The organism is Pseudoalteromonas sp. SR45-4 (genome assembly GCF_014163535.1).
Lineage (GTDB): Bacteria > Pseudomonadota > Gammaproteobacteria > Enterobacterales > Alteromonadaceae > Pseudoalteromonas > Pseudoalteromonas nigrifaciens.
In genome coordinates, this window is sequence record NZ_JACJDO010000018.1 from 1 (window position 1) to 57,671 (window position 57,671).

55 protein-coding genes and 1 riboswitch (1 of these 56 running past the window's edge) are annotated in these 57,671 nt (G+C 39.3%); of the genes, 17 read left to right on the forward strand and 38 right to left on the reverse strand.

Annotation, left to right across the window (positions count from 1 at the left end; translation table 11 throughout):
- Positions 1–43: 43 nt before the first annotated feature.
- Positions 44–1,309, reverse strand: coding sequence for a diguanylate cyclase (locus tag H5058_RS09430; protein ID WP_011328916.1), 1,266 nt, complete (start codon positions 1,307–1,309; stop codon positions 44–46).
- 352 nt (positions 1,310–1,661) lie between these two features.
- Between H5058_RS09430 and H5058_RS09435 the strand changes: the two genes are divergently transcribed.
- On the forward strand, positions 1,662–3,182 hold the full coding sequence (locus H5058_RS09435) for a S10 family peptidase (RefSeq protein ID WP_011328917.1): 1,521 nt from the start codon (positions 1,662–1,664) through the stop codon (positions 3,180–3,182).
- 60 nt (positions 3,183–3,242) lie between these two features.
- On the opposite strand, the gene H5058_RS09440 is transcribed toward H5058_RS09435, so the two are convergent.
- Positions 3,243–4,763: a CYTH and CHAD domain-containing protein gene (locus H5058_RS09440; protein ID WP_182677829.1), complete on the reverse strand. Its 1,521-nt coding sequence runs from the start codon at positions 4,761–4,763 to the stop codon at positions 3,243–3,245.
- A 216-nt stretch (positions 4,764–4,979) separates the two neighbouring features.
- Between H5058_RS09440 and H5058_RS09445 the strand changes: the two genes are divergently transcribed.
- A complete protein-coding gene (locus tag H5058_RS09445) occupies positions 4,980–5,585 on the forward strand; it encodes a TIGR04211 family SH3 domain-containing protein (RefSeq protein ID WP_011328919.1) in 606 nt (201 codons plus the stop codon).
- Between the two features lie 67 nt (positions 5,586–5,652).
- Here H5058_RS09445 and H5058_RS09450 read toward each other — a convergent pair whose 3' ends face one another.
- Positions 5,653–6,135 (reverse strand): winged helix-turn-helix transcriptional regulator, encoded by a 483-nt coding sequence (locus tag H5058_RS09450; RefSeq protein WP_011328920.1) that lies wholly within the window; start codon positions 6,133–6,135, stop codon positions 5,653–5,655.
- A gap of 169 nt (positions 6,136–6,304) precedes the next feature.
- Here H5058_RS09450 and putA point away from each other — a divergent pair, with 169 nt between their 5' ends.
- Together putA and H5058_RS09460 are read left to right on the forward strand one after the other, a co-directional pair.
- A complete protein-coding gene (gene putA, locus H5058_RS09455; RefSeq protein ID WP_179808038.1) occupies positions 6,305–10,108 on the forward strand; it encodes a bifunctional proline dehydrogenase/L-glutamate gamma-semialdehyde dehydrogenase PutA in 3,804 nt (1,267 codons plus the stop codon).
- Positions 10,109–10,228: 120 nt separating this feature from the next.
- Positions 10,229–11,422 (forward strand): HD-GYP domain-containing protein, encoded by a 1,194-nt coding sequence (locus H5058_RS09460; RefSeq protein WP_182677831.1) that lies wholly within the window; start codon positions 10,229–10,231, stop codon positions 11,420–11,422.
- Between the two features lie 7 nt (positions 11,423–11,429).
- Here H5058_RS09460 and H5058_RS09465 read toward each other — a convergent pair whose 3' ends face one another.
- The 6 genes from H5058_RS09465 to H5058_RS09490 all read right to left on the reverse strand — a co-directional run bounded on the left by H5058_RS09465 (position 11,430) and on the right by H5058_RS09490 (position 16,937).
- Positions 11,430–12,545, reverse strand: coding sequence for a general secretion pathway protein GspB (locus H5058_RS09465; RefSeq protein ID WP_182677833.1), 1,116 nt, complete (start codon positions 12,543–12,545; stop codon positions 11,430–11,432).
- An 11-nt stretch (positions 12,546–12,556) separates the two neighbouring features.
- Positions 12,557–13,474: an ExeA family protein gene (locus tag H5058_RS09470; protein WP_089368647.1), complete on the reverse strand. Its 918-nt coding sequence runs from the start codon at positions 13,472–13,474 to the stop codon at positions 12,557–12,559.
- Between the two features lie 147 nt (positions 13,475–13,621).
- Positions 13,622–14,137, reverse strand: coding sequence for a DUF1566 domain-containing protein (locus tag H5058_RS09475; protein ID WP_089368648.1), 516 nt, complete (start codon positions 14,135–14,137; stop codon positions 13,622–13,624).
- Between the two features lie 9 nt (positions 14,138–14,146).
- Complete coding sequence (locus tag H5058_RS09480) at positions 14,147–15,808, reverse strand: DUF1566 domain-containing protein (protein WP_182677835.1); 1,662 nt, start codon at positions 15,806–15,808, stop codon at positions 14,147–14,149.
- 67 nt (positions 15,809–15,875) lie between these two features.
- Entirely contained in the window at positions 15,876–16,208 is a 333-nt protein-coding gene (locus tag H5058_RS09485; RefSeq protein WP_011328927.1) for a hypothetical protein, read from the reverse strand.
- A gap of 21 nt (positions 16,209–16,229) precedes the next feature.
- On the reverse strand, positions 16,230–16,937 hold the full coding sequence (locus H5058_RS09490) for a DUF2982 domain-containing protein (protein ID WP_182677837.1): 708 nt from the start codon (positions 16,935–16,937) through the stop codon (positions 16,230–16,232).
- A gap of 244 nt (positions 16,938–17,181) precedes the next feature.
- Here H5058_RS09490 and H5058_RS09495 point away from each other — a divergent pair, with 244 nt between their 5' ends.
- From H5058_RS09495 to msrA, 3 genes are all read left to right on the forward strand, one after another.
- On the forward strand, positions 17,182–18,234 hold the full coding sequence (locus H5058_RS09495) for an efflux RND transporter periplasmic adaptor subunit (protein WP_011328929.1): 1,053 nt from the start codon (positions 17,182–17,184) through the stop codon (positions 18,232–18,234).
- A 3-nt stretch (positions 18,235–18,237) separates the two neighbouring features.
- A complete protein-coding gene (locus H5058_RS09500; RefSeq protein ID WP_182677839.1) occupies positions 18,238–21,336 on the forward strand; it encodes an efflux RND transporter permease subunit in 3,099 nt (1,032 codons plus the stop codon).
- Between the two features lie 87 nt (positions 21,337–21,423).
- The gene (msrA, locus tag H5058_RS09505) at positions 21,424–21,960 is read left to right on the forward strand and encodes a peptide-methionine (S)-S-oxide reductase MsrA (protein WP_182677840.1); all 537 of its coding nucleotides are present in this window, start codon (positions 21,424–21,426) and stop codon (positions 21,958–21,960) included.
- A gap of 70 nt (positions 21,961–22,030) precedes the next feature.
- On the opposite strand, the gene H5058_RS09510 is transcribed toward msrA, so the two are convergent.
- The gene (locus H5058_RS09510) at positions 22,031–23,869 is read right to left on the reverse strand and encodes a TonB-dependent receptor domain-containing protein (RefSeq protein WP_182677842.1); all 1,839 of its coding nucleotides are present in this window, start codon (positions 23,867–23,869) and stop codon (positions 22,031–22,033) included.
- Between the two features lie 36 nt (positions 23,870–23,905).
- A riboswitch (cobalamin riboswitch) is annotated at positions 23,906–24,071 on the reverse strand.
- A 250-nt stretch (positions 24,072–24,321) separates the two neighbouring features.
- Positions 24,322–24,804, reverse strand: coding sequence for a YajQ family cyclic di-GMP-binding protein (locus tag H5058_RS09515; RefSeq protein ID WP_011328934.1), 483 nt, complete (start codon positions 24,802–24,804; stop codon positions 24,322–24,324).
- Positions 24,805–24,967: 163 nt separating this feature from the next.
- On the opposite strand from H5058_RS09515, the gene H5058_RS09520 reads away from it, so the two are divergent.
- Both H5058_RS09520 and H5058_RS09525 read left to right on the forward strand, forming a co-directional pair.
- A complete protein-coding gene (locus H5058_RS09520) occupies positions 24,968–25,318 on the forward strand; it encodes a VanZ family protein (RefSeq protein ID WP_086993954.1) in 351 nt (116 codons plus the stop codon).
- A complete protein-coding gene (locus H5058_RS09525) occupies positions 25,311–26,213 on the forward strand; it encodes a ketopantoate reductase family protein (protein ID WP_182677844.1) in 903 nt (300 codons plus the stop codon). Before H5058_RS09520 ends, H5058_RS09525 begins: the two co-directional genes overlap by 8 nt.
- A gap of 26 nt (positions 26,214–26,239) precedes the next feature.
- On the opposite strand, the gene thiI is transcribed toward H5058_RS09525, so the two are convergent.
- Positions 26,240–27,697 (reverse strand): tRNA uracil 4-sulfurtransferase ThiI, encoded by a 1,458-nt coding sequence (gene thiI, locus H5058_RS09530; RefSeq protein ID WP_011328937.1) that lies wholly within the window; start codon positions 27,695–27,697, stop codon positions 26,240–26,242.
- 72 nt (positions 27,698–27,769) lie between these two features.
- A complete protein-coding gene (locus H5058_RS09535) occupies positions 27,770–28,438 on the reverse strand; it encodes a TetR/AcrR family transcriptional regulator (protein ID WP_058373949.1) in 669 nt (222 codons plus the stop codon).
- Between the two features lie 186 nt (positions 28,439–28,624).
- Between H5058_RS09535 and coaD the strand changes: the two genes are divergently transcribed.
- Entirely contained in the window at positions 28,625–29,119 is a 495-nt protein-coding gene (coaD, locus tag H5058_RS09540) for a pantetheine-phosphate adenylyltransferase (protein ID WP_058373950.1), read from the forward strand.
- A 13-nt stretch (positions 29,120–29,132) separates the two neighbouring features.
- Here the strand turns inward: coaD and H5058_RS09545 are convergent, their stop codons facing one another.
- From H5058_RS09545 to argC, 8 genes are all read right to left on the reverse strand, one after another.
- On the reverse strand, positions 29,133–29,657 hold the full coding sequence (locus H5058_RS09545) for a hypothetical protein (protein WP_182677846.1): 525 nt from the start codon (positions 29,655–29,657) through the stop codon (positions 29,133–29,135).
- Complete coding sequence (locus tag H5058_RS09550; protein WP_259398622.1) at positions 29,650–30,120, reverse strand: hypothetical protein; 471 nt, start codon at positions 30,118–30,120, stop codon at positions 29,650–29,652. The genes H5058_RS09545 and H5058_RS09550 overlap by 8 nt, the downstream gene beginning before the upstream one ends.
- A 613-nt stretch (positions 30,121–30,733) precedes the next feature.
- Positions 30,734–30,934: a hypothetical protein gene (locus H5058_RS09555; protein WP_182677850.1), complete on the reverse strand. Its 201-nt coding sequence runs from the start codon at positions 30,932–30,934 to the stop codon at positions 30,734–30,736.
- Between the two features lie 274 nt (positions 30,935–31,208).
- Complete coding sequence (gene argH / locus H5058_RS09560) at positions 31,209–33,074, reverse strand: argininosuccinate lyase (protein WP_011328944.1); 1,866 nt, start codon at positions 33,072–33,074, stop codon at positions 31,209–31,211.
- Positions 33,075–33,123: 49 nt separating this feature from the next.
- Positions 33,124–34,326, reverse strand: coding sequence for an argininosuccinate synthase (locus H5058_RS09565; protein ID WP_011328945.1), 1,203 nt, complete (start codon positions 34,324–34,326; stop codon positions 33,124–33,126).
- The gene (locus H5058_RS09570; RefSeq protein ID WP_182677852.1) at positions 34,323–35,255 is read right to left on the reverse strand and encodes an ornithine carbamoyltransferase; all 933 of its coding nucleotides are present in this window, start codon (positions 35,253–35,255) and stop codon (positions 34,323–34,325) included. Before H5058_RS09570 ends, H5058_RS09565 begins: the two co-directional genes overlap by 4 nt.
- 7 nt (positions 35,256–35,262) lie before the next feature.
- A complete protein-coding gene (argB, locus tag H5058_RS09575) occupies positions 35,263–36,030 on the reverse strand; it encodes an acetylglutamate kinase (RefSeq protein ID WP_182677854.1) in 768 nt (255 codons plus the stop codon).
- Positions 36,031–37,041, reverse strand: coding sequence for an N-acetyl-gamma-glutamyl-phosphate reductase (gene argC, locus H5058_RS09580; protein WP_182677856.1), 1,011 nt, complete (start codon positions 37,039–37,041; stop codon positions 36,031–36,033).
- 224 nt (positions 37,042–37,265) lie between these two features.
- Here argC and argE point away from each other — a divergent pair, with 224 nt between their 5' ends.
- Positions 37,266–38,420: an acetylornithine deacetylase gene (argE, locus tag H5058_RS09585; protein WP_086993975.1), complete on the forward strand. Its 1,155-nt coding sequence runs from the start codon at positions 37,266–37,268 to the stop codon at positions 38,418–38,420.
- A 63-nt stretch (positions 38,421–38,483) separates the two neighbouring features.
- Here the strand turns inward: argE and panP are convergent, their stop codons facing one another.
- On the reverse strand, positions 38,484–40,109 hold the full coding sequence (gene panP / locus H5058_RS09590; RefSeq protein ID WP_089368661.1) for a pyridoxal-dependent aspartate 1-decarboxylase PanP: 1,626 nt from the start codon (positions 40,107–40,109) through the stop codon (positions 38,484–38,486).
- Positions 40,110–40,377: 268 nt separating this feature from the next.
- Between panP and H5058_RS09595 the strand changes: the two genes are divergently transcribed.
- Positions 40,378–42,246: a GGDEF domain-containing protein gene (locus H5058_RS09595; protein WP_182677858.1), complete on the forward strand. Its 1,869-nt coding sequence runs from the start codon at positions 40,378–40,380 to the stop codon at positions 42,244–42,246.
- Positions 42,247–42,251: 5 nt separating this feature from the next.
- On the opposite strand, the gene H5058_RS09600 is transcribed toward H5058_RS09595, so the two are convergent.
- The 8 genes from H5058_RS09600 to folB all read right to left on the reverse strand — a co-directional run bounded on the left by H5058_RS09600 (position 42,252) and on the right by folB (position 48,474).
- Complete coding sequence (locus tag H5058_RS09600) at positions 42,252–42,926, reverse strand: tRNA (guanosine(46)-N(7))-methyltransferase TrmB (protein WP_182677860.1); 675 nt, start codon at positions 42,924–42,926, stop codon at positions 42,252–42,254.
- Complete coding sequence (locus H5058_RS09605; RefSeq protein WP_011328953.1) at positions 42,926–43,693, reverse strand: ABC transporter permease; 768 nt, start codon at positions 43,691–43,693, stop codon at positions 42,926–42,928. The genes H5058_RS09600 and H5058_RS09605 overlap by 1 nt, the downstream gene beginning before the upstream one ends.
- The gene (locus H5058_RS09610) at positions 43,694–44,623 is read right to left on the reverse strand and encodes an ABC transporter ATP-binding protein (RefSeq protein WP_011328954.1); all 930 of its coding nucleotides are present in this window, start codon (positions 44,621–44,623) and stop codon (positions 43,694–43,696) included.
- On the reverse strand, positions 44,620–45,243 hold the full coding sequence (locus H5058_RS09615) for a flavin prenyltransferase UbiX (protein ID WP_041454762.1): 624 nt from the start codon (positions 45,241–45,243) through the stop codon (positions 44,620–44,622). Before H5058_RS09615 ends, H5058_RS09610 begins: the two co-directional genes overlap by 4 nt.
- A 1-nt stretch (position 45,244) precedes the next feature.
- The gene (mpl, locus tag H5058_RS09620) at positions 45,245–46,600 is read right to left on the reverse strand and encodes a UDP-N-acetylmuramate:L-alanyl-gamma-D-glutamyl-meso-diaminopimelate ligase (protein WP_182677862.1); all 1,356 of its coding nucleotides are present in this window, start codon (positions 46,598–46,600) and stop codon (positions 45,245–45,247) included.
- A 228-nt stretch (positions 46,601–46,828) separates the two neighbouring features.
- A complete protein-coding gene (locus H5058_RS09625) occupies positions 46,829–47,629 on the reverse strand; it encodes an undecaprenyl-diphosphate phosphatase (protein WP_182677864.1) in 801 nt (266 codons plus the stop codon).
- The gene (gene folK / locus H5058_RS09630; protein ID WP_182677866.1) at positions 47,626–48,114 is read right to left on the reverse strand and encodes a 2-amino-4-hydroxy-6-hydroxymethyldihydropteridine diphosphokinase; all 489 of its coding nucleotides are present in this window, start codon (positions 48,112–48,114) and stop codon (positions 47,626–47,628) included. The genes H5058_RS09625 and folK overlap by 4 nt, the downstream gene beginning before the upstream one ends.
- Complete coding sequence (folB, locus tag H5058_RS09635; RefSeq protein WP_182677868.1) at positions 48,115–48,474, reverse strand: dihydroneopterin aldolase; 360 nt, start codon at positions 48,472–48,474, stop codon at positions 48,115–48,117.
- A gap of 208 nt (positions 48,475–48,682) precedes the next feature.
- On the opposite strand from folB, the gene plsY reads away from it, so the two are divergent.
- Entirely contained in the window at positions 48,683–49,294 is a 612-nt protein-coding gene (gene plsY / locus H5058_RS09640; protein ID WP_058373966.1) for a glycerol-3-phosphate 1-O-acyltransferase PlsY, read from the forward strand.
- A 6-nt stretch (positions 49,295–49,300) separates the two neighbouring features.
- On the opposite strand, the gene tsaD is transcribed toward plsY, so the two are convergent.
- Genes tsaD through H5058_RS09655 form a run of 3 tightly spaced genes read right to left on the reverse strand, consistent with a single transcriptional unit; the run spans position 49,301 to position 51,304 of the window.
- Complete coding sequence (gene tsaD / locus H5058_RS09645; RefSeq protein ID WP_011328961.1) at positions 49,301–50,314, reverse strand: tRNA (adenosine(37)-N6)-threonylcarbamoyltransferase complex transferase subunit TsaD; 1,014 nt, start codon at positions 50,312–50,314, stop codon at positions 49,301–49,303.
- Between the two features lie 53 nt (positions 50,315–50,367).
- Positions 50,368–50,958, reverse strand: a complete 591-nt coding sequence (locus H5058_RS09650) for a YjaG family protein (RefSeq protein WP_011328962.1) — start codon at positions 50,956–50,958, stop codon at positions 50,368–50,370.
- The gene (locus H5058_RS09655) at positions 50,942–51,304 is read right to left on the reverse strand and encodes a DUF2007 domain-containing protein (RefSeq protein ID WP_011328963.1); all 363 of its coding nucleotides are present in this window, start codon (positions 51,302–51,304) and stop codon (positions 50,942–50,944) included. The genes H5058_RS09650 and H5058_RS09655 overlap by 17 nt, the downstream gene beginning before the upstream one ends.
- An 80-nt stretch (positions 51,305–51,384) precedes the next feature.
- On the opposite strand from H5058_RS09655, the gene H5058_RS09660 reads away from it, so the two are divergent.
- The 3 genes from H5058_RS09660 (at position 51,385) to H5058_RS09670 (ending at position 53,709) form a co-directional block, all read left to right on the forward strand.
- Positions 51,385–51,807 (forward strand): DUF2721 domain-containing protein, encoded by a 423-nt coding sequence (locus tag H5058_RS09660; RefSeq protein WP_011328964.1) that lies wholly within the window; start codon positions 51,385–51,387, stop codon positions 51,805–51,807.
- Positions 51,808–52,111: 304 nt separating this feature from the next.
- Positions 52,112–52,996, forward strand: coding sequence for a LysR family transcriptional regulator (locus H5058_RS09665; protein WP_041454528.1), 885 nt, complete (start codon positions 52,112–52,114; stop codon positions 52,994–52,996).
- A gap of 92 nt (positions 52,997–53,088) precedes the next feature.
- Complete coding sequence (locus H5058_RS09670) at positions 53,089–53,709, forward strand: 2OG-Fe(II) oxygenase (RefSeq protein ID WP_182677870.1); 621 nt, start codon at positions 53,089–53,091, stop codon at positions 53,707–53,709.
- 18 nt (positions 53,710–53,727) lie between these two features.
- Here H5058_RS09670 and ubiA read toward each other — a convergent pair whose 3' ends face one another.
- The gene (gene ubiA / locus H5058_RS09675) at positions 53,728–54,606 is read right to left on the reverse strand and encodes a 4-hydroxybenzoate octaprenyltransferase (protein WP_086994012.1); all 879 of its coding nucleotides are present in this window, start codon (positions 54,604–54,606) and stop codon (positions 53,728–53,730) included.
- The gene (locus tag H5058_RS09680) at positions 54,603–55,148 is read right to left on the reverse strand and encodes a chorismate lyase (protein ID WP_011328968.1); all 546 of its coding nucleotides are present in this window, start codon (positions 55,146–55,148) and stop codon (positions 54,603–54,605) included. The genes ubiA and H5058_RS09680 overlap by 4 nt, the downstream gene beginning before the upstream one ends.
- 155 nt (positions 55,149–55,303) lie before the next feature.
- On the opposite strand from H5058_RS09680, the gene H5058_RS09685 reads away from it, so the two are divergent.
- A complete protein-coding gene (locus H5058_RS09685; protein ID WP_182677871.1) occupies positions 55,304–55,702 on the forward strand; it encodes a flagellar basal body-associated protein FliL in 399 nt (132 codons plus the stop codon).
- Here the strand turns inward: H5058_RS09685 and glpG are convergent.
- The 3 genes from glpG to tdh form a co-directional block, all read right to left on the reverse strand.
- Positions 55,699–56,523, reverse strand: coding sequence for a rhomboid family intramembrane serine protease GlpG (gene glpG / locus H5058_RS09690; RefSeq protein WP_182677873.1), 825 nt, complete (start codon positions 56,521–56,523; stop codon positions 55,699–55,701). The genes H5058_RS09685 and glpG overlap by 4 nt on opposite strands.
- Entirely contained in the window at positions 56,520–56,837 is a 318-nt protein-coding gene (glpE, locus tag H5058_RS09695) for a thiosulfate sulfurtransferase GlpE (protein ID WP_182677875.1), read from the reverse strand. The genes glpG and glpE overlap by 4 nt, the downstream gene beginning before the upstream one ends.
- 88 nt (positions 56,838–56,925) lie before the next feature.
- Positions 56,926–57,671 carry the 3' portion of an L-threonine 3-dehydrogenase gene (gene tdh, locus H5058_RS09700; RefSeq protein ID WP_011328972.1) on the reverse strand. It continues 280 nt past the right edge of the window, so the window shows 746 of its 1,026 coding nt (coding positions 281–1,026); the start codon falls outside the window, past its right edge; it ends in the stop codon at positions 56,926–56,928.

Sequence of the window (57,671 nt, forward strand, 5' to 3'; positions counted from 1 at the left end):
GTTTTTTTATATATAATACTTGATTGGTGCGTGTGTATTTAACTCAACGTATAGCTGTAACCTCTGCTAGCTGCAAAGTACTATTTAAAACCACACAATTGCGCCCTTGCTCCTTAGCTTGATACAAAGCTCTATCGGCAACACGCATAGCAGCGGTTAAACTGGTATTTTGAAATTCGGCTAGGCCTATACTTGCTGTTATTGATAAGGTTTTATCACTGATAGTAAAGTCGTAACTTGCGAACTTTTGTATAAATAAATTTAAACACTTCTCGGCTTGTTCAACTTCTACTTGCGTTAATATAATTGCAAACTCTTCACCGCCAATACGTGCCACTGTACTGTTAGAAAATGAAGTACGGATTAAATTACTCACTTGTTTAAGTGCCTGATCGCCGCCGTCATGCCCAAATTCATCGTTTATTGCTTTAAAAAAATCTATATCGAGTAACACTAAGCTATTTTTCTGATTTTTATTTTTGAGTAGTTTTTCAGCATACTGATAAAAGTAACGACGATTATAAAGCCCGGTAAGATGATCTCGAAAAGCACTTTCTTTAATGTCTGCAATTAACGATAACTGCTCCATGGTTTGCAATACACGACAATGAAACTCTTCATTCATAAAAGGTTTAGTTAAAAAATCATTAGCACCATATTTAATAAATCGCGCCGATAAACCATGCTTACTCGCGCCTGATAACCCAATAATTGCTAAGTCATCACGGCCTCTAAAGTTTCTCACTGCTTTAACTAATTCAAAACCATCCATTGTTGGCATTGCATAGTCTGTCATGAGTAATTTAATTTCAGCATCGTTTTTGAGCATATCTAATGCTTGGCGTCCATCGTGCGCCTCACTGACTGCAAATAATTGTTTTTCTAGCATTTGCTTCATTAAAGTACGACTTAAAACCGAGTCGTCGGCTATTAATGCTTTACAGCCTTGGTTACGCAACAGCTGTGCAACTAATTTTATAGCGTAATTATATGAGTCACGGTTATCTTTTATCACATAATCAATTACGCCTAATTCTAACATTTGCAGGCGCTTGTACTCATCCATCTTAGAAGTAAGCACCACAGTAGGAATACCTTTTAATAAGGTATATTTGGCCACCTCACCATTTGGTGCGTCGGGGAGCGTTAAATCAACTAAGGCTAGTGTATAGCTGTGCTTACTTACAAACTCCTTACACTCAGATAAAGACCAAGCAAAATCAATGGCAACATCAAGATACTGTGCAGATATATGGCGAAGGACTTGTTGTACTACTTTACTATCTTCAACTATCAACAGTCTTTGCATAGGGCTTCTCTTTACTTCTAATTAAATTACTTGTTTTATAACCATATGTTCATCATAAATTTAAAGCCTTTAATGAGATTTTAAATTTATTAAAAAGCAAATTACACACCCTGTCGGTTTGCCACTATTTTTTTAAAGTAAATCTCACTTATTTAAGCTGCTATTTATAAATAGATGCGAATATACATTACTTTCATTACGATCGAAATAAAGAGCGATACAAAGCGTTAAAAGCTAAGTTTTTACACATTCTATTTACTCAACCACTATTATCGGCAACTAGTCTCAATACTTTTGTTTTTTTACTGAATATTTCTTTTAATAGAACATTAACAATAAAAAAGGGTCATTCATGAAGTTTAGCCAAAGTATTTTTTTACCTATTGCCGCCATTGCCTTAACACTTAGTAGTGCCTCCTTTGCCGATAATAACCAGCGTCGTATTGATATCGACAGCAAAGTGGTTACTGAGCACAAAGCAAAAATTAATAATCAGCGCTTTTCATATACGGTTGCAACCGGTACGCAACCTGTTTGGGATGACAAAGGCGATGCTATAGCAACCTTGCAATATACTTACTACACCCGCGATAAGGTAGATGACAGAGCAAAACGCCCTTTGCTTATTTCGTTTAATGGTGGCCCTGGCTCGGCATCGGTTTGGATGCACCTTGCTTATACTGGCCCTCGTGTATTAAAAATTGATGATGAAGGCTACCCTATTCAACCATATGGGGTTAAAGACAACCCTTACTCAGTGCTCGACATTGCCGATATTGTATATGTAAATCCGGTAAACACCGGCTACTCTCGCGTAGTTGAAGATAAAGACGGTAAATTACTCTCTAAAGCTGAACAAAAAGAGCAGTTTTTTGGCGTAAAAGCCGATATTAAGTACCTCGCTGAGTGGCTTAATACCTTTGTAAACAGAAACGAGCGCTGGCGCTCTCCTAAGTTTTTAATTGGCGAAAGCTACGGTACAACACGTGTATCGGGCCTTGCTCATGAACTGCAAAATAGCCAATGGATGTACATTAACGGCGTAGTATTGGTTTCACCAACCGATATTGGCATTAAGCGCGACGGCCCAATTAAAGCAGCTAACCGCCTGCCTTACTTTGCCGCTACAGCTTGGTATCACAAAGCATTAAATGCCAACTTACAAGCTAAAGACCTAGACGAGTTACTGCCTGAAGTTGAGCAGTTTACAATTAACGAACTGATCCCCGCACTGGCTAAAGGCGGCTTTATTGCAGATGATGAAAAGCGCCGCATAATTAAAAAAATGGCGCAATATGCTGGGCTTTCTGAAACCTTTGTAGAGCAAAATAACTTAGATATTCCAACGCAGTTTTTTTGGAAAGAGCTATTACGTGATCGCGGCCAAATGGTAGGACGCTTAGACTCGCGTTATTTAGGTATTGATAAACGCGATGCGGGCGAGTCGCCTGATTACTGGGCAGAACTCACGTCGTGGTTACACTCTTTCACACCCGCTATTAATCATTACTTACGTGAAGAGCTAAATTATAAAACAGATATTAAATATAACCTGTTTGGTAATGTGCACCCATGGGATAGAAGCGGTAATAACACCGGCGAAAACTTGCGTTTAGCTATGGCGCAAAACCCGTATTTAAAGGTAATGATTCAATCGGGTTATTATGACGGTGCAACTAACTACTTTGATGCTAAATATACGTTATGGCAGTTAGACCCAAGTGGCAAAATGCAAGACCGCTTAAGCTTTAAAGGCTACAGAAGCGGACATATGATGTACTTACGCCATGCGGATTTAGAGAGCTCTAATACCGACTTACGTGAGTTTATAAAGGCGGCATTACCTAAAGAAGGCCAAGCTGCTAAATACTAATCAGCAAATATAAAAAAAGGCTCATAATGAGCCTTTTTTATTTAATCATATTCTGTAAATCTAAAGCCAATAAGGCTTTATATCGAACGAAGCCAATCTACTTTGCTCCATTGCACTTACCAAATATTCTGTCTTTTGTGCTAGCCATGTTTGAATTTTAGCTAGCTTTTCATCTTCTTGACCACCGCAAAGCTGCTTTAAATAGTCAAGGGTACTAAGCTCGTACATACCATGAGAAATATCAAGCCAAGGGAGTCTAAACTCTAAGCGCTCTTCTTTATCAAATAACGCACCTAAACAATTACCACTTAGTAAACTGTTCTCTAATTGTGTGCGTATATTAAGGTAATCATTCGCGGTTAAAGTTTGTTCTTTAGGTAACAGCTTATGCAAATTTCGCCAATCTTTATCAAACAAACGGTTAGCAATGCTGGCTACCGATTGGTCAGCGTTTTGTAATTGCTTTTGATCCCAAAACTTGCGCCATTGTTTGTCTATTAACCAGGTTGTTAACGACAGTATTAAACGATTATAGCGTGCACTATGAAACAGCGCATAAATGTCGTCAATGCTAGGCTGTAGCTCTTTTAGGTCATTAATAACTTGTGTTAATGCCGGTGCGTTGTTTATTTTTTTATAAAAAGCGTGGCGTTTTGAAGTATAGGTTTTTAATTGAATTGCATTTTCAACCCACGCTAACTCGCTGAGTAACCACTTTAGTTCGTTGCGTAAATGCTCAGTACTTTCTTTGCTAACAATGTCGTCAAACAACCAAAAGTTATGACGAATTAAGCTTATACCGTCGGTTACTCGCTTTAATGTTTTTAAACTTGGCTTATCGAAATAACATTGTTCGTGCTTTTGCACAAAACGAATACCAAAACCCATAGCCTCTATTAATGCTTGCTCTTGGGTTACTTGCCCTTTGAGTTTAACAAACCCAATAGATTTACTTGGTTGCAGTGGCGTGTCGTCAGCAAGGCGATACCCTCTTGCGGCCTTTGAATACAAACCTAAGCGAATACAGTTTTGGCTTACTAATTTATCGGCTAGCGCAAATAATTCATTACGGCTGCCCTCAACAAGTTCAATTTCAAGCTCGCTGATCACCTCAACTTTACCCGCTGCGGCAATTTCACCTTTATCAAGCACTACTTCAATTTTTGCACCGTTTTGAGTCTCAATTAACCAAGTACGGCGAATAAAGTTAGTACTAAAAATTGGATGTATATTTTCTGCAATAACATTGGCTTGCATGCCATGAGGCCAAATAGAGGGGTCAAATGCCATTATATCTGGACGATTAGACTCTATTGGTAAGTTAAATTCAGGGCGTTGATGTAAGCCCCCAACAACCTCACCGGCGAGTTTAATTGTTTGCTCACATTTATCATCAGCACAACGCGTTCTATAGCCAATATCAAGGGCTCTAAGCTCACGGCTTGGCGTATCATAATAAGCATTTTGTAAACTTCGAGATGGCTTATTAGTAACTGTTTTTGCAAATTGTGTAATTAATGAGGGGATCAGTGGAATGACGGCATCTGATACCAAAAATTTTAGTTCTATCTCAGTATCCATTAGTTATGCGGATTACCCTTAAAATTAATAAGTGGTCAAAATAAACAAAGCCGCCCCATATTGCAAATATTTTAGTCAAAATGGGCCGCTAATAAAATAACACCGGTTACAATATCAACCTTGCTATTGCGCTATTTAATCCATATTATCGCTATACTTATGTGAAATATAAAATCACGTTCTAAACGGACACGGTTAGATTAACAAGGTAAATAAATGCTAAAACACTGTTTATTATGGCTGTTTTTAACAGCCTCAACATTTGCGAGCCAAGCAGAAGAAGCTCAAACAGCAGCCCCCACCAATGCAAAAACAGCTTATATAATTGACAATCTTTATACGTTTATGCGCTCTGGTGCGAGCAAAAACTATCGTTTACTCGGCTCTATTGATGCAGGCACACAACTGACCTTATTATCGAGTGAAGAAAACGGTTTTTTAAAAGTTAAGGATGATAAAGATCGTGAAGGTTGGGTTGAAGCTAAATACATCACACAAACAGCTGGCTTACATAAGCAGTACCAAACGTTAAGTGATGAAATGAGCTCAATACAAAATGAACTGCGCCAAGCACAAGTTGAATTACCACAGTTGCAAGAGCAAAACGTGCAGTTAACAAACCAAAACAAACAATTGTTTACACAAATAACTCAATTAAAAACCACGCTTGAGCAAGAGCGCACTTTAAAGCAAGCTACTAGCTCTAAAGAAAAGCGCCAATTACTTACTTATGGCGGTGCTATTGCATTTTTAGGATTGTTTTTAGGTATTATATTAACGATTGTGTTGTCTCGCCGTAAGCGCTACCAAGGCTGGGCATAATACGACTACTTAATTAGTCGCATAAAAAAAGCATCATTAGATGCTTTTTTTATGCCTGCAATTTATATTACAAATCTAGGCGCAGACCCGGATCTTGTTTTATTTTTTCAATTACCATGTAGGTGTGGTGCGTCCCCACTCCTGGAATATCAACTAAGTCGCCAAGCACTTGCCTGTACTCGTCCATGTTTGATACCCTGATCTTCAGCAAGTAGTCGTAGCCACCAGCAACCATGTCGCACTCCACTACTTGCCTAATTTTTAAAATGTGTTCTCTAAACACTTTAAATACCGCGGTATTTGAAGTCACCAACGACACTTGTACATGTGCAACTAAGCTTTGATTAAGCTTGGCTTCGCTAAGCTTAGCAACATAGCCTTCAATATAGCCTTCTTGCTCTAAACGCTTTACACGATCAAGACAAGGGCTGGGGCTTAAATTAACCTGCTTTGCGAGGTTAACATTTGAAATTCTGCCGTTCTGTTGCAGAACGTCTAAAATAGCTAAATCGATACGATCAAGCAGGCGTAATCTATTTGGACTCGTCATAACAGAACTTTATACGGATAAGTAGAAAATATGCCCTGTAAATTAGCGTAAAACGCCAAATTTAACCAGCATATTCTGCTGAATTTTAATTAGAATGCACGCCTTACACCAACGAATATTTAGTGGTAATTAATTTTACCTTAAGTTTTAACACTCCTGAGGGTTGCTTATGTTATTCAATAGCGATTTGACAACGACTTGTCCAATTCGACAAAAAATCCGTGACTTCTACCGCATCGACGAAAATGCGGTTATCGATCATATTTTACCACTTGCTGAAGTAGGTGTTAAAGCACGAAGTCGTGCCTGGGAAAGAGCTCGCCAAATTGTTTTAAATATTCGTAAAGACCAAGATGGTCAAAGCGGTGTTGATGCACTATTAAATGAGTTTTCACTCTCTAGTGAAGAAGGCGTAGTATTAATGTGCTTAGCCGAAGCCCTGCTTCGCGTACCAGACAAAGCAACTCAAGACACATTAATTCGTGACAAATTAGCAAAAGGCGACTGGAGCTCTCATTTAGGCAGCAGCGATTCGTTATTTGTTAACGCATCGTCTTGGGGTCTATTAGTAACCGGTAAAATGGTTAACTACACAGATAAAACCAAAGAACAGCAATTTGGTATGCTTAAAAAAACCATAGGTCGTTTAGGCGAGCCTGTTATTCGTAAATCAGTAAACTTTGCGATGAAAATTATGGGTAAGCAATTCGTTATGGGTCGTACCATTGACGAAGCAATAGTACGTGCTGCCGATAAAGAACAAAAAGGCTATGTATATTCATACGACATGCTAGGCGAAGGCGCGCGCACCATGAAAGATGCGCAGCGTTACTTTGACAGTTACATGAACGCGATTCATGCTATTGGTAAAGCGGCAAATGGCCGTGGCCCAATAAAAAGCCCAGGCATTTCAGTTAAGCTTTCTGCTATTCATCCTCGTTATGAGTTTACGCATAAAGAACGCGTAATGGCCGAGATTGTGCCTAAGCTTAAAGAGCTTGCGCTAGCAGCTAAACAATATGATATTGGCTTTACTGTTGACGCTGAGGAAGCAGACCGTCTAGATATTTCTTTAGATGTAATTGAAGCGGTATTTAGTGATGACGACCTAGCAGGTTGGAACGGCTTTGGTTTAGCGGTTCAAGCGTATCAAAAACGCGCTATATTTGTAATTGAATGGCTAACTGAACTTGCAACCCGTGTGGGTCGCAAAATGATGGTGCGTTTAGTTAAAGGCGCTTATTGGGACACTGAAATAAAAACCACACAACAAGATGGTTTAGAGCATTTTCCGGTATTTACTCGCAAAGCAACCACCGACGTGTCTTATAAAGCGTGTGCCATGAAAATGCTCGAAGCACGTGATGTACTTTACCCACAGTTTGCTACCCATAATGCCTACTCAGCAGCAACTATATTAGAAGTGGCTAAAGGTGATAACACCGGTTTTGAATTCCAACGTTTACACGGTATGGGCGAATCTTTATTTGACCAAATTGTTACCGAGGAAAAAATTCAGTGCCGCGTATACGCACCAGTGGGCCAACACGAAGACCTGCTGGCTTACTTAGTACGCCGTTTATTAGAAAATGGTGCTAACTCATCGTTTGTTAATGCCATTGTAGATACCACTAAGCCAGTTGAGTCACTATTACCTGACCCGGTAGAAACACTGCAAGGTTTACGTAATAAATACAATACGCAAATTAAAATGCCAATTGACTTATATGGCGCCGAGCGTGCCAATTCAAAAGGCATGGATTTAACCGATATAAACGTGATCACTCCGTTTAAAGAAAACCTTGATCTGTGGTTTAACGAGCACTTAATTGAGCCAAGCCAAGTACCTGAGGGCTCTGTGGCAGTTAAAAACCCGGCAAACCACAAAGAAGTAATTGGCCATATAAAACTGCAATCTAGCGATGAAATGCAAATTTTGCTAGCCAACGCAGAAAGCGCTTTTGAATCATGGTCACAAACATCGGTAAAAGAACGTGCTAATTTATTACGCCGTGTTGCCGATATTTTAGAGCGTCATCATGACGAACTAGTGGCTATTTGTATTAAAGAAGCCGGTAAAATAGCTAAAGATGGTATTGATGAAGTACGCGAAGCGGTTGATTTTTGTCGTTACTACGCAGCCCGCGCTGAAGAGCTATCGCAAGATGAGCGCTTTGAAGCTCGTGGTGTTATTTTATGTATTAGCCCATGGAACTTCCCGCTAGCTATTTTCTTAGGCCAAGTAGCCGCTGCCATTGTGACTGGTAATACCGTTATTGCAAAACCAGCTGAGCAAACCAGCCTAATTGCGCTGCGTGCCATTGAACTTATGCTGTCGGTAGGTTTACCAGAGCATGTTGTGCAAGCGGTAATAGCCCGCGGTAGTGACGTAGGTAAAACAATTGTTCCGGATGAACGCGTTCAAGCAATTATGTTTACTGGCTCGACTGAAACAGGCACGCTTATTTCACAAACACTCGCGGCGCGTAGCGATATTCAAGTACCGTTAATTGCTGAAACAGGCGGCCAAAACTGTATGATCGTTGACTCAACAGCACTCCCTGAGCAAGTGGTTGACGATGTAATTAGTTCTGGTTTTCAAAGTGCTGGGCAACGCTGTTCAGCGTTACGTGTATTGTTTATTCAAGAAGACGTTGCCGATGGCATAATCGAAATGCTTAAAGGTGCACTGGCTGAGTTACATATAGGCGACCCATCGTTACTATCTACTGACGTAGGCCCGGTAATTGATGAAAAAGCATTGAAAAGCTTAAATGATCACGTTGAGTACTTAAAAGGTAATGCGACATTACATTACGAGTGTAAAATTCCAGATAACACAGTAAATGGTGCGTACTTCTTTGCTCCTCGTTTATACGAAATAAAAGACTTATCGGTACTTAAGCGCGAAGTATTCGGCCCATGTGTACATGTTATACGCTTTAAATCGAGCGAACTAGACAGTGTTATGGATCAAATAAACAACACAGGTTACGGCTTAACTATGGGCGTGCATTCGCGCATTGAAGAGCGCTGTGAATACCTAGCTAAAATGTCGCGTGCAGGTAACGTATACGTTAACCGTAATATGATTGGCGCTATTGTTGGTGTGCAACCATTTGGTGGCCGTGGTTTATCTGGTACTGGTCCTAAAGCCGGTGGCCCTAACTACTTACAACGTTTAGTAAAAGAAAAAGCATCACCAGAAAACGTGCAAATGACCAATCTAACGCCAGACGAGCTGGATTTACACCACTACAGCGGTGCAAACGAGCAAGTAGAAAAGCTAATGATTAACTCTATGCGCGATGAAAAAATTTGGCGCTCAACACCACTAAACGACCGTGTCTCTGCGGTGCGTCAATTGCTTGCTAAAATAGCCACAGTTGAAATTATTGACGACTTAGCAGACGATTTAGCACTAACACTTGCCGATGCACGTGCACAACTTAATCGCTTAGAAAAGCACATGCGTAAATTTACTACATTACCAGGGCCAACGGGTGAGTCTAATACATTGCATCTTGAAGCACGTGGTTGTGTTGTATGTTACGCCGATAAGAGCACATCGTTTAACTTTTGGGCATTATCGATCATTACTGCAATTGCTGCGGGTAATACGGTAATTACCGTGGCCTCTGAAATATTTTATGAAGAAGCGGTTGCCTTTAGAGATAAATTTATTGCCACCGGTGTTGCCGAAGGCGTGTTCCAAGTAGCTAAACCAAATCAGTTACAAGCTATATTGGCACATCCGCACTTAGCCGGCGCTGTTGTTGCAGCGCGCTCTTCTCGCTTTGGTTATTTCAGCCAGCAGCTAGCGCAGCGTAAAGGTGCTATTTTGCCAGTGATCAGCTCTGAATATTACGATACGCTTATTAAACGTTTAGTAACTGAAAAAACCATCAGTATAGATACAACGGCATCGGGTGGTAATACATCGCTGATGACGCTTGTTGAAGATGATGAGTAACTAGTTTAGCACTAATTACTTATTCGTATGAAAAGGCACCTTAGGGTGCCTTTTTTACTATGTTAATTGTAATATTTTTGTTACTTTAACCAGTAGAATACTTATATGAAGTGAATTAAATTGAAAGTCATTCCAATTTCGCAGTTATTACCTGGCATGTTTGTACAAAGCGTAACAAAGCAAACCGGACGTATAAAAATAAAAAGCCAAGGCTGGGTTAAAACTCAAGCCGGTATCGATAAATTAAAAAATGTCGGTATTTTAGAAGTTGAAATAGATCCAGATAAAACCCTCATCGAATCAGTGCCTGAAAAAGATCCAGCTAAGACACCTTCCCCTATAGCAAAGCGCGATCCTTGGCAAAAAACGCACAGTGCCGAGCAAGAAATGGGCAAAGCTAAAAAGCTTTACGATGAAGCTAAATCACTACAAATTAAAGCATTTAAAGATATAAAAGCAGGTAAAAATATAGACATAGCGCCTTTTAGAGAGCTTGCTAGTGGTTTTATGGATTCGGTATTTAGAAATCAAGATGCACTTGCATGTCTTACTCAAATGCGCCAAAAAGATGCCTACCTGTTAGAGCACTCTATTAATGTTTCTATTTTAATTAGTATTTTTGCCAAGCATTTAAATATAGATAAAAATATAATTGAACAGCTAACTACTGGCGCGCTACTGCATGATATTGGCAAAATAAAAATTCCCGATGCAGTACTCAATAAGCCAGGACGTTTTACTGATGAAGAATTTACAATAATGAAAAATCATGCGCGCTTTAGTAAAGAAATTTTACAAGCTGCAGGGCTCAAAGGTATAGCTGTTGATATTGCCGGTATGCACCATGAACGCTTAGATGGTAAAGGCTATCCGTTTGGTAAAAAAGGCGATGAAATAAGCCAGTATGTGCGTATGGCGTCAATTGTTGACGTGTATGATGCACTCACTGCTGAGCGCGTTTATAAAGCGGGCATGGAGCCGATAAAAGCCTTTAAAATATTAAAAGAAGGTTGCCCTGATAGTTTTGATAGTGAGTTATTAACTAAATTTATTCAGTGTATCGGTATTCACCCGGTAGGCACACTGGTTAAGCTCTCGAGTCAAAAAGTGGGACTGGTGACACAGAGCAACCCTGCCAGCCCACTAAAGCCCGTTGTTAAAACTTTCTATAGTGCAAAGCATGGGCGCTACACCCAAGTGCAAGACATAGATTTAGCACATAAAAAAAGCCAAGATACGCTTGAGTCGGCAGTTAAAACTAACGAATACAATATTGACTTACAACGCTTTTATAAAAATTCAATTTTACCCTAATTAGCCGCTATTGCGGCCAATCTTGTAGCGCCTTTAAGCTAAATTCGTAGCCGTCAAAATCAAGTACGCTTTGCTCTGGTGTTATTTCTCGCACTGTTAATGCACCTATACTATCGCCCTCAAAAAGCTCGCGACCATTGAGCTTGATCCAACGCTTATCGAGTGCAGACGAATATATATGCGCCTGATATTTAAGTGGCGGTAACATGGCTTGTAATCCATCTGGCAACAGCTCTATTGGTTGCACGCGTGATGAGCTGCGCGTTGCTTGCGTTACTTCGTAGTTTTGTGTTTTTTCTGTATCTTGAATAGCTTGATCAAAAGCTGTTTCTAGTAATGTTGGGCTCTTTCCAAGCGCAGGTCTTTTAGTTTGTTGTGCTGTAGAGCCTTGTGAATCGAGCGGTTTACCAAGCACTTTATACTTACTTAAATCAAGCGATGCCGATGAAGGCATATTTGTTTGAGGTTGCTGCCCAGCTGCTTGTGTTGCCTGGTTATTCGTTTGATTGAAGCTAGGTTGATTATAATGTGGTTGTGAATATCCCTGCTGATTAATTGCGCCTTGCGCATACGTACCCTGAGCAAAACTATTTTGCGGATTTAGGTTTTGCTGGAGTGTGGCTTGATTTTCCATTATTGGAATATATTGCCCTTGCGGCGTAAGTAACATTTGTACAATACCACTTGGGGTTTGTACATATACTAACTGCCCTTGAATGGAAGTTGCTGTATTTACTGCGTCTGGCGGGGCCGTTTTTGGCGCTGATGGTTGCGCCGCTAATACAGCTATGTTTTGCTCTGCACTTTGTAATTTTGCTGTATTATCTATATCCGATTTGGTTGTTATTGTTGGTTCTTTATCGGCATTAGTATTTTTTAATATTGCTGTAGTGCTAACTTGCTCATTATTACTATTAAATGAGCTGTTTTGTAGCCATTTTCCACTAACAAAACCACCAGCAACACTAAAGCTAACCGCTAAGCTGCCACCAATCACAAACGCCAAGCGGCGGTATCGCACTAGAGACTGTTGTTGTTTAGCCTGCTGTGCCTGTAAGTCATACTGCTCGGCGCTTATATCGGCTTGTTGCGATTGCTTTAACGCATCTAATAAATAAGACATTAATCACCTAACTATAAAATAAATGAAAGCCCTAAGCCTGCTGCAAATAAAGCAACAAAAGCAGAGCAATATAGCCAATATGGCACGGTTTTAGGTGGCGTATTATTAGCCGCAATAAAATCGGGTGGTAATGATTCCTGAGCAGATTTTTTTATAATCTCGCTATCTATTGTTAATTGCTGTTTTGCAAATGCCCCTACTAACGCCCGCTCACACACTAAGTTCATTAATCGTGGCACGCCACCGGTAAGTTGATGAACGCTTTGCATTGCTTCCAACGAAAAAATACCTTTATCACAGCCTGCAATATGTAAACGATGCTTAATGTATGCCACCGTTTGTCCTTGTGTTAAAGGCAGTAAGTGATAGCGAGCTGTTATACGCTGTGCAAGCTGCCTTAACTCATTTCGTTTTAATAATACTTGCAGCTCAGGTTGCCCCACCAGCACTATTTGTAATAGCTTTTTATGATCGGTTTCTATGTTGGTTAGTAGGCGCAGTTGTTCTAGTACATCGGGAGCAAGTAACTGCGCTTCGTCAATAATAAGTATGGTATGCCCACCCGCTTTATTATTTGCTTCTAAGTGCTTTTTTATAACATCGGTAAGGCTTTTTAAACTCGCATTTTGTGCATCATAATTAATTTTAAGCTCATCACAAATACTCGCCAAGAGCTCAAGCTCTGATAATGCCGGATTATGGATCATCGCAACTTGAGTATTCTCTGGCAGTTTTTCTAGCATACTGCGAGTAATGGTTGTTTTACCGGTACCCACTTCGCCGGTTAATAATACAAAGCCGCCGTCTTCACCTAGTCCATAGGTAAGGTGCGCTAACGCTTCTTTATGTCGCTCACTTAAAAACAAATAATGGGGATTAGGCGAGATTGAAAAGGGTTTTTCATGCAAACCAAAATAGCTTAAATACACCTGAGTATTCCTTGGTAAATAAATCCCCTCCATAATGGCAAAAAAAGAGCCTTAGTGACAACACTCAGGCTCTTTTATTATTGAAATAACGTAAATTAATGTAAAAAGCACTGCTTTAAACTTAGCTGTGCATTTACTTATATTGGATTATTTTTCGTAACGCATTAAGCGCAAATAAACACTACTGGTTTTAGCGTGCAAACTATTTAATCCACTGTCAAACTGATATACCCAAGCAGAGTTAATCGTGTTTACACCTGAGGTATTGGTCCAATAGTTTTGTAGCTTTGTGCCCAAAAACACCGATTCGTTAATACTTGGCTCTGTACATCTGTGTTCAATAATACTTGCTAACTCTTTAATATTTGGTACTTGCCAGTCATTATAACTTGCCGTTGTATCGTTAACTGCGCCTCGCAATGCAGTTTGCCAGGTTAATGATGGTGTAGAGCCTTCGCATGTTGCTGTAGCATTGTTATACACTTGTCCGTAACTACAACGCTGCCACATTAAACCTGTTTTGCTATCTGACACTGTGCCATCGGGATTTATTGTAAATCGCTCTGTTGGTGTTGTTTGCGTAACAGAGTCATAACAAACCCCAGCTATTACGTTAAAGCTTAAACTCATTGCCGCAAATGTAGTTATTAATTTAAATTTCATATACTTCCCCTAACGGCTTCTAACTAAACGAACATAAGCAGTCTTACTTTTTGGATAAGCAAGGTCATTACCATCGCTCATATCTATAATATAAGCTTGCGATAAACTGGTACCATCAACCGCTGTTTGAGAGGTCCAATAACGCAAGTGACCCAGTAAACTAACCGCTGGCATATTAGGGAAAATACTCTCATCTATTAATACATTTTGCCCTTGCTTGCCGTAATCTACTAAGCTTAGTAACTCGGTGTAAGTAGGTACTCGCCAATTTGTGCCACCACAAAAATCTAACGCATTTACTTCTTGTATATAGCTTTGCAATCCGCAATCGGTATTACTTGGGCAACTAGAGTTGGCTGCGCCTCTTGCTCCGCCTACCTGAGGAATAGCAGATTCAGTAAGGTACCATGTGTAATGATTTTGCCCATCGCGTAATGTAGTGTTAGGTACCACACCTGACACAGGGCTTTTAACCTCCCACACTAAACCGGTTACGTTGTCGCGAATACAACTAAAATTTTGTGCGTCATCAGCCACTTCATCGGCAAACTCATTTAGTTTGGTGTAATCAAACGCTAAATTACCTTGCCCTACTTTGGCTAAACGATTCGCAAAGCTGTCTCGACCAAGTTCAGCATCTTGATTTGGAAAATCTTTACTAACACAGTTTATACGTTGAGTATTGTTGTAACACTCCCCTACACCTGTATCGTTTATTAACCCAAGCGCTTTAGGTGCAACATCTACAAATACACTATCGTTTGCGGTGCGCCCTTTTGAATCAGTAACCATTACTTCAAAGCTTAAAGTGGCGTTAGTGTCTATGTCTGAGGCATAAAAAGTAGTAATACATTGATTACTATTAGCTAATGTTTCCGCTTTGCCGGTTAGTTGTTGCCAGTCACATTTATAAGTACTGGTTGCGGCAGCGCTGTTACTTGCATCTAAGGTTACTTTATCAAACTCGTTAACTTGCTGATCAGCCCCGGCATTGGCAATAACAACTTGCGCTGTTTTATTTAAAGTCATGTCATATTCAGAGGTTGACTCTCCCCCTTCATCATCGGTAACCGTTAATGACCACTTTAAATTTGTATGGTTTTCAAGCAGTGGATGGCTAAAGCTTAAGGTAGAATTAGTAAAACTATTAATATTGAGGGCTGGTCCTGATATTAATTGCCACAAGTAGCTATTAATTTGACCATTTGTATCTGGATCTGTTGAGTCTGCTGCGCTTAGCGTTACGGTATCGTTATAAACCGATGGCAATACTTGCGGTGCTGTTTGAGTAATTACAGCTTGGGGTAATTGATTGTTTGAAGTAATAAAAATACTAATATCGTCATGTACTAAACCACCACCGGTTGTTTGATAGCTTACTCTGAGCACCAGTTCACTGTCTGCCTTTACATCTGGCGCGGTAATAGTTTGCACTGCACCATCGAGCGGAAATCCATCAACAATGGGGCCGCTTACGCGCTGCCAAGTAAACGTACCCTCGGTAGGTGAGCCTTTTGCAGTAATAGTAAAATCGGTTTTTTCAATAATTTGCAAATCGTTACCTGCAAATACTGAAGCTTGAGTGTTATCACCATCATCAGAGCTCCCCCCACCTCCGCATGCAACCAATAGCCCACACGACAATAACGGGATTAACGCAATTGCTCTCATACTAAGCACCTTTTTATATCAAAAAATAATTAATAATTATTTAAAGCAATAAAAGTGCCACTAAGTACTATAAATAACTATCTTGATGAATACGTACAAATAACTTAGTACCTATTTTACTGTAATCAACCTTGTATTCCCGCCCATCAAGGGCTTGAATAAATAACAATCGTTTTTCTTCGCCAAACACATCGGCGCTACCAACATAAACAACTTCTAAGTAACGCTCTTTTGCGTCACGGCGGTTTTTTGGCAGCTCTTCTTTAAATGGTTCTAAGCCATTTTGGGTCACTTTAATTCGAGGGTGGATCTCAGAATTAACAATGACTAAATCAAGTTTTTTGTCTTTATGTATTATGGTATTACGACCACTTTTTAAAAAAGCTCTTTCTTGGCTCATTATTATTCCTACTGCCGCGTTTTAATTACTTACTTGCGACGCTATAAATTTAAGGGGGTCGCGCTGCCATGCATTTAAGTTAGCACTAAATTCCCAAATATTTCTATCTAATACACTCGCTGGTAATAATAGCTCATAGCCTGTTAGTAACTGCAAATGCTTAGCCCTGTTGCCAAACATTGCTATTAACCCATTATAGCTAATTCCATTTTTAGATCTATATTGTGTATCCTCTACCAGCCATTCTGATGGGCAATCGCCATTTTTGCAATTCTTTTGAATTAGTTGCATAAATAAATGACGCTGCTCTATCAATAATTTCCCTGCGATTCTTGGGGCTAAACCCGTTAAAAACTCATCCATATCGTTTACCTTAATTCCTACCACGTTAAGCTCTAAGTGCTCAAGCCCTACTGCTATTTTGGGTATTCCGCTTGATTTAAAATTACTATGAGCTAAATGCCAAACACCATATTTGTGCTGATAAGTTAACTGCTCAGTGGTTAACACTAAGCTATAAAATGGCTCTTGGGTTTTAAAAAAACCAATTGTTATTGCTGCAATACACAAACTAACTAAAAAAATTTCTAGAATGCTAATTTCACCAGGGCGTAATAAATTAAACAGCATAATAAATAACAAACCAATCGCACCAACAATTAATACTTCTATGCCATGCTTAGCTCCCTGCGCACGATACTTAATTTGCATAGCGTTAAACTCATCCATATTGATAATAAACACTGTAAAAAATGAACATAATAATGCCCCACAATGCTATTTTTCTGAGCATTAAACATTTTTTGCACGGCGTATTTAACTTCATAAAATACCTTTTAAAGCTCAAGCATGAGTTTATTTAATTAATTATTATAACTTTTACGCTTAATTCACAAATTAATGGGACATAATACCGCCTTTTCTCGGTGTTATTTCGTACAATAGTTATAATTTATTTTTTGGTATTAAAGCAATGTACTCAAGACAATCAGGTAGAGCTCTTTTTCCATTTATTATTACGCTACTCGTAATATTTAGCGTTTATTTATATTTACCCGCTAGCCAAGGTGAACAAGCAGATTTTTCACAAATGGCCACGCAAGTGTCTGCTCACACTGTTACCTCGCAAGAAAATGCAGTAATGATTGAAGCTATTGGTAGCGCTCGCGCTAACCAAGCTGTATATATTACCAGCGCACAAAGTGATTACGTGACTAATATTTTCTTTGAAGATGGCGACCTAGTTAGCAAAGGCCAAAAGCTAGTACAACTGCAAAGCCAACAAGAACAAATTGCTGTAAAAGAGCTCAATATTAATTTACGCGAAGAAAAACGCCAACTCGATAGACTTACCGAACTTTCACGTTCTCAGTCAACAGCAAAATCGTTACTTGAAGAGCAATTATCACGAGTTGATGCCACCCAAGCACAATTAGAAAGCGCTAAAACCAAGCTAGCTGAAATGACCATTACCGCGCCATTTTCTGGCATGTTGGGCAAGCGTGAAATATCGATTGGTGCCTATGTAAATAACAGTTCAATTATTACCACCCTCGATGACATAAGTATCATTAAAGTAGACTTTAAAGTACCTGAAAAATATTTAGCGCAATTAGCTACCGGCATGAAAGTGCTCACTCAAAATGATGCTTATCCAGATCAAACCTTTATCGGTAAAGTAACGCATATTAGTTCGCGTATTGACTCGGTAACGCGTAGCGTAGAAGTAACCGCCAGCTTTGCAAATAATTCAGGTTTGCTTCGCCCTGGTATGCTACTTAAAACAGCGTTAGAGCTAAGTAGTAACCAAGCATTAATGGTTCCAGAAAAAGCAATTATTCCGCTACAAGACAAACATTACGTATTTCAAATTTTGGACGGTGTTGCTAATCGTGTTGAAGTGCATATTGCGGGCAGAAATAACGGCTGGGTTGCTGTTGATGAAGGCTTAGCCGATGGGGAGCAAATTATAACTGAAGGGCTAATAAAAATTCGCTCTGGCAGTAAAGTTAGCGTGAAGGGATAACCCGTGAAAATTACCGATATTAGCGTTAAACGCCCTGTTTTTGCGATTGTAATAAACCTACTTTTACTCACCTTTGGGCTCGTTGCTTTTAGCATGCTGCCACTGCGTGAGTACCCTGATATTGAAACACCTATTGTTAATATTAGTACCGAATATACAGGTGCTTCTGCAGAGATTATAGAAACCAAAATAACCCAAGTCATCGAAAATCGTATATCGGGTATTGAAGGCATTAAAAGTATTAACTCATCGAGCCGTAATGGCCGCTCAAATATTACGATTGAGTTTGATATTAAGCGCGATATAGATGCTGCATCTAACGATGTGCGTGAACGTGTTGCCCGCGCCGCAGATAGCCTACCTGAACAAGTTCGCCCGCCTGAGGTGTCTAAGTCTAACAGCGATGAAAGCCCTATTGTATGGTTTGTGCTAAACAGCGAAACCATGAACTCAATGCAATTATCTGATTACGCACAGCGTTTTATTGTTGATCGCCTAGCCGTAGTTGATGGTGTGTCTAACGTACGCATTGGTGGTGAGCGAAAATACGCCATGAAAATTTGGCTAAACCGCCAAGCAATGGCTGCTCGCGGTATTACTGCGAGCGATATAGAACAAACACTACGCACCGAAAACGTAGAGTTACCCGCTGGCGAAATTGAATCGGTTGACCGTGACTTTACTGTACGTACAGCCCGCAGTTATAAAGATCAGCGCGACTTTCAAAACCTAGTAATAAAACGCGGTGATGATGGTTACCTAGTACGCTTAAGTGAAGTGGCTGATGTACACCTAGAAGCCGCCGATGACGAGAGTTTATTTCGGGGTAATGGCCGCAATATGATTGGTTTAGGCATTGTAAAGCAAGCTAAAGCCAACACCTTAACTGTGGTTGATAACGCCCGCGCCGAACTTGAAAAAATAAAACGTAACCTACCCGAAGGAACCACTATAGAGGATAGTTACGACTCATCTATTTTTATAAAAGAATCGATTAATGAGGTATACAGCACCCTTGCTATTTCTATGGGCTTAGTTGTATTAATTATTTTTATATTTTTAGGTAATATTCGTGCCACCTTAATCCCTGCAGTTACTGTGCCGGTGGCGTTAGTGGGTAGTTTTATGTTTTTACTCGCTATGGGTTATTCCATTAACTTACTTACTTTACTTGCACTGGTACTAGCAATCGGCTTAGTGGTTGATGATGCCATTGTTATGTTAGAAAACATTCATCGCCGCATAGAGCTTGGCGAGCCTCCTTTATTGGCCGCTTATAGAGGCGCGCGCGAAGTGGGCTTTGCAATTATTGCCACCACTTTAGTGCTTATTTCGGTATTTGTACCCTTAGTATTTATGGATGGCCGTATTGGTGCTTTATTTACTGAATTTGCTATGGCGGTAAGTGCCGCAGTGTTTTTCTCAAGTATTACAGCACTTACTCTTTCACCTGCGTTATGTTCTAAAGTATTAAAAGCCTCTGAAAAAGAAAGTAAATTTAGCCAGTCGATGAACCGCTTTTTTGCTAAGGTAGAGCTTAGTTATCGTAACTCACTTGCCTCTAACATGACCCGCAAATGGGGCTTAATGATCAGCTTATTATTAGCTGGCTTTGTAAGTTATTCATTATTTACTCAAATACCCTCTGAGCTAACACCTAAAGAAGACCGTGGTACCTTTTTTGTTATGATGAGTGGCCCTGAAGGCGCCAGTTATGAGAACAATGCCGCTAACATGAGTAAAATTGAAGATCGCTTAATGCCTTACTCTGAATCTGGTGAGCTAAGCCGCGTACTCGTGCGCGTACCAGGCTGGGGCGGCAGTGGCGGTGTAGCAATTGTAGGTATGGCCGATTGGGACAAACGCCAACGTTCTACCTGGGAAATAATGGACGAAATAAGCACTAAACTGCAGGAAGTTACCGACGTGCGAGCCTTTGCTATTATGCGCCGAGGCATTGGCGGCGGTGGTTCATCACGCCCAATCGAGTTTGTACTACAAGGTAACGATTACGCACAACTAGCCGATTGGCGCGACCGTATTATAGAGCGCGCTGAGAAAAATCCAGGACTGGTTAGAATCGATCATGATTACAAAGAAACATTCCCGCAGTTTTTAGTCAGCATAGATAAAAACAAAGCTGCCGATTTAGGCGTTTCGGTATCTGATGTAGGCCGTACACTAGAAACAATGCTTGGCCAGCGCCGTGTTACGACCTTTATTGACCGCGGTGAAGAATACGATGTGATTTTAAAAGGGACAAAAGAAGATTTTACCAACCCTACTGATATTTCAAACATTTATCTTAAATCACGCAGTGGCGAGCTAGTCCCGCTTGATAGTTTAATTAGCTTAAAAGAAGAAGCTACCGCATCGCGCTTAAACCGTTACAACCGTATGCGTGCAATTACCTTAAGCGCCAACTTAGCCGACGGTTATACACTTGAACAAGCGCTTAACTTTTTAAACGAAGTAGCCATGGAAGAAAACGACATAGATGGCGCGATTGACTACAAAGGCGAATCGCAGTTGTTTTATGAAGGTGCTTCGGCCATGACCTACGTGTTTATTTTAGCACTTACGGTTACCTTTTTAGTACTAGCGGCACAGTTTGAAAGCTTTATGCACCCATTTGTAATAATGCTTACCGTACCCCTTGGCTTAATGGGTGCTATGTTTGGCTTGTGGGCCACAGGACTTACGCTCAATATTTACAGCCAAATAGGTATTGTGATGCTCATAGGGTTAAGTGCTAAAAACGGCATATTAATTGTTGAGTTTACTAACCAACTACGCGACAAAGGCGTAGAGTTTAGCGAAGCTATTTTACAAGCTGCTACGCAGCGCCTACGCCCTATTATTATGACCTCATTAACCACTGTAATGAGTGCGGTACCTCTGGTTTTAGCCTCGGGCCCGGGTGCTGAAAGCCGTATGGTGATTGGTGTTGTAGTGTTTACCGGTGTTGTTGTATCAACCCTACTGACTCTGTTTGTAGTACCTGCTGCTTACTATGCACTTGCGCGCAATACACAGTCACCTGAGTTTTTGCAGCAAAAACTTGATAAACAAGCCGCTAAAAAGCCATTCGAAGAGATCTAACCTCCTAATAGCGTCGTAACCTTGTTGTTACGACGCTTTAGACTTATGCTCTGCATAATCTAAACTTACAGCTATTTTGGAGTATTTATGAGTTCAACAACGCAAGTCGCTACCTTTGGTGGCGGCTGTTTTTGGTGTATAGACGCCGCATTTAGACGAGTGAACGGCGTATTAAATGTAAGCTCGGGTTACACTGGTGGCAACACAGACACTCCTACCTATAAATCAGTATGCTCAGGCACTAGCGGCCATGCAGAAGTAGTGCAAATTGAATTTGACGACACTATTATTAGTTTTGAAGTATTACTAGCAATGTTTTTCACTTTGCACGATGCCACCCAGCTCAACCGCCAAGGTAACGATATAGGCACACAATACCGCAGTGTTGTGTATTATCACAACCAAACACAGCTAACACTTACTAACGCGGTGATCGCTCAATTACAAAACCAGGTAAGCGAGCCAATAGTGACTGAGGTTAGCCCTGCCACCACGTATTATCCAGCAGAGCATTACCATCAAGATTATTACAACGTAAATCCAAACCAAAGCTATTGCAGTATTTTAATTGCCCCTAAATTGCATAAATTCGAAACCGAATTTAAAGAGTTTTTAGCTGATTAAACCCATTTTGTTACGCACAAAAAAGCTCGCTAATTTAGCGAGCTTTTAAGTTTAAGCTACCTAGCGCATATTAAAACTGGTATGCAGCACCAATAAATAAGCGTCGGTCAGCGGTGTTATAGTAATAAAATTCATCATTTATATAATCACCATCTAAATCAATACCATAGGCATCAACTTCATCGTACTGCTTATCAAACAGGTTTTCGACCCGTAAAGAAAAGCTTAACTGCTCAGTTGCTTGATAGTTACCGACTAGGTTCCATAATGTATATGAAGATAAATCAGTTAATTTACCTTTCCTATCGCCACGATACTGCAAATCGATACCCGCATCAAAATCTCCCCACCCTTTATTTAAAGACCAGTTAAAGGTATTTTTTGATACATAAGCTAACTCTTGGCCCGTTTCTAAATCTTCTGCAGATAAGTAAGTGAAGTTAAATGCATGCTCAAAACCCATTAGCTGTTGCGAAAAACTAAACTCAATGCCTTCATGGCACGCTTCGTTTATATTTGTTGGCTGCCAAGGGCCTGCAGGTGTTGGTGCCCACGCTATTTTATTGTCAAAATCATTACGGAAAATAGACACTTCTAAAGCAATATCTTGATAACTTAACAACAAACCTAATTCTTTATTCTCAGACGTTTCTGGTTTTAGGTCTGGGTTACCTGAACCTGGAAAATAAATATCATTAAAGGTAGGCGATTTAAAGCCCGTGCTTTGACTTGCTCTAAACGTAGCAAACTTATTTAAATGATAACCTACCGCTGCTGTATACGTGGTTTTATCACCAAATTGTTGGTCATGATCTTGGCGAACTGCGATATTAGCTAAAACCGTATTATCATCGTAATACGCACCTAAAAAGCCAGCAAAAACCTCACGGCTATCTTTATCATAATTACCTGCGTTGGTTTCTATTTTATCTTTGTACCAGTTCAAGCCACCATTAATATTAAGCTCATCTGAGACAATATACTGCCCAGTATAATCAATTTGATTTCGCTTAGTTTCGTACATACTAACCACACCTTCACTGGTGTTATCTTGGCTATCGCTAGAAAATGCGAATGCTATATGGTGTATTTGATTTTCGTAGCTTTTATTCCACCCTAATGATACTTGGTAGTTTTCAAAATCATTACTTTCATCACTGCTGTCTGCTGCACTGTTCTGATTATCAGAACGAGCATAACCTTCATTATACTGAGTTTGTACGGTTAGCTTGCCTAAATAGTCATCGTTATAAGCGATATTGAAGCCAATATTTTTGTTCTCATAAGCGTCTTCATCTGGTGCATGGTTTTGCAGTACATCAAAACCATCGGTTTTTTCAATTCCAGCGTTAAATGATGCACTTAAATCATTTATATTTGTTCCACCCGCCATTTGGTAGCTTTGATAAGCATTGCTGCCAAAAGTAGCATCTAAGCGAATATTATCAGCTTTACGAGTAATAATATTAATCACCCCAGCTAAGGCATCTGAGCCATAAACAGCAGCGCGAGAACCTTTAACAACTTCAATACGCTCAATAGTATTAAGGGCAATATTACTAATACCTTTATAGCCAAGAGTAGCCGAGCCGACTCTAACACCATCAATTAAAATAAGGGTATGGCGTGAACCTGAACCGCGTAGCGAAACACCTGAATTTTGGCCAAAGCCACCATTTGAGTTAATTTGAAAACCAGCTTGAGAAGCCAACAAACTAGGTAAGTCTCGCACATTACTTTTTTCAATATCAGCACGGTCAATTACGCTAACACTGGCCAGCACATTACTAATAGGTTGTTCGAATTTATTAGCTGTAACGGTAATTTTTTCGATTGGTTGCACTGTTGCAGATACTGAAAATGAAAGTGCAGCCGAAATTGCCACACCTAGAGCGGTTTTATTTAACATGATGTCCCCTACCTTTGCCCACCGCAAAGATGTTAATAAGTAAGATTGCTTCAAGGCCGGTCTCCGGACTCAGTCAACACTATAATAGCTGCTAATACTTTACCGTTGCGGGGGCAGTGTTGGGGTTGTTATCGTCTTGAAAACGCACCAACTTCCCGATTATCTTGCTGTTAATTTCAATACTTTGAAACGTATACAAAGGTATTAAGCAAGCACCTTGAAAATAGGTCGCTATTGTGAGTATTTTGTTTATAAATGTCAATAGACGTCTATATAGCCAAAGTTTAATTTTTAACGATATAAACCCTCAACAATCACTGTAAAAGAGTTAGATTACATACCAAGCTACTAATAGCAAAAAAGCCAAACTTCATTGCTGTAGCTTGGCTTTTTTAACACAAATTTTTTAAAAATTAGTCTCCTAATCTCTATAATATCTGTAATCTGTTTTATTAATCGCGGAAGTTTTTAAACTGAAATGGCTGGCCTAAATCGGCGCTGCGTACTACTTGCATAGCTTCTTGAAGATCATCTCGCTTTTTACCCGTTACGCGTACTTCTTCACCTTGAATGGCGGCTTGTACTTTAACTTTTGAATCTTTAATGGCTTTAACTATTTTTTTAGCCATCTCTTTTTCAATACCTTGCTTTAAACCAACGTTACGAAAAACATTTTTACCCGCTCGGCTAATATCTTGCAATTCAAGGCTTGATACATCCATACCACGCTTAGAAATTTTACTCGCTAAAATATCAAATAATTGTATAACCTGAGAGTCAGCTTCGGCTTTAAGCTTAATTACTTTATCATTTAGCTCAATCGATGCATCAACTCCTCTAAAGTCAAAGCGAGTTTCTAGTTCACGGTTTGCATTATCAACTGCGTTTTTAGCTTCGTTCATTTCTACTTCAGATACAATATCAAATGAAGGCATTGATTTCTCCTAACTATTTTATCTTAATTTTATACTTAATTTATTAAAGCGATTATAACGCTAAAACTATAAATCTTTACACTTTTATGCATCTTGTTCAGGTGCGATACTAAATTAGTTTGATATACTACGGTTTCTTTTTTAAGCGATTTTAGGATTTGTTGTGACAAGGCGTATTTATCAAGCAATTTTTTTAATTAGTATTGTGGTGTTTACCTTTTTATTTGCGAAAGAAATAAAAGGGGTTGGCAACCTGTTTCCTCATGTTGATAAAGTAGCCCACTTTGGGATATTTTTCATCCTTGCCATAATAATGGATAAAGCGTTTAAACTCCCTTTATACGCACAAATACTTTTATTAGCCGGTTACGGTGCTGCAATAGAAATAATGCAAGACGCACTTCCATATAGGCAAGCATCAATCGCAGATTTTATTGCAGATTTTGCCGGCGCAGCAAGCTACTTTATAATCAAAGCAATTTTAACCCCACGTAAAAAGAACTCTCATGGCTAAAATTCTTATTATTGGCGACGGCGCAATAGGCTTATTATTAGCCCACTTTTTAAGTGCGCAGCATAGTGTAAGCGTGTTAACCCGAAAAAGTACGAGTAACACTCGCTTTTACAGTAGTGACAACAGTGCTTCACAAAAAATAAATGCCTCTTTTATTTCATTAAATGAGCTTAATAGTTTACCTAAATTTGATGTGTTTTTATTTACGGTAAAAGCCTTTCAAGTGCAAAGCGCATTTGCACAAGTAAAACAGTTTTTGCCTCAGCATTGCTCTGTTGTGCTTTCGCATAACGGTATGGGTAATGTAGAGCAGTTAAAATGTGAGCTTAATGAGCACCAAGCGCTTTATTTTTTAACAACGAGCATGGCAGGGTTTAAATCAAACCAATATATAGTACAGCACACTGGTAATGGGCAAAGTATAATTGGCGGATGTAACAACTTAGGTGTTAAAAATAGCAAAATTATGGCGGATCAATTAACCGCGATCCCCCTTTTAAATGCGTCTGAGAATATTGAGCAGCTACGTTTTAATAAGTTATTAGTTAACATAGCAATAAATCCGCTAAGTGCGCTACATAACATTAAAAATGGTCAGTTGCGCGAGCCTCAATATTGCTCAATTATAATTAACCTGCTAACCGAAGCATGTAATATTGCTAAGGCAAAAAACCTTGATGTAACGTTAATCAATGCACTGAGCAGTGCGTATGATGTGATGGCACGTACCGCAGAGAACTTCTCATCTATGCAACAAGATGTTGCTCACAATAGAGCAACTGAAATAATGGCAATTTGTGGGTACATTAGCGAGCAAGGCAAGCTTTATAATATAAAAACCCCTTTTAACGATGAACTTTTAGCTAAAATTGCAGCAAAAAAAAGCGCGGTATAAACCACGCTATTTAATATCGTTAACTTTTACGGGCGATATACCTTTACCGTAGTAAAGCCTTGTTCGTGTAGAATAAGCGCTTGTAACTGGCTCATTACACCCCTATCGCAATACAAGTAATAGTCTTGATCTTTTGGTAAATCACCAAACTTAGTTGCTAAGCGAAAAAACGGCAAATGCACCACTTCTATAGAATCAATTTCCAGTGGTGCTGCTTCTTCTTCCTCTGGAGAGCGAATATCAATTACCACTGCACCAGCTGGTAAATCGGCAACCGACTCAGCTTCTTTTAGTTCCTGCTTAGCTTCTACATCAATATCGCGCACATCCATTACTCGTGCGTTTTCTATTACGGTATTAAGAATATCAAAGTCGAACTTCTCTTCTTCTGCTTTTATTACTTCTATTTTAGCTTTAACAGTTGGCTTTTTAGAAATAACACCACAGTATTCTGGCATCGTTTCGGCCATTTCGGCCGTACCAATTTGACGTGCAATATTAATAATTTCTTGTTTATCGTGTTGAATTAACGGGCGCAAAATAAGGGTTTCGGTTACGCGGTCAATAACACTTAAATTTGCTAATGTTTGGCTAGAAACCTGACCAATACTTTCACCGGTTACCAAGGCTTGAATATTTAGTTTTTCGGCCACTTTACTGCCTGCGCGCATCATCATGCGTTTAAGCACCACACCCATTTGGCTGTTTTCAATATTCTCTAATATTTCTGCTACTACAGGTTCAAAATCAACGGTAATAAATTTAACTTTATGAGTTGAACTGTATTTATTCCACAAGTAGTAGCTCGCTTGTTTAACACCAATTTCGTGCGCCGCGCCGCCTAAATTGAAAAACAAAAAGTGCGTACGAGCGCCCTTGCGGATCATTTGATAACTGGCTACACCCGAATCAAAACCGCCAGACATAAGCGATAATACATCTTCTTGTGTTGGCAGCGGGAAGCCTGCCATGCCTAGGTGTGTATGCGATACTATGTAGGCTTTCTCGTCTTTTATTTCAAGGCGTATCGTTACTTCTGGGTGGCTTAGCTTTACGCTTGCACCGGCAACATGCTGATTTAGTCCACCGCCCACATAACGTTCTAACTCCGTTGAAGTAAAGTCATGCTTACCAATACGTTTGGCGCGTACACAAAACGTTTTACCTTCAATGGTGTGACCAACTAATTCAATGGTTTTTTTATAAATATCGTCAAGCGTTTCAAAGCTCGTTTCGGTTACTTCAATAAACTGCACAATACCCGGAATTCGCGCTAGGCTGTCAATAAAAGTGGCACGTGTTTGCTCACCTTCTAGTAGGGTAACTACTGAGATATTGTCCCAGTTATTTCTAACTTGTACTTTTTCGTCAATACGGCGCAGTACAATCTTAATGTTATTTTCTAACACTTTAGTAAAGCGTTTACGAACCGAGCGGCTTTTGATGGCAATTTCAGGATGTAGTTTGACGATAAATTTAAGCATAGTTCACTCTTAGACTGCGGGAATTCGCGCTCCCAGGCATTGGGCGCGCGATTATAGCAAAAAAATTAACGCCTAGGAACTAAGAGCAGCGGGAATACTTGGGGCTGAGTGAGCAAGTTGCGTGTATTTTTCGCGTAACTGGTTCATTTTATCGCTACTTTTATCTGTACTATAGGCTCTAAATAAAGTTAATACTTTTAAAATACCATGATAAATATCTTGCTCGGCAAGTGCACCGCTGAGCCTGCGGGCTTTAATATAAGGGGTCCAAAAACTAACTGTTAATTTAAGCGTGTGTGCAAGTTCGAGCGCATCTTGCTCGTTAATCGCAATCATTTCACTATCGCGTAAACCAAGTATTATTTTACGCACCTGTTCTAAAAGCTCTAGTTGAAAATCAATATAAGCCTGCTTTAGCTGCGTATCTCGCGCCAAAATATCGCCTAAATTGTCGTAAAAAAAGTGGTAGCGCCACATCAGTTCAAATAACGAATCTAGATATACCGTTAACTGACTAAATGCATCATCATTTTTATTTATAGGTTTAAAATGAGTGCTCAAGTGCTCACTATACAGCGCAAAAATATGGCGAATAATGTCTTCTTTATTTTTAAAATGGTAGTAAAGATTACCCGGGCTCATGTTTAAATGCGAGGCTATATGATTAGTTGATATCGCTCGCTCACCATGCTCATTAAACAATGAAATACTGGTGTGTATTATTTTATCCTTGGTATTCATATACTAACACTCTATTTTATTCAACAAGTTACAATTCGTACAATAAGTTGTCTAGTATAAACAAAAACAGCATAATTAAACACTCTGTGTAATAGCTTAGTCGTGACAATTAAAGCCACTTACTAGGCTGATTTGTATAAAAAACACTGTTACACTAATGCTAAAAATAATACATAGCGATACTTTATGAAAATCACTGCAATTTATCCAGGTACTTTTGATCCGCTAACTAACGGACACACAGATCTAATTCAACGTGCCTCAAAAATGTTTGATACTGTTATCCTTGCTATTGCCCACAACCCTAGTAAACAACCTTGTTTTAACCTTGATGAGCGTGTAGCTCTAGCTAATACTCTTTTAAGTCATATAGATAATGTAAAAGTAATAGGGTTTTCAGGATTACTTGCTGATTTGGCACGCGATCACAATGCTAATGTATTAATTAGAGGTATAAGAGCGGTTTCTGATTTTGACTATGAGTTTCAGCTAGCGAATATGAATCGACGCCTAAACCCAGATTTAGAAAGTGTATTTTTAACCCCATCAGAGCGAAATTCGTTTATTTCGTCAACCTTAGTAAAAGAAGTTGCACGCCATAATGGTGATGTAAGCGAATTTGTAGACCCTATTGTAATGGCTGCACTTAATAAAAAGCTAGGTTGCAGCTACAGCAAATAAGCTAACGAGCGCATTACTTAAGTGCGCTATTCAAACTATTAACTCGCATTTTTGTTTTATTATATATCCAGGCTAACCCTAATAAATCTTTATTAATAATCAGCACCAAAGCCATTAGTAAGTCAATCGAGATAGTACCTATAACGTATACAGCCCAAAACCACCAATAATCAATATTACCAATAATAACAGTGTCATAATGCATACCTAAAAATAGCATCGCATTAATGCTCATTCCTGTGATTAAATATATAAGTGCCGTAGGGATCGTATACTTTGTTTTAATACCCCAAATTATTACTATTAATATGGTAACAATATCAAACATAAAATAATCTAAATAGGTAACTGTTTTTAAGCTTAGTACTGCACTAGAAAAGTAAGAAACCATCATAATAAGCGATAGCTGTACTCTACTTTTATCAGGTTTATTAATACTCGACGATAAATTAAATAAAAAGGCGATTAGAAATAGCCAAGTTACAAAGGCGCTTATGTTTTCACCTAAATCAACAATAAACCTTAAAAAATCAATCATTCGAGTTTATACCCACACAGCTATTATCATCTTTGACTATAAACCTCAGAATACATGATTTTAGCTTTATCAGTCCCAAAAAGTCTTTATTTATAAAAAGCACTGTAATCATGAGTAAATCGATAACGTTAACGCCAATTGAATAAACACTCCAAAGCCACCATTCGTCAATGTTATTTAATACATACAAGTCGTAATAAATAGCTATTGTTAGGCAGGCATTAACAAATAATCCAAGAATAATATAATTACTGGCTGTAGAAGTTAATACATAAGAAATTAATATAGCGGCTATTAATAGTGCAATTGTTAGTAAATCGTAGAGAATCCAATCTAGGTAGATATTATTTAAAATAGGCAGTAAATCACTAAAAGTGTAGGAGCACATCATTATAGCGGCTATATAGATTAATGACTTATCTGCCTTATTAATACCCGACACTAGCGAATATAAAAAGGCCATTAAAAAGCCCCATTGTATAAATGCGCTTACGTAATCAGCTAAAAGTAAGTCTAGTAGATACATTAATTATTGACTGTATTTTAAGTTGTTTTTTTAGAAAGAGATAGTACTTTGCTTTTTAGCTTATGTATGCGGAGGAAATCTCTATCTACAATTAACGCAACAATCATAATGAGATCAACCACATTTACTGTAAATGAATATATATCCCAGAAAAACCACGCTTGAGTGTTATTCAGTATGAACACATCCAAGTACATAAGTAAAAAAAGAATCGAGTTTATAGATAAACCTACAATTAGATATAAAAAGGAGGGAGTAGTTTTTTTTATAAAAAAGTAAGCTACTAACAATATAGTTATAGTTACCAAGTCATATATAGCCCAGTCAAAATAGTCAGCTGCGCGTATTGATAGCCAAGTGAGAAAGTAATCGGAAATTGTATACGACACCATCATTACAAATGAGCTAAAAAAAAGAGTAGAGTTTCTTTTTGTATTTAATGAAAATACGAAGGCGTTAAAAAAAAACGCCATCAAAAAACCCCACATTGAGAATGCTGATAGAGAAAACAAACCAAAAAAATCAGTCAAAAACATTCATAACCCTAAAATCATTTAGGCCTTGTAGGGATAATAATGCCACCTACACGCTGAAGGTCTGCGCCACCAGCGGCTGCTAACGCCTCTTGAGAGAAGCTTACTGTATCAGATTGCAGGGTTTTAGGGCTAGCAGTTTGTTCCATTGCTGGCTTTAATTGTTGCGTTTTGTTGTATGCTTGCATTTGTAGTTGGCTGTTAGCTGAAACTTGCATGTGATTATTCCTTGTAAGTGTTTTTTGTATTATTGGCGTAATCTTGTATTACACTTTTAAAAGTGGGTAATTATATTTACCTTATATTTAACAGTGACCTTCTCATCAAGGCTGTTACTGCATTTTACACTTGTAACAAAAGCAACCACTGTGCCAACTTTTAATTAACAGTTTTAAATAGCCATAAAACTTTATTTTAATACTTAAAATGAGTGTTTTTCACCCATAAAAAAACGCACGAGGGTAACCCGTACGTTTTTTACATCTAGGGAGTTTAAGCCACGAATTTACACGGGATCTCCGCTTTATTACTTAGCTTTAAAATATATTCCATTGCTACTTCATCGCAGTTTTCTTTACGTAAACAAAGCTCACAATCTTTCATTACTTTTTCTGGTAAGCTTTCTTTGGTACAAAAGCTAAAACGCTGTTTTTCAAAAAAATCTGGGACTCGGGTTAGCACTATTACTCTATTTAACGCCAATTTTTTGGCTTTCGCTAATAAATGCTCAACTAGTTGCCGCCCTTGTCCTGATACTGCGCTTTGTGGATCTATACCCAAAGAACGTATTTCCGCTAAACCTGTGTCGTAAATGTACAGTGAAGCACACCCAGATACTTTGCCGTTAATTTCGGTTACAGCAAATTCGTTAATCGAGTGCACCATATCGCTTTTAGCACGTGGTAGGTTTTCGCCTACCGTAGCCCAGTGCTGAACCAGTTTAGCAATCGACTCAACATCGTCTAAATTAGCATCACGAACCGTTATTTGCTGTTTTTTTTTCGCAGCTTTAATAGCGCTGGTTACTTGTTCAATTGATGTTCCGCCAAGTGCTTGACGCGCTTTAATGCAGGCGTCAATTTCTAGTACCGGATAAACATCATCTGCAAATACGTCACTTACAGATTTGTATTGCTCAAGCGATAAGTCTTCCAGGGTTTTACCTTCACTAATGGCCAATTGTACTAGCACACCTACAATATGGTGTCCTTCTCTAAAAGGTACGCCCTTAGCTACCAAGTAGTCGGCAAGCTCAGTTGCATTTGCATGGCCACCTTTTGCCGCTGCAAGTGTACGCTCGCCTTTGACTTTAATACCTTTAATACACGCTTGTGCCATATGAATACAGGCAAGCCACGTTGGCATAGCATCAAATATGCCTTCTTTGTCTTCTTGCATATCTTTATTATAAGCAAGTGGCAGTGCTTTTAGGGTCATCATCATGGCGCTAAACGCACCAAAAACACGTCCGGTTTTACCACGAATTAGTTCCAGTGCATCTGGGTTCTTTTTTTGTGGCATTAACGACGAGCCCGATGTCACATTATCGGCAAGCTCTATAAATCCGGCTTCGCCTGAGTTATAAAAAATAAGGTCTTCTGACATACGCGATAAGTGAATCATCGAAATAGACGCACAACTTAATAGCTCTACTACAAAATCACGATCAGATACGCCATCAAGGCTATTTTTAGTCGCTCCTGTAAAGCCTAAACCTTGTGCCAATGCTTGACGATCAATTGGATAAGCCGTACCCGCTAATGCACCACTGCCCAGTGGGCAAAAGTTCATCCGCGCTTTAGCATCTTGCAGGCGGCTTTCATCACGCTCTAGCATTTCTACGTAAGCCATACACCAGTGACTAAACAACACCGGTTGTGCACGTTGCAAATGCGTATAACCAGGTAAAATAGTCCCTAGCTCACGCTCTGCTAATGCAACAAACTCACCCTTTAACTGAGCAATAGCTTTTAAAATATGATCGGCAGTGTCGCGACACCACAATCTAAAATCGGTGGCTACTTGGTCATTACGGCTGCGCCCTGTATGTAATTTTTTAGCTAAATCACCTACTTTTTCGATTAACGCAGCTTCAACATGTGAATGAATATCTTCTGCGCCTGAAGTTGCTACCGCTTGTGGATCTGCTTTTACTTCTTCAAGCAGTTGGTACAATGCTGCAACTAATTCTTGGTGCTCGTCACTTGATAACACATTAACTTGCTCAAGTGCGCCAGCCCATGCAACAGAGCCTATAATATCTTGCTCTGCTAATTGATAATCGAAAGGAAGAGAGTCGTTAAATTGCTTAAACGCCTCGTCTGGACCCGTAGAAAAACGCCCGCCCCATAATGCCATGAAATATCTCCAAACCCGATATTGCCCCTTTTTACAAGGGGCGTAAAAATTACTTTTTAGCTAATGCTTTTATTCTGCTTGATAGCGAGAATAAACGAATAAAGCCTTCTGCGTGTGATTGGTCGTACACATCGTCTTCACCAAAGGTAGCAAACGCTTCGCTGTATAAGCTGTGTGGCGACTGTTTTTGCACTGCGGTAACTTGGCCTTTGTATAGCTTAAGTACAACTTCACCTGTTGCATCTTTAGAAAGCGCTTCAGCACCAGCTAAAATAGAGTCTTTAAGTGGTGTAAACCAACGACCGTCATATACTAAATGTGCAAACTCGCCACCCAGTACTTCTTTCCACTTACGGCTTGCTTTATCAAGCACTAGTTCGTCAATGGCTTGCAGTGCCGCCATCATTACAGTACCACCTGGGGTTTCGTAACAACCGCGCGATTTCATGCCCACTAAACGGTTTTCTACAATATCAACACGGCCAACACCATGAGGCGATGCAATATCGTTTAATTTAACTAAACAATCATAAGGTTTAAGCTGCTCACCATTTACTGCAACAACTTCACCTTCAACTACATTTAGTGTTACTAGTTCAGCTTTATCTGGCGCTTGCTCTGGAGAGTTTGTCCAGGTCCACACTTTTTCACTTGGTTGGCACCATGGATCTTCAAGTTCGCCGCCTTCGTGCGAAATATGCCATGCGTTTGCATCACGGCTATAAATTTTTGTAGCCGATGCCGAGCATGGAATATCGCGCTCAGCTAAGTAATCTAGCAATGACTCACGGCTTGATAAATCCCATTCACGCCATGGCGCAATTACTTGTAAATCAGGCGCAAGCGCTGCAAAACACGATTCAAAACGTACTTGGTCGTTACCTTTACCTGTACAACCATGAGAAAGTGCATCGGCACCCACTTTACGCGCAATTTCTACCTGTGCTTTAGCAATAATTGGGCGCGCCATAGACGTACCTAATAAATAAGTACCTTCGTAAATTGAGCCTGTTTTAAGCGTAGGGTAAATGTAATCACTTACCATTTCGTCTTTTAAGTCAACTACATAACACTCAGAAGCACCCGATGCGATAGCTTTAGCTTCTACGCCTTCAAGCTCCTCTGCACCTTGACCAACATCGGCCACAAAGGCAATAACTTCACAGCCGTAATTTTCCTTTAACCATGGCACAATGGCCGACGTATCAAGACCACCTGAATAGGCTAAAACGACTTTTTTAAATGAACTCATAGGTGTTCCTTAACAAAATTTGGATTTAATAATGTAACTAGCAGAGCGTTTTGCGCATGCATACGATTCTCGGCTTGTTGTATAATTTTTGACGCTGGACCGTCCATTACCTCAGAGGTAATTTCGAACTCACGGTGTGCCGGTTGGCAATGTAACACTGTTGTTGCACCGGTTTGCTCTAATAATGCTTTATTTAATTGATAAGGCATGTATTTTTCTTTCACTAACTCAAGTGGTGTGGTGTCGCCCATTGATACCCAAGTGTCGGCGTATACTGCGTTTGCACCAACAGCAGCTTCTACTCTGTCGCTCACCATTACTGATGCACCATTCATTGCTGCTATTTGTTCCGCTTTTTTCAGAATTTGTGAATCTGGAGAACACCCTTTTGGCGTAACAGCAACAAAGTCTGTGCCTAATGTGGCAGCAAGTAACATTAATGAATGCGTTACGTTGTTGCCCTCACCTAAATAAGCTAACTTTAATTGACTCACATCGCCATGCACTTCTTGTAATGTTAAAAAGTCAGCAAGTGCTTGGCAAGGATGATATAAATCACACAAGCTATTAACTACTGGCACCGATGAATACTGCGCTAATGTGGTTAATGTACTGTGCTGATTTACGCGCGCTACAATACCATCTGCCCATGTAGAAATATTAAGAGCAAAATCTTTTACCGACTCACGTGCACCCATTGCGCCATTTTGTTGATCTAAATACACGGCATGCCCGCCTAAGCGATTTATACCAATATCAAACGATAAACGTGTACGTAAGCTTTGTTTTTCAAATAAAGTAACCACTGACTTACCAGCCAATACTTGGCTGTATTTTTTAGGGTTTGCTTTAATACCTTGCGCTAGCTTTAATAAGTTAAGTGCGCCTTGTTGGTCTAATTCTAAACCCGTTAAAAAATTCTCAAACATAATAAACCTATGGTGTAATTTTAGTTCCGACATGCTTGCCTTGCAGCAAAGCTGTTAAGTTTTCTGGCTTTTGCCAGCTGGAAATATACACACCGCGTCGTAAGTGTTGGGCAGCGTGAAGACTGGTCTTAACTTTGACCTCCATCCCGCCCACAATTACTCCTTCATTTATTAAAGTATCAATGTGTTTTGTATCTAGTTGATGTAAAGGCTGCTTATTTGCATCAAGCACTGCTTCAACATCGGTCATAAATATTAGTTCTGCGTTTAAGTTGTTGGCAATTGCAGCGGCGGCTTCGTCAGCATTAACGTTGTACCAAAGGCCTTGCAGGTCAAAACCAATTGAGCTGACAATTGGCATACGGCCAATTTTTAGTAAATCGTTAATAATCGAATCATCGTTACTGGTGCATTTACCCACTAAACATAATGCTTTTAATTTTTGCGTGGCAGTAACACCGGCTTCGTACAAACTTAAACCAACTGGTTTTTGGCCAGCATTAATTGCCGCACTCATTAATTGTTTATTAGCACAGCCTGCAAGCGCGCCCACTATGTACGGCATTTGCTCTTTAGGGCTAATACGTAAACCTTGATGCTTTGCGCTAGCAAAACCAGCGTCTTTAAGCCAAGTGTCTACAAGCGCGCCTCCGCCATGCACAATGACAAACTGCGCGTTGTGCTGCTCATTAAGTACTGAAAATAATGCTTTAGCCGCGTTTTCGGTATTAAGTACAGCGCCACCAAGTTTAATTACCCAGGTTTTTTTACTCATTTAAAACGATCCTTTTAAGCCTGTGGTATGCGCCAATCCCATTGATAAATTAATACACTGCAAAGCTTGTCCTGCAGCACCTTTTAATAAATTATCAATGGCAGCTATAACAATTAACTGTGTGCCTTGTTGCTGCCAGCCAATATCTACATATGGCTGTTTAGCTACGCCTTTAATTGAGGGGATTTTATCACCCAGCAAACGAATTAACGGCTCATCGGCAAGTACTTGGTACGCTTGAGTTACTTGCTCAATGGTGACATTAGGTTTTAATTGCACATAAATAGTTTCTAAAATACCACGCGGGAAGTTACCTAAATGCGGTGTAAATAAAACATCATGACCAAGGTGTTGCTCTATTTCAGGGCCATGACGATGATTAAACAAACCATAAGGGGCAAGCGATACTTCGCAAAAATGAGTACCAATGCTAGCTTTACGTCCTGCGCCGGTTACACCCGATACCGCATTAATTATAATTGTTTGCTCAGTTAATAAATCGGCTTGCTGCAAAGGCTTAAGTGCATTAAGCGCAGCCGTAGGGTAACAACCCGCTACAGCTACTAATTGCGCCGCGGCAATAGCATCGCTATTCCACTCAGCCAAACCATAAGCAGCTTGATTTAATAACTCTGGATGTTGATGCTCAAAGCCATAATAAGTAACGTAGTCGTCATTGCTCGCAAGGCGATACCCGCCAGATAAATCAAATACCTTTTTACCCATGGCTAAAAAACGCGGCGCTAAATCTACGCTTACTTTATGATCGGTACATAAGCACACGTAATCGGCACTGTTTTCTATATCGCTAAAAGCAGATTCACTAAGAGGTAGTAAAGGCTGATCGAGTAGCCCTAAGTGTTCGGGGTATAAATCACTCAGCAGTTTATTTTTATCTAAGCTACCTTGAGATACATAACAACCAGTTAAAATTAATTTGGGGTGCTTAGCAACTAAACTTGCTAGTTCTGCGCCGCTATAACCGCTTGCGCCAATAATCACTACATTCATTGTTTACTCGTTATTTAAAATTAGTTACTACTTATCCATGTTGTTCGCTTAAACTAGCTCTGAGGCTAATTAAGACTTTAATTTATTAATGAATGTTGATTATCGTCGTATTATTTTCATGGCGCTACTTTTAAAATACTTATGCTTAAAAAGTGAATTGATATTCATCATAAATACTTTTATATTGTTATGCAATTAAATTGATTACTTATTTTGGATTTTTTATGTCTTTGCCTTCATTTATTTCTATGTACCAACAATTAATTGCAGCACCTTCTATTAGTGCCATTGAAGATAGCCTGTGTATGAGTAATAAAAATGTTATTGAATTACTGGCACAATGGTGTGAAAGCTTAGGTTTTAGCTGTGAAATAATTGAATTAGAAGGCGGCAAAGGTCGCTATAATTTATTAGCTAAACGCGGTAAAGGCGATGGTGGATTAATGCTCGCTGGCCATACCGATACAGTGCCATTTGACGATAGCCGCTGGAATCATAATCCATTTAAATTGACCGAGCACAACAACAAACTATATGGCTTAGGTAGTATTGATATGAAAGGCTTTTTTGCTTTTGTACTGCAAGCTATTAGTGAACTTGATGAAAAACAGCAAACTCAGCCTATTTTGATCTTAGCCACCGCCGATGAAGAAACAACAATGGCCGGTGCTCAACAAATTTGTAAACATCCAAATTTAAAACCAGATCGCTGTATAATTGGCGAACCCACTGATATGACTCCAGTATTTACACATAAAGGGCATATGAGTACCGCAATTAGAGTAGTCGGACGCTCAGGCCATAGCTCAGATCCCGAACGTGGTGTTAACGCCATCGAAGTAATGCACAAAGTGATTACAAAACTACTGATCTTAAAAGAACAGTTAAAGCATAAATATTCAATAGAACACTTTGAAATACCCTATCCAACCTTAAACTTTGGTAATATTCATGGCGGCGACAACGCCAACCGAATTTGTGGTTGCTGCGAAATGCATATAGATATGCGCCCATTACCGGGCTTAAGCGTGCAAGAACTGCAAATGTTAGTACTTGATGCAACTCACGAAATAAACCAGCAATACCCAAATGCCGTAAGCGTAATTGATTTACACGAACCAATTCCTGCATTTACTGGTAGCACCGATAGCGCTTTGGTTAAACTAGCCGAAAAAATAGCGGGGCAAAAAGCGGTGGCAGTAAACTACTGTACTGAAGCGCCATTTATTCAACAGCTTGGTTGTGAAACCATAGTAATGGGCCCCGGCTCTATAAACCAAGCGCACCAACCTGATGAATTTTTAGCAATGGAGAAAATTAAGCCTTCACAGCAAATTATCACTAATATAATTAAAGCGAGTTGTTTTAGCTTTTCTTAATTGCGATTATAAAAATAAAAAAGACGCTAAATAGCGTCTTTTTTATTTAAGCTAATATTTTAATTACATATACTTGCTTAAATACTTTTTAAATACCGGATCTGTTTTAGCCAACTCTTTTTGTTCAGCTAAAATTTCTTTTAAAATAACGCCTGATGTAAGTGGGTTAGCAAGTACTACCCTAAATACCACGGTGGGCTGATTATCGTATTGAGTAGGCGTTAAACGCGTACGTGATACAAATGATCGCCCTGATTCACGTTGCCGTTTTTGCATACTTGCAGTAAAGCGATTAAGTGAGGCAAAAATATCAATCCGTGTTTGTGGATCAGCATCTGCAATTGCCTGCTTTATTTGCTTAGGCACATAACGATACGTTAATAAGCACAGCTCTGGCTCTGAGATCAGCTCAAAATCTTCATCTGCTTTAATTAAATTAGCAAAGTAATGGGCTTTTTTAATACTACGATCGATTAGCATTTCGTAGCCTTTACGGCCAATTACACGTAAGCAAGCATGTACTAACATTGCCATACCCGGGCGACTTCCCTCAAGTGTATGGCTACCTAAATCTTTTGAGCCTTTACGTAAAATATACTCTGCATGATGTTCAATTGCATCGGTAGCGGTTGGATCTTTAAACAACACCAGCCCAGCTCCCATAGGAACATACATTTGTTTGTGTGCATCAATGGTAATTGAGTCTGCGCGCTCAACACCTTTGAGTAAATGGCGATGGGTATTAGATAATAAAGTTGCCCCGCCCCATGCAGCGTCAACATGAAAGTGGCAATTAATGTCTTGTGCTAAATCTGCCATCGCTTCAAGGGGATCGATATTACCAGTTTCTGTGGTACCCGCTACTCCAATAATGGCCATTACTTTAATACCTTGCGCTTCAAGCTCTAAGGCTTTTTCGCGCATGGCATTAACATCAACTTTATTGTTTTCGCATGTTTTAATACCCACTAAGTTTTCACGACCAATTCCTAATAAATCAGCCGCTTTACCTAACGAATAATGGCCTCGCTCAGAAATTAAAATAGCTAAGCCTTTATAGCCGTAATGCAGCATACCGGCAATTAAGCCTTGTGCGCCTATCCCCCTAAAGTCGCCATCGGGTTTTAATAACCTATTTCGCGCAATCCAAAGCGCCGTAATATTAGCTACAGTACCGCCTGAGCAAAATGCACCTAACGATGTTTTTGCACTGTGCATCCATTTAGCATAAAACTCGTCTTGTTGCCCGTACGCTAAATGATGCATCATTCCAAGCACTTGGCGCTCAAGTGGAGTAAAAGCTTTAGAGGTTTCTATTTTTACTAGGTTTTGATTTAGCCCTACCATTAACTTTGATAATGGTAGTAAAAAATGAGGCAAAGCAGAAGTCATATGGCCAATAAAGCTAGGCGCTGCGGTATGCACAGAGTGCGCAACCAACTGCTCCATTATATCTTGCGCATAAGCAGATACAAACGTTGGATCTTCTGGGATCATCGCCGACTGAAAGTCTTTTTCAATTTCGTGTAATGGTTTTTCAATTGCCGCAATGTTTTCGTTTAAAAAACCTGCTAAATTACTCGATATTTCAAGCTCTATTTTGCTTAAAGTTGAGTCTGGCGCTTCAGGTACAGTAAATATACGCTTAAGGCTTTCTTTAGAGGCGACGGCAAAACGCTTTTGATCCATCTTAATACCTAGTGTGTGGCTAAAACGCCTGCTGCTCTATTAAACACACTAAATTAAGGTGCTATTTTAGTAACAGGGTTTTTAATAATTGCGCTAACTTTACTGCAATATTAAGAAAATGTCTCGCTTAAAGCCATAAAAACACTAAATGACATGACAAATAATATTAATTTTGACCGGTTTTTATCTTTTTAATTCAAAATCAATTAAGTCATTGGGCATTTGTTTTTTTTGCGTATAATTAATTTAACAATAAAAAGGGAATTATATGCTACAAGGAAAACTAAAAATAAATGGGTTAATAAGCGCTTTTATGCTGTTTTTAATCAGTTTAATTATCTGTGTTTATTATACTTATAGCACTATTCGCAGTGATGTAATTAACGCCCTTGATAATCGTCTTATTAATGCAGCCACCAGCGTTAAATATATTTTGGGCGATGACTATCACAGTAAAATAAATAAAACCCAAACTATTAGCTTTGCAACTTACGAAAGTAAAAGTAAGCAGCTTTCTGAGCTTGCACAAGCACTCGATATTGCTTACGTGTATTCTATGGTGCTAATTAATGGCAAGGTTCATTTTAGCGCTTCTAGCTACACCCAAGAGGATCAAAATAGTGGCAAGGTAACCCAGTTTTTAGATTTATACCCAGAGGCAACTAAGGCTAATATTGGTGCCTTTTTATCTACTGAGCCTGTTTTTGAAATATCGAGTGATCAATGGGGCGACTTTAAAACTATTTTTATTCCGCATATTGATAAAAATGGCATTACATATTTAACTGCTGCCGATATAAGCCTTAAAAGTATCAATAATAAGTTAGCGCAAAGCGCCTCAATATCGGCTGTTTTAGGCGGCTTTTTTTTAGTTATTATTATATTGTTGCTAATTATGTATAACTTCGCGACTAAACGCGCCGCCATGAGAGACTCTGGTAGCGGTTTTGCTAATCATATCGCGCTTGAAAAATATTTTTTAAACAGCCCTGTTCACCATATGCAAATGGCCATAGTTTGGGTGAACGAAATTGAAAATATAAACCGCTTTTACGGCACTAAAGTGGGTGACAATGTAATGAAAAAATTACTGATACACTTTAAAAAGCACAGCAATATAAATTATCGTATTTACCGTGTAGCAACCAATAAATTAGTGTTACTAACGCCCAAAGAAACCCCATACGAAGAACTAAGTAATTTAATTCAATCGTATAATTTTAATACGCCCTTTTTAACCAACCCTTTTATTTACATTACTTTATGTGCAGGTATTGCCCGAGGAAATAAGTCGTTGCTGCTAAAAAATGCCCATATTGCGGCTTTACAGGCAAAACAAGGTAACCTTAGTGTTGTTAATTACTCTGAGGCTATAAATGACTCAAAGTCGCTGTATTTATATAATTTAGAAATAGCAAAAGAAGTACGTGAAGCGTTTGAACAAAAGCGCGTTGTGCCCTATTTTCAGGCTGTTATTGATATAGAGTCTAAACAAACACTACACTACGAGTGCACACCACGAATTGTGACTCCACAGGGCGAAATTTTAAAACCCGATGCATTTTCAAATACCGTAATACGCTTGCGTATGGATGGCTTATTAACCCGTACTTTATTTTCGCAGTGCCTTAGCCGCTTTCGTAAAACACAAATTAGTTGGAGTTTAAATATTACTATTGAAGATATATTAGACCCTAGCATAAATGAATACATTGCTTACGAATTACAGCGCTATCCGCACCCTGAAAATATCACTTTAGTTTTATTTGAACCACAAGTTATCGCCAATTATTCAAGCGTAAGGGCATTTATAACTATGGTTAAAAGTAAGGGGATCAAGGTGATGATAAACAGTTTTGGCAACGACTTTGCAAATACACTAAATATTTTAAAATTGGAAATTGACGCAATAAAGTTAGATGGCATGCTAATAAAGCAAATAGTTAATGATGAGAACACGGCATTATTTGTTGATTACACAGCCAATTTTGCAAAGCAGCAAAATATTCAACTAATTGCCTCTATGGTAGAGAACAAAGCTATAGCTACGGCGCTCAAAAAAGTAAATGTGACGCTAATGCAGGGTAATTTCATTGCCCACCCAGCGCCACATGTTAATCCATTATTTGAGCAGTAAAGTAATCAACCCTGAGTTAAACTAATAATCAAGCGGTGGCTTTGTTGGCCACTCGCCCAGTACTTACGCTCAAATGGGGTAATTGCTTCATCTGCCCCATAAGCAGAAACCTGACAAACATTACCGGTTAGTTCAAGTGCTCTGGCAAACTCTTTAACGTAAATATCCCAGTTACTGCGCACTTCTAATTTACCGCCTAACTTTACAATAAACGGAAAAATAGCCGCGCCGTGCCAACGCCTACGAATATGTTTAGATTTAGGCCACGGATTGGGATAAAGCAAATAATGGTGGTTAGGTTGCCAGTTTGCTGCCACGGCTAAACGCCAAAAGTCGTTTAAGTCTGCTTGCACCAAAATATACTGACCACTGTCGGTTTGTTTATACTCTACATCGTGTTTATCTAAGCGGTGCGACGATTTATCAATACCAATTACCAGCGCATCAGGATGGCGCTTAGCTAAGTTAGCAGTACTTTCTCCCACACCACAACACGAATCTAAAATAAGTGGGCCATTAAACGCCTGTACTTTAGCATTCACCTCGTCAAACGCTGTTTGTGTATGCGCTGCTATTGGCTTTTTAAACTCTGCGTTTAAATGCTTGTTAACTATGTCATCCAGCTTTTCGTGAATACCCGCTTGGTTAGATACAATACTACGCGAATTTGCATCAGTCATTAGTGTCTTAGCCCCACACCTTTTTTAATTAATGTCAGCGCTAAGGTAAATAACGCGATAATAAATACTAAAATAACGCCAAGTGCCAAGCTTAAATCTACATCCGACACCCCTAAAAACCCATATCTAAATGCGTTAACCATATAAATAATAGGATTTACTTGTGATACGTTTTGCCAAAACTCAGGCAGTAATGTAATTGAATAAAACACCCCACCTAAATAAGTTAGCGGCGTTAAAATAAAGGTAGGAATAATACTAATATCGTCAAAGCTATTTGCATATATAGCATTTATTAAGCCACCGAGTGCAAATACTGCAGAGGTTAAAATAACGGTAGCCATAATGATAAAAATATTATGAATTTGAATATCAACAAACAATAACGATACGCAGGTAACAATAAAGCCCACCATTATTCCGCGCGTCATACCACCGCCCATATATCCAAGCACAATAATGTAGTTTGGCACTGGGGCTACAAGTAGCTCTTCAATACTTTTTTGAAATTTAGTAGAGTAAAAACTTGAGGCTACATTAGAGTAAGAGTTAGTAATAACCGACATCATTATCAGGCCAGGTACAATAAACTCCATATAACTAAAGCCGCCCATATCACCAATACGTGAGCCTATTAAGTTACCAAAAATAACAAAATATAAACTCATGGTAATTGCTGGAGGCACTAAGGTTTGCACCCAAATACGTAAAAAACGAATACACTCTTTAATCCAAATACTTTTTAAGGCTACGCCATATTTAAACATTTATTTGCCCCGACCTTGTTCTAATAATCCAACAAATAACTCTTCTAATCTATTTGCTTTGTTACGCATACTCAATACGGTATTACCTTGCTCGGTTAGCGCACTAAATACAGCGTTTAAGCCTTGCGATTTAGCCACTTCAACTTCAATAGTATGCTCGTCGTCCATTGTAAATTTATAACCCTCTAGGGTAACTGGCTTAGCCGGTGTTTTTAAGTCTAAAATAAAGGTTTCTTTATCAAGCTTAGATAACAGTGCTTTAATTGTGGTGTTTTCAACAATCAGGCCATTGTCTATTATGGCTATGTTTTTACACAATAACTCTGCTTCTTCTAAGTAATGAGTGGTTAAAATAATGGTGACGCCTTGCTCATTAATTTGGCGTAAAAAATCCCACATTGAACGACGCAGCTCTATATCAACACCCGCTGTTGGCTCATCTAAAATCAGTAATTTAGGCTCATGCATAAGTGCGCGAGCAATCATTAAACGACGTTTCATACCACCTGAAAGCGTACGCGCTTGTTTATCTTTTTTATCCAGCAGCCCCAATTGGGTTAAATACTTTTCGGCGCGTTTATGTGCTTCGCCGCGTGGTACACCATAATAACCCGCTTGAGTTACTAATATTTGAGTTAGGGTTTCAAATTGGCTAAAGTTAAACTCTTGCGGCACTAAGCCTAAATGCGCTTTAGCGGCCTCTAGGTCGGTGTCTATGTCGCAACCAAACACCTCTACCTTACCTTTCGTTTTATTTACCAGTGATGAAATAACACCAATTGTGGTCGACTTACCCGCTCCATTAGGGCCAAGTAAGGCAAAAAAATCACCCTCTCGCACTTGTAAATCAATACCCTTTACAGCTTCAACCCCATTAGTATAAACCTTGGTAAGGCCTGCTATATTTAAAGCAATTTGTTGCTTACTCATGACTTGCCCTCACCATAACCCCAACGCTTTGTTAGGTTATGTTCAATGTTTAAATGATCTAAAATTCGCGCCACCATAAAATCAACTAAGTCGGCAATACTTTGCGGCTGATGATAAAAACCCGGCGACGCAGGCATAATAGTGACCCCTAAGCGTGAAAGCTTAAGCATGTTTTCCAGATGAATTTGATTAAATGGTGTTTCGCGTGGCACTAAAATAAGATGGCCACGCTCTTTAATTACCACATCGGCGGCACGCTCTAGTAAGTTGTCAGATGCGCCAACAGCAATAGCCGAAACAGTGCCCGCACTACAAGGGCACACTATCATTTTTTTAGGGGCAGCTGATCCTGAGGCAACTGGGCTAAACCAGTTGTCTTTACCATATACTTTTAGCTGTTCTGGCTTAGCGTTATATAGCGCACTTAATTGCTCACTTGCTTTGGTTTCATTACCTGAGAGCTTAATACCGGATTCGATGTCAAATACCACTCGCGCTGCACTTGAAATAAGCACATACACCTGAAATTGCTGTTCAATTAATACTTCTAACAATCTCAAGCCATAAGGCGCACCCGACGCGCCGCTAAATGCTAAGGTAATTGTGTCTTTAAATTGCAAATTATTCTCCGCTGTATTTATTAGCCAATGCATCAACTAGTTGCTGATGCAGGCCATTAAAACTACCATTGCTCATTATTAAAATATGTTGATTAGCTGCTATATTATCAAGTACGGTATCAATAATTACCTGTGTACTGCTAAAACACTGCATACCGGCTGCAGCAGCTTGTTCGCTCAGCGACCAGCTTAGGTTTTCTGGCTCAAAAAGCAGTACCTCATCGGCATCACTCAACGAGGCAAGTAATGTATGTTGATGCACGCCCATTTTCATGGTGTTTGAACGCGGCTCTAAAATAGCAATTATTTTATCATTGCCTACTTTAGCGCGCAGCCCTGCTAATGTGGTTTGAATAGCCGTTGGATGATGCGCAAAATCGTCGTACACTTTTATGTTATTAATATCAGCTTTGAGCTCCATGCGTCGTTTAGGGCTAATAAACTCACCAAGTGCCGCTATACTATGCTCAACGGCAATACCCACATGGCGCGCAGCTGCTATGGCCATAATAGCATTTTTAACGTTGTGCTCACCCATTGCCTGCCAATTAACGGTGCCTTGTCTTTCATTATTTAAAAACACCTTAAACTCACTGCCATCGGCTTTTACTAGTTCATAATTCCAATCAATACCCAAGGTTTCACTTTCGCTCCATAGTCCTTGAGTTATTACATCACTAAGTGCTTGATCATCCTTTGGCCAAATAACTTTGCCACTTTGTGGTACTGTACGTATTAAATGATGAAATTGTTTTTTAATCGCGTTTAAATCGTCAAAAATATCGGCATGATCAAACTCAAGATTATTTAAAATAAGTGTTCGCGGTAAATAATGCACAAACTTACTGCGCTTATCAAAAAATGCCGTGTCGTATTCGTCTGCTTCAATAACAAAAAAAGGCGTTTCGCCTACTTTGGCCGACACGCCAAAGTTTTGCACAATGCCACCAATTAAAAAGCCCGGTTTTAAACCCGCATACTCTAAAATCCATGCAAGCATACTTGCTGTGGTGGTTTTACCATGTGTACCAGCAACCGCAAGTACCCATGAATTTTGCAATAAGTTATGTTTTAGCCATTCAGGCCCAGATGTATAAGGCAGACCTTTATCAAGTACATATTCAACGCATGGATTGCCTCGGCTCATGGCATTGCCAATAACCACCATGTCTGGCGCTGGCTCTAATTGGGTTACCTCGTAGCCCTGGGTTAGCTCAATTCCGAGCTCTTCAAGCTGCGTGCTCATAGGTGGATAAACGTTTTGATCAGACCCCGTTACTTTATGGCCAAGCGATTTAGCAATCGCAGCTATCCCACCCATAAAGGTGCCACAAATACCTAAAATATGAATATGCATCTACTTTCCTTTAATCGTGTGCTTACTTTGCACAGCAGCAAAGTTTAATGGCGCTATAATGCCAAAATTCGCGCTTCGTTACCATTGTGCGTGCGCATTTCACTGTTGCCAAAAACGCCTAAGTAACTTAATAATTAAGCCACTGAAGTTAAAAGTATCACTGACAAAAAAGCCTTCCACACTAGGAAGGCTTTTAAACGCTTAAATTAAACGAGTCAAAAATATTAATTACAGCGTTAAAAATACAATTAACCCGACCCCTAGCAATAATCGGTAAATAACAAATGGCAACATTCCCATGCGTTCTATTACTTTTAAAAACATATAAATACAGGCATAAGCCGATAAGAATGACAACACAACACCTAATAACAAGGTGTTCCAGTCAACTACATGCTCCCCTAGTGCAAGCTCAACGGTATAGTAAAGGCCCATCATAGAAATGATAGGTATTGCCAGTAAAAACGAAAAGCGTGCAGCACTTTGTTTATTCATGCCAAGCATTAAACCCGCAGTCATAGTAATACCTGAACGTGACGTGCCTGGGATCATCGCAACGGCCTGTGCTAGGCCTATAATAAGCGCGGTTTTCCAATTTAGCTGATAAATCGTTTTAGTTTGCTTACCTTTTGCATCCGCATACCAAAGCAATAAACCAAATATAATGGTGGTAACCGCGATCACCCATGCGCTACGCAAATAAAGCTCTATCATATCTTTTAAAAGCAAACCTAAAATAGCGGCTGGAATTGTGCCTAAAATTATCCACCAGCCTAATTTACTGTCATCGGTGCTACCTTGCGCACCAAACGACTTAAACCATGCACTAAGTATGCTGCTTACTTCTTTACGAAAATAAATCACTACTGCAATTAAAGTACCTACATGTACTGCAACATCAAATGCTAACCCTTGATCTTCCCAGCCCAATATTTGCGATGGTAAAATTAAGTGCGCAGAGCTAGAAATAGGCAAAAATTCAGTAAATCCCTGAATAAGAGCTAAAACAATAATTTCAATAATACTCATGGGTTAGAAAACTCCACTTTCCATAGTTTTTGTTGAGGGTTGTTGTACTCGCGCCAAAGCTCGGCAATGGTTTGCTGTGCAACAGGGTGATAAAAATGTGGAGCTACTTCAGCTAGAGGCTGTAATACAAAGGCGTTTTTTGTAATTTCGTCACGTGGTAACTGTGCGGGAGAGTCGCAAATTACATCATCATAAAATAGTAAATCTAAATCGAGGGTCCGCGGGCTAAACTTTTTATCGTTTGCAGTGCGACCATTATTGCGCTCAATTTGCTTTAGTAAGCTACATACATTTGCTAATGGCATATCGGTTGTAGCACCAACTACCGAGTTATAAAAGTTATTACCAGCAAATCCAACCGCTTCACTTTCAAATACTGAGGAATGCACTAAGTCGTTAAAGTGCGGCTTAAGCGCTATAAGCGCGCAGCGCATATAATGCGCCTTATTAATATTTGACCCTAAACTAATATAAATTTGCGCCATTTAAATACTTGCCTTAGTACGCGTAATTTCAACACCCACAGCTTGCGCCTGAGCAACGGCTGCAGGTTTACTTACTCGAATAGTCACTTGTGGGGTATTAAACTCAGTCAAAATTATATGCGCTAATTGCTCAACTAAGGTTTCGAGCAGTTCTACCGGTTTTACCGTACTGTGCTCAATGATCCGCTCACTTACTTTTGCATAATCGAGTGCTAAATTAATATCATCGTTTGCAGCTGCAGGTTTAATATCACTTAACATTTCAACGTCAAAGTAAAGGCTTTGTTTACTTTCTTTTTCAAAGTCGTACACTCCAATAATAGTGTCGACGTGTAATTGCGATATAAATACCTTGTCCATTAATGCTCCTAATGACAGTAACAAGCCACTGAGTTAACTGCATAATGTATCAATTAAATTAATACTGTATATACTTTAAGCAGTGTTTAAATACATATAAATTACTTCTACAATAACAAGGTAGCTATACTAGTTAGTAATTAAAGCAGTTTATAAATTTTGACGTCAATAATAGCCGAAAAAGTACAATTAAAAAATAAGGAAGCACGTGTTAGCCACTTTAATGTTTATTTTAGCCTATTTACTTGGGTCGATTTCGTCGGCCATACTCGTCTCGCGGTTATTTAAACTCCCCGATCCGCGTAGTAATGGCTCTAATAATCCAGGGGCAACTAATGTTTATCGGCTGGGGGGCGCACTACCCGCTTGTTTAGTACTGGTATTTGATATTTTAAAAGGCACTATTCCCGTTTGGGGGGCTTACTTTTTAGATCTTGAGCCGCTTGCGCTTGGTTTAGTCGCTGTGGCTGCCTGTTTAGGGCACATGTTCCCGTTATTTTTTGGTTTTAAAGGAGGTAAAGCGGTAGCCACTGCTTTTGGGTCTTTATTACCTATAGGGCTATCTCTGGCGGGTTTGTTAATTTGTACTTGGTTTATTATGGTAGCGATAACGCGCTATTCTTCTCTTGCTGCCTTAGTTGCGGTTTCGCTTGCACCTTTATACACTTGGTTAATAAAGCCACTTTATACGCTACCCGTTACCTTTATTACGGTACTAATTATTTTTAGGCATCGCTCTAATATCGCACGGTTATTTAGTGGTGACGAGCCAAAAGTGGGCGCTAAAAAAGCACCCACTGATGAAAAAAGCGATATTTAACTGCTATTAAATGGCTTCTAGACTGTCGATTGGCCAGCGTGGTTTAGTTTTCATATCAAGGGTAGCAAATTGCCCTGCTTTTAATCTTTGCATCCCTGCGTACGCAATCATAGCGCCATTGTCGGTACAAAATTCGGTACGCGGATAATACACTTGGCCTTTCATACCTTGCATCACACGCTCTAACTGCAAACGTAACTGCGTATTAGCACTTACACCACCAGCAATTACTAACCGTTTTATACCTGTTTGCTTAAGTGCACGTTTGCATTTTATTACCAAGGTATCGATAACCGCGGTTTGAAATGCATGCGCTATATCGGCTTTAGTTTGCTCGTCATCATTGTTTTCACGAATAGTGATAGATGCTGCTGTTTTTAAACCACTAAAACTAAAATCTAAGCCGGGCTTGTCTGTCATCGGACGTGGAAATATAAATCGCTTAGCTACTCCCTGCTCTGCCATTTTAGCTAAACGTGGGCCACCGGGGTAATCAAGTCCTAGTAATTTTGCTGTTTTATCAAATGCTTCGCCTGCTGCATCATCAACCGACTCACCCAGCACTTCATACTGGCCAATACCGGCTACCTTAACCATCATGGTGTGTCCGCCCGATACTAGCAAAGCAATAAACGGAAACTCAGGAACATTTTCCTCAAGCATGGGCGCCAATAAATGCCCTTCCATATGATGCACTGCTACAGCAGGAATATCCCAACCATAAGCAAGAGAGCGACCAATTGAGGTACCGACTAAAAGTGCGCCAACTAAACCAGGGCCTGCTGTATACGCAACGCCATCTAAATCTTCAGGTCCGCAACCCGCTTGTGCAAATGCAGCGTCGATAAGGGGCAGTGTTTTACGTACATGATCCCGTGATGCCAGCTCTGGCACTACACCGCCATAGTCTGCGTGTACTTTTACTTGGCTATATAATTGATGCGCCAATAAACCTTTTTCGTCATCGTATATAGCAATACCGGTTTCATCGCATGACGATTCAATGCCCAAAATTCGCACTGTTTTTCTCCTGCCACCTATTTAGGTGCTTTTTAAACTAAATTATTTACGTTTTATAATGTTAAACCAATATTGGTTTGCCCATCAGCAAGCACATGTTTTTTAAGTTCTTTAACATTATCAGAGGTCACACGGCCCATGGCTTCTACAAAATCAATTAGCTCACCTAATACATCCATTTCGTATTGCATTAGTGGGTGTTCGCGTATTGCTTTGTTATCGGCAACTTCACCTTCAACAGTCATTTGATACTCAATAAAGCGGGCAACCGTTGCTTGCGATATTTTACTTATATTTATGAGCTCTTGCTCATCTTGCGCCATTAAACCATGCATAAGACTTAATAATGCGGTCGCGGCATCAATTGCCGGATACGTACCAAACATATCAAAGTCAGCTAGCTCAGGCACATTGGGTTCTATTTTCTCGATTTGCTTTTCAAGATCAATCTTACTTTTTGGTAGCAGTATTTTCTCCCAGCAAACATTTAAAGCACTGCGTAAAACGGTTTCGTCACCAAACCCTGTTGCTTCACTAAATAGGCCATAGTTAGGTAGCATACGTTCAATTAAGGCACTGGCTAACACTGCTTTTTGTAAGTAGTTTAGCTCTCTAATACGCTGAAAGTTATTTGCTTTTGTCATTTTTTAACGTCTCGCATGACCAACAAAATTCAAATGTTGATCCATTATGCTCATTACAATTAGGACACACCCAATCTGGAGCTGATTGTTTTACTTGCTGGTAGTTTACCAATATTTGTCGCGCATGGCGCTCTTTTATCGCATAAACCTGCACACTGGCTTGAGCCTGATCAAACGGTATTTCTCCTAAAGCTCCTTGCAGCATTTCACCTTTAATTTGACACTCTATGCCATCATTTAAGATTAAGCCTTTAATTATATTCGCTTCTAAACTATTTTCAGCGCGATATATTGTTATCCATGTGAAAGGGTCAGCGGTTAAGTTATCACTATTAGTATTTTGCAATTTTCACCTCATTTATTTGTGTTTACAATGCCTTTCATTAATGTGTTAATTCATAAACTAGCCAGCTTGCAGGAATAAATATGACACTTACAACTCCAGGATTACTTTTTCCGGCTATTTCATTGTTACTACTTGCCTATACAAACCGATTTTTAGTAATAGCGCAATTAATTAGAGGATTAAACGCCCGTGAAGGTGAATCAATTCGCCCGGTTGTTGTTGCGCAAATAACCAATTTAAGAAAGCGTATAAAACTTATAAGAACCATGCAGGTATATGGAGTTGTATCTTTTTTACTATGCACACTTTCCATGTTTGCGTTATTTATAGAGCTCAATACTACTGGAATTATTTTATTTGGCGTTAGTCTTACTTGCTTAAGTTTATCGTTATTAACCTCGTTATTTGAAATTCATATTTCTTGCGATGCAATTGAAATAGAACTGCAAAGCATTGAAAATAAACCATTGAGCAACCGGGTTAGTCGTAACTTTGTTGAATAAAAGCTTATAGTTTCAAATAATAATTTTTGCACAGTGGTTTATTAACCCTTAAGGCAAAGCTACTTTATATGTTACTTGCATAATAAAAGCTTAAAACACATAACAAACTATTAGTTATTAACCTAAAGGATAATACTATTTAACAATTTCACTCTTTAATTAATACTAAAAGAGGGATATGCTGATTGAAATTTATTATAAATTTACAATCGCATTTAAATATTACTTATTAATTTTAATAGATTAATAAGTAATATTACTATGTTCGCGTATATGCGACTTACTTATAAAAAGGGACTATAAAGTGAGATTTGAACAACTGGAACAATTCATAGCACTTGGCATGTTACGCCACTTCAGACAAGCCGCAGAACAAACTAAAATAAGCACGTCGGCGCTTACACGTAGCATTCAAACTCTTGAAGAAGAAATAGGCTACGAGTTAGTTAAACGCTCTACTCGCTCGGTACACCTTACCGATGCTGGTGAACTTTTTCTTGATTATGCTAAAAATACGCTTAGTGAGTTGGCATTAACTAAGCAGCGTATTTTTCAATCTATTAATGGCACTATTGAAAAAAAGCTAATTATTGGCTACACCAACAAAGCAAGTAGTGTTGTACCTATTTCGTGTGGGCAATTTTTAAATCAATATCCGCATATTAAAATTGAAATGCAACTCCAAGATAAACAAGAACTTTCGCGTAAACTGCAACAGGGCGAAATAGATATTAGTGTTTATTCGCAAGCCATTAATAGCATTGGTAGTGATATTCACTTACCTGATCAGCTAATTTTATTTGTTTCTAAAAACCACCCTCTTGCGCATAAAGCCGACATTAGCAAACAAGAGCTAGATCACTACCCTATGTTTGGTTGTTTTTCACAATCTAAACCCGTACAACTTATGCTTAATGAAGCCATTGATGGATTAAACAAATCATCTAGCATTAAAGTTGGCAGCATAGAGCAAGTAATGGCAGGTCTTGAAAAGTCAGATCATTTTGCAATAGCAGGCATTGAGCACACCAATGCTATTGCTGAAAATAGTAATCTTATTCAGTTAAAAACCAATAAAGACCTAAGCCGTGAGCAACTTATAGTACAAACGAGTCAAAAAATTGAAGTGGGTGAGCATATAGAGCACCTGTTATCACTGATAAAAAAAATGGCTATGACGGTAAATTAATAAATAAAATAAGTGCCTTTAAACATATAAATGATGGCTATTAAGTTGCTTTGCACTAGACTAGCTGCTCTTTATTTTAATAATTAGTATCAATGGGCAACTTTATTACCTCAGAAATATATTTAGATCATATTGAAGCTTATGGTTACGCTATTGTTGAAAACGCCATTGATGAAGGCTTAATGTCTGATTTAATGGCCGATTGTTACCGGATAAACCGGCACTTTAGCTTAGCTGGAATTGGCCGCTTAAATAATCAGCAAATTGATAGCACTATTCGCAAAGACAAAACATACTGGTTTGATGGCAGTTCGCAAGCCCAAAAAAATTATCAAACTGCGATGGAAGGCATTAGAACAACACTTAACCGGTGTTTTTTTATGGGGTTATTTGATTATGAATGCCACTACGCAAAATATACTTTAGGTGATTTTTATAAAAAGCATGTTGATGCTTTTAAAGGTCGTTCTAACCGTGTTTTTACCACCGTTTTATACTTAAACACGCCACAGCAAGGCGGCGAGTTAGTTATTTATAAACCTAAAAGTAAAGACATTGAAATTACTATTAGGCCAACAGCTGGCACCTTAGTATTATTTGAAAGCGAACGCTTTGTTCATGAAGTGCTACCTGCGGTTGATGAACGCTACTCGATTGCTGGTTGGTTCAGAAAAAACACGTCAATCAGTGGCATTATTGATCCACCCCGCTAACAATACTCTACCCTGTTATTAAAATGCGACAGGGTAGGAAAACAATAAGCCGATAAAAAAGGCTAATCCTACATAATGATTGTTTAAAAACGCTTTAAAACAATCGGTGCGTGCGCGTTGTTGAATAAGCACTTGTTGGTAAACTAACAATACAATAGCAACACTAAGACCAAGCCAATAACTCAGCCCAATATTATTAAGTGCTCCTATAGCGAGCATTAACGCTATAAAGGCTAAATTAAGTAACCCTATAATGTGACGATCGTATTTACCAAATAAAATAGCGGTAGATTTAACCCCTATTTTTAAGTCATCATCTCTGTCGACCATGGCATACATAGTGTCGTAGGCTACCGTCCAGCAAATATTAGCAATAAATAACAGCCAAGCCTGTATAGGAAGTGCATTAATTGACGCCATAAAAGCCATAGGAATAGCCCAGCCAAATGCTGCGCCTAACACCACTTGCGGTAATTGTGTATAACGCTTCATAAACGGGTAACAAAACGCTAAAGCAAGTGCACCAAAAGAGAGTAATATTGTATTTACACTAAGCATTAACACCAGTAAAAATGCGACTGTTATTAATAATATAAACAAACTAATCGCTTCACCACTACTAACCTGTCCTGAAACTAATGGCCGCTGCATTGTACGTTTAACCGAACCATCTATTTTTCTGTCGGCAAAATCATTAATAACGCATCCGGCGCTGCGCATTATCACAACACCCAGCGTAAATACTATAAAGTTAGTTAAACTTGGCATTCCTGCATTTGCTAACCACAGCGCCCAATATGTTGGCCAAAGTAATAGTAAAGTACCTATTGGTTTATCTATACGCATGAGCGCAATATAATAAGGAATATGGCTTGGGGTTAAACGCGCTAATTTCATGAGTACAAATACGCTCCTGGTAAAAACACTTCACACACTAAAAATTTATAGTCTTTAAGCGAAAATAGACTGCGACGGCCAAGTAAACTTTGCGATGGTAACTTTAATTGTGCGACAAGCTGTTGTAATGAATGCTGGGTATTAAAGCGCGCAATTTCTATATCTGTGCGGGTTAATTGTGGATCTTGAAAAATCACATCGCCTAATGGTCGCTCCCCCATATTATGTAATTTATTATTTGCGGCGTTAACACTTGCTGGCAACCAGCTTTGCGCATATACAACCGGTTTATTGTCGCAAAGTAAAAGTACCTCACGGTTAAGCGCAGTAGTTTGCGTACAGCCTAATAATTGTTGTTGCTCTGCACTAAGCTCAAACTCTTGCTCACTAAGTACTTTTACACTAAAACACTGTGAGCGACTTTTTAATTTGGCTGTTAATGAATGCGGTTCAAATAACCACTCTTGCTCTGCACTCGATAAATCACTAAACAGTGAGGCACATTGCCAATCGGCAGATAATGAAACAGGGAAAGTAATCACAATTGCTCTACTTAATAAAAATCAGTTGAATAATAACATTGCCAAAGCATTTGAAAAAGTACGATTTACTGCCACTAATAGTTGCTCTGCGCTGTATATTAGGCACTATAAGGTATAGACTATTTACAACACGTTTATAAAAAACAGCATTTAACATGAAAAAAACAGTATTCGCCGGTCTTTTTGTACTTATAGCAAGTTTAGTAAGCTTAACCGCACGAGCAGACTCGACTGTGGGTTACTTTGGTTTTGAGCCAGACATTATTACCAACTACATTGGCACATCGAGTAAAAAAATGGGCTATGTGCGTGTTACTGTTGATTTAATGCTTAATAATGCATCAGACATTGCAACCGTAGAGCACCATACGCCATTGCTACGCGACGCCTTAGTTGAAATTTTATCTAAAGAACCTGAAGGTAAAATAAAATCGCTCAGTGGCCGTGAAGAAATAAGAGTAAAAAGTGCAGCAAAACTTAAAAGCTTATTAAAAGAAGAAACGGGACAAGAGATCATCCGTGAAGTCTTGTTCACCAAGTATTTATATCACTAATTGTGGCTTTTAGTTTTTAACATAGACGTGGTAACGGCATAAGCCATACCGCTAATTAACCCGCCTAAATGCGCCCAATTAGCCATTCCTATAAACAACACATCCGCAAATCCAAGCACCAACCAAATTAGCATAAAACCAATAATTGCAGTGCTTACTAATGCAGGTTGTTTAGGGTTTAAGGCGCTGTAAATCCAGCAAAAGCCAAGTAGCGCATACACCACACCACTTAATCCGCCAAAGTTAGGGCCAACCATTAAATATTGTGCCCAATTGCTGATTAAGGCACTTACTACAAATAGCCCTATTAGGCTTAGCTTGCCACATTGTTTTTCGATGTTATCGCCAAGCGACACCCACCAAACTAAGTTAAATACAATGTGCATGGCGCTAAAGTGCACTACTGCAGGGGTAATCCACGTTAATGGCTCGGCAGGATTAAACTGCAACGTGGTATATATTGTTTCAAATCCACCCAATAAAAATGCAATATAAATAACAATACTTAAAATACTAACCGTTTGATTAAGCCAGCTAAGCGCTTTAAATCGCGCCATTAAATTCAGCGATTGCCCTTGGTACTTAAGCGGTGATTGCGTGCTTCCTACTTCCCAAGATGCTTGCTGATAGCGGACATGATTAGGATTTTGCGTAAACTCAGTCCAAAGCGGCTGCACTTGATGAAAGTGCTCAGGTAATACGCTAATAATTACTGTGCTACCATCTGTTGAGCGTAACTCACCTTGCAAGCCTTGGCTTTTTAAATAGTCTATAAAGCCTTGTGCAGCACGCGGATTATTTAAACTGCCAAGCTCTATCATCGTTCAACTTTCTCGCTGTAGGTCGCTTCCCACGCTGTAAAACCGCCATCCATACTGTACACATCTTCAAAACCTTGCTCCACTAAGTAGCTTGCTGCGCCTTGCGAGCTCATACCGTGATAACAAACAATAATGATTGGCTGATCAAACTCTTTTTCCATCATAAAATGTGCAATATTAGCGTTCGAAAGCGCTTCAGAACCAGGAATATGCCCCGCTTGATATGAATTTGGATCGCGGATGTCTGCAATTACCACGTCTTCTTTATCTAATAATTCAAGAGTTTGTGCTATTGATATATGTTTAAATGCCATTGAAATCTCTTTTAAAATAATTAAATCAATAAAAAAGGCGACTCAAGCCGCCCTTTTAATACCATTTATAAAACCGTATTAAACTAAATTAATCCCAGTTTAGTATCACTTTGCCTGATTGTCCTGAAATCATCATATCAAAACCAGCTTGAAAGTCGTCTATTGAATATTGATGAGTAATAATTGGGTTTAAGTCTAAACCTGATTGAATAAGACTTGCCATTTTATACCAGGTTTCGAACATTTCACGGCCATAAATACCTTTGATCACTAAGCCTTTAAAAATAACTTGGTTCCAGTCTACCGCCATATCTGATGGTGGAATACCTAGCATGGCAACTTTACCGCCATGGTTCATATTATTTAGCATAGAATTAAAAGCACTTGGTACACCCGACATTTCAAGGCCAATATCGAAACCTTCAGTCATACCTAACTCTTTTATTACATCTTCAAGCTTTTCGTTGGCTACGTTAACAGCGCGTGTTGCACCCATTTTGCGTGCTAGCTCTAGGCGGTATTCGTTTACATCGCTAATAACTACGTGACGTGCACCTACGTGTTTTGCCACGGCCGCTGCCATAATACCAATGGGGCCTGCACCAGTAATTAATACATCTTCGCCTACTAAATCAAACGACAGCGCGGTATGTACGGCATTACCAAAGGGGTCAAAAATTGATGCTAATTCGTCTGAAATATTATCAGGAATTTTAAACGCATTAAACGCTGGTATAACTAAGTATTCAGCAAATGCACCTTCGCGATTTACGCCTACACCTGTGGTGTTACGACATAAATGTACGCGCCCTGCACGACAGTTACGACAATGTC

Excerpts from the sequence above, each read along its gene's own strand:
- H5058_RS09430 (WP_011328916.1), bottom strand. The coding sequence starts at position 1,309 with ATGCAAAGACTGTTGATAGTTGAAGATAGTAAAGTAGTACAACAAGTC.
- H5058_RS09435 (WP_011328917.1), top strand. The coding sequence starts at position 1,662 with ATGAAGTTTAGCCAAAGTATTTTTTTACCTATTGCCGCCATTGCCTTA.
- H5058_RS09440 (WP_182677829.1), bottom strand. The coding sequence starts at position 4,763 with ATGGATACTGAGATAGAACTAAAATTTTTGGTATCAGATGCCGTCATT.
- H5058_RS09445 (WP_011328919.1), top strand. The coding sequence starts at position 4,980 with ATGCTAAAACACTGTTTATTATGGCTGTTTTTAACAGCCTCAACATTT.
- H5058_RS09450 (WP_011328920.1), bottom strand. The coding sequence starts at position 6,135 with ATGACGAGTCCAAATAGATTACGCCTGCTTGATCGTATCGATTTAGCT.
- putA (WP_179808038.1), top strand. The coding sequence starts at position 6,305 with ATGTTATTCAATAGCGATTTGACAACGACTTGTCCAATTCGACAAAAA.
- H5058_RS09465 (WP_182677833.1), bottom strand. The coding sequence starts at position 12,545 with ATGTCTTATTTATTAGATGCGTTAAAGCAATCGCAACAAGCCGATATA.
- H5058_RS09475 (WP_089368648.1), bottom strand. The coding sequence starts at position 14,137 with ATGAAATTTAAATTAATAACTACATTTGCGGCAATGAGTTTAAGCTTT.
- H5058_RS09480 (WP_182677835.1), bottom strand. The coding sequence starts at position 15,808 with ATGAGAGCAATTGCGTTAATCCCGTTATTGTCGTGTGGGCTATTGGTT.
- H5058_RS09485 (WP_011328927.1), bottom strand. The coding sequence starts at position 16,208 with ATGAGCCAAGAAAGAGCTTTTTTAAAAAGTGGTCGTAATACCATAATA.
- H5058_RS09490 (WP_182677837.1), bottom strand. The coding sequence starts at position 16,937 with ATGGATGAGTTTAACGCTATGCAAATTAAGTATCGTGCGCAGGGAGCT.
- H5058_RS09495 (WP_011328929.1), top strand. The coding sequence starts at position 17,182 with ATGTACTCAAGACAATCAGGTAGAGCTCTTTTTCCATTTATTATTACG.
- msrA (WP_182677840.1), top strand. The coding sequence starts at position 21,424 with ATGAGTTCAACAACGCAAGTCGCTACCTTTGGTGGCGGCTGTTTTTGG.
- H5058_RS09510 (WP_182677842.1), bottom strand. The coding sequence starts at position 23,869 with ATGTTAAATAAAACCGCTCTAGGTGTGGCAATTTCGGCTGCACTTTCA.
- H5058_RS09515 (WP_011328934.1), bottom strand. The coding sequence starts at position 24,804 with ATGCCTTCATTTGATATTGTATCTGAAGTAGAAATGAACGAAGCTAAA.
- H5058_RS09525 (WP_182677844.1), top strand. The coding sequence starts at position 25,311 with ATGGCTAAAATTCTTATTATTGGCGACGGCGCAATAGGCTTATTATTA.
- thiI (WP_011328937.1), bottom strand. The coding sequence starts at position 27,697 with ATGCTTAAATTTATCGTCAAACTACATCCTGAAATTGCCATCAAAAGC.
- H5058_RS09535 (WP_058373949.1), bottom strand. The coding sequence starts at position 28,438 with ATGAATACCAAGGATAAAATAATACACACCAGTATTTCATTGTTTAAT.
- coaD (WP_058373950.1), top strand. The coding sequence starts at position 28,625 with ATGAAAATCACTGCAATTTATCCAGGTACTTTTGATCCGCTAACTAAC.
- H5058_RS09545 (WP_182677846.1), bottom strand. The coding sequence starts at position 29,657 with ATGATTGATTTTTTAAGGTTTATTGTTGATTTAGGTGAAAACATAAGC.
- H5058_RS09550 (WP_259398622.1), bottom strand. The coding sequence starts at position 30,120 with ATGGCCTTTTTATATTCGCTAGTGTCGGGTATTAATAAGGCAGATAAG.
- H5058_RS09555 (WP_182677850.1), bottom strand. The coding sequence starts at position 30,934 with ATGCAAGTTTCAGCTAACAGCCAACTACAAATGCAAGCATACAACAAA.
- argH (WP_011328944.1), bottom strand. The coding sequence starts at position 33,074 with ATGGCATTATGGGGCGGGCGTTTTTCTACGGGTCCAGACGAGGCGTTT.
- H5058_RS09565 (WP_011328945.1), bottom strand. The coding sequence starts at position 34,326 with ATGAGTTCATTTAAAAAAGTCGTTTTAGCCTATTCAGGTGGTCTTGAT.
- H5058_RS09570 (WP_182677852.1), bottom strand. The coding sequence starts at position 35,255 with ATGTTTGAGAATTTTTTAACGGGTTTAGAATTAGACCAACAAGGCGCA.
- argB (WP_182677854.1), bottom strand. The coding sequence starts at position 36,030 with ATGAGTAAAAAAACCTGGGTAATTAAACTTGGTGGCGCTGTACTTAAT.
- argC (WP_182677856.1), bottom strand. The coding sequence starts at position 37,041 with ATGAATGTAGTGATTATTGGCGCAAGCGGTTATAGCGGCGCAGAACTA.
- argE (WP_086993975.1), top strand. The coding sequence starts at position 37,266 with ATGTCTTTGCCTTCATTTATTTCTATGTACCAACAATTAATTGCAGCA.
- panP (WP_089368661.1), bottom strand. The coding sequence starts at position 40,109 with ATGGATCAAAAGCGTTTTGCCGTCGCCTCTAAAGAAAGCCTTAAGCGT.
- H5058_RS09595 (WP_182677858.1), top strand. The coding sequence starts at position 40,378 with ATGCTACAAGGAAAACTAAAAATAAATGGGTTAATAAGCGCTTTTATG.
- H5058_RS09600 (WP_182677860.1), bottom strand. The coding sequence starts at position 42,926 with ATGACTGATGCAAATTCGCGTAGTATTGTATCTAACCAAGCGGGTATT.
- H5058_RS09605 (WP_011328953.1), bottom strand. The coding sequence starts at position 43,693 with ATGTTTAAATATGGCGTAGCCTTAAAAAGTATTTGGATTAAAGAGTGT.
- H5058_RS09610 (WP_011328954.1), bottom strand. The coding sequence starts at position 44,623 with ATGAGTAAGCAACAAATTGCTTTAAATATAGCAGGCCTTACCAAGGTT.
- mpl (WP_182677862.1), bottom strand. The coding sequence starts at position 46,600 with ATGCATATTCATATTTTAGGTATTTGTGGCACCTTTATGGGTGGGATA.
- H5058_RS09625 (WP_182677864.1), bottom strand. The coding sequence starts at position 47,629 with ATGAGTATTATTGAAATTATTGTTTTAGCTCTTATTCAGGGATTTACT.
- folK (WP_182677866.1), bottom strand. The coding sequence starts at position 48,114 with ATGGCGCAAATTTATATTAGTTTAGGGTCAAATATTAATAAGGCGCAT.
- folB (WP_182677868.1), bottom strand. The coding sequence starts at position 48,474 with ATGGACAAGGTATTTATATCGCAATTACACGTCGACACTATTATTGGA.
- H5058_RS09650 (WP_011328962.1), bottom strand. The coding sequence starts at position 50,958 with ATGACAAAAGCAAATAACTTTCAGCGTATTAGAGAGCTAAACTACTTA.
- H5058_RS09660 (WP_011328964.1), top strand. The coding sequence starts at position 51,385 with ATGACACTTACAACTCCAGGATTACTTTTTCCGGCTATTTCATTGTTA.
- H5058_RS09670 (WP_182677870.1), top strand. The coding sequence starts at position 53,089 with ATGGGCAACTTTATTACCTCAGAAATATATTTAGATCATATTGAAGCT.
- ubiA (WP_086994012.1), bottom strand. The coding sequence starts at position 54,606 with ATGAAATTAGCGCGTTTAACCCCAAGCCATATTCCTTATTATATTGCG.
- H5058_RS09685 (WP_182677871.1), top strand. The coding sequence starts at position 55,304 with ATGAAAAAAACAGTATTCGCCGGTCTTTTTGTACTTATAGCAAGTTTA.
- glpG (WP_182677873.1), bottom strand. The coding sequence starts at position 56,523 with ATGATAGAGCTTGGCAGTTTAAATAATCCGCGTGCTGCACAAGGCTTT.
- glpE (WP_182677875.1), bottom strand. The coding sequence starts at position 56,837 with ATGGCATTTAAACATATATCAATAGCACAAACTCTTGAATTATTAGAT.